At 38.2% G+C, this 41,893-nt stretch carries 44 protein-coding genes (1 of these 44 only partly in view); 15 read left to right on the top strand and 29 right to left on the bottom strand.

Translation table 11 applies throughout. The annotated features are described in order from the left end of the window. The first annotated feature begins 423 nt into the window (after positions 1-423). On the top strand, positions 424-1,107 hold the full coding sequence (locus AC0YOD_RS11015) for a helix-turn-helix domain-containing protein (RefSeq protein WP_475799304.1): 684 nt from the start codon (positions 424-426) through the stop codon (positions 1,105-1,107). A 1,132-nt stretch (positions 1,108-2,239) separates the two neighbouring features. Continuing rightward, the gene (locus AC0YOD_RS11010) at positions 2,240-3,655 is read left to right on the top strand and encodes a stalk domain-containing protein (RefSeq protein ID WP_475799303.1); all 1,416 of its coding nucleotides are present in this window, start codon (positions 2,240-2,242) and stop codon (positions 3,653-3,655) included. 703 nt (positions 3,656-4,358) lie between these two features. Here the strand turns inward: AC0YOD_RS11010 and AC0YOD_RS11005 are convergent. Next, entirely contained in the window at positions 4,359-5,231 is an 873-nt protein-coding gene (locus AC0YOD_RS11005; RefSeq protein ID WP_475799302.1) for an SDR family oxidoreductase, read from the bottom strand. Between the two features lie 135 nt (positions 5,232-5,366). On the opposite strand from AC0YOD_RS11005, the gene AC0YOD_RS11000 reads away from it, so the two are divergent. The 6 genes from AC0YOD_RS11000 (at position 5,367) to AC0YOD_RS10975 (ending at position 9,434) form a co-directional block, all read left to right on the top strand. Beyond that, on the top strand, positions 5,367-5,711 hold the full coding sequence (locus AC0YOD_RS11000; protein WP_475799301.1) for a winged helix-turn-helix transcriptional regulator: 345 nt from the start codon (positions 5,367-5,369) through the stop codon (positions 5,709-5,711). 694 nt (positions 5,712-6,405) lie between these two features. Then, entirely contained in the window at positions 6,406-6,765 is a 360-nt protein-coding gene (locus AC0YOD_RS10995) for a cupin domain-containing protein (protein WP_475799300.1), read from the top strand. A 174-nt stretch (positions 6,766-6,939) separates the two neighbouring features. Then, positions 6,940-7,533, top strand: a complete 594-nt coding sequence (locus AC0YOD_RS10990) for a hypothetical protein (RefSeq protein ID WP_475799299.1) — start codon at positions 6,940-6,942, stop codon at positions 7,531-7,533. 240 nt (positions 7,534-7,773) lie between these two features. Then, the gene (locus tag AC0YOD_RS10985) at positions 7,774-8,361 is read left to right on the top strand and encodes a DUF1349 domain-containing protein (RefSeq protein ID WP_475799298.1); all 588 of its coding nucleotides are present in this window, start codon (positions 7,774-7,776) and stop codon (positions 8,359-8,361) included. 232 nt (positions 8,362-8,593) lie between these two features. Continuing rightward, positions 8,594-9,139 (top strand): GNAT family N-acetyltransferase, encoded by a 546-nt coding sequence (locus AC0YOD_RS10980; RefSeq protein ID WP_475799356.1) that lies wholly within the window; start codon positions 8,594-8,596, stop codon positions 9,137-9,139. Positions 9,140-9,197: 58 nt separating this feature from the next. Further along, positions 9,198-9,434, top strand: coding sequence for a hypothetical protein (locus AC0YOD_RS10975; RefSeq protein WP_475799297.1), 237 nt, complete (start codon positions 9,198-9,200; stop codon positions 9,432-9,434). A 646-nt stretch (positions 9,435-10,080) separates the two neighbouring features. Here the strand turns inward: AC0YOD_RS10975 and AC0YOD_RS10970 are convergent. From AC0YOD_RS10970 to AC0YOD_RS10935, 8 genes are all read right to left on the bottom strand, one after another. Then, positions 10,081-11,457: a stalk domain-containing protein gene (locus tag AC0YOD_RS10970; RefSeq protein ID WP_475799296.1), complete on the bottom strand. Its 1,377-nt coding sequence runs from the start codon at positions 11,455-11,457 to the stop codon at positions 10,081-10,083. A gap of 259 nt (positions 11,458-11,716) precedes the next feature. After that, positions 11,717-12,160, bottom strand: coding sequence for a GNAT family N-acetyltransferase (locus AC0YOD_RS10965; protein ID WP_475799295.1), 444 nt, complete (start codon positions 12,158-12,160; stop codon positions 11,717-11,719). A gap of 22 nt (positions 12,161-12,182) precedes the next feature. Continuing rightward, positions 12,183-13,115, bottom strand: coding sequence for an aminoglycoside phosphotransferase family protein (locus tag AC0YOD_RS10960; protein WP_475799294.1), 933 nt, complete (start codon positions 13,113-13,115; stop codon positions 12,183-12,185). 225 nt (positions 13,116-13,340) lie between these two features. After that, positions 13,341-13,667, bottom strand: a complete 327-nt coding sequence (locus AC0YOD_RS10955) for a winged helix-turn-helix domain-containing protein (protein WP_475799293.1) — start codon at positions 13,665-13,667, stop codon at positions 13,341-13,343. Continuing rightward, the gene (locus AC0YOD_RS10950) at positions 13,660-14,229 is read right to left on the bottom strand and encodes a hypothetical protein (protein ID WP_475799292.1); all 570 of its coding nucleotides are present in this window, start codon (positions 14,227-14,229) and stop codon (positions 13,660-13,662) included. The genes AC0YOD_RS10955 and AC0YOD_RS10950 overlap by 8 nt, the downstream gene beginning before the upstream one ends. Positions 14,230-14,250: 21 nt before the next feature. Continuing rightward, on the bottom strand, positions 14,251-14,997 hold the full coding sequence (locus AC0YOD_RS10945) for an ABC transporter permease (protein ID WP_475799291.1): 747 nt from the start codon (positions 14,995-14,997) through the stop codon (positions 14,251-14,253). Continuing rightward, positions 14,994-15,917, bottom strand: coding sequence for an ABC transporter ATP-binding protein (locus tag AC0YOD_RS10940; RefSeq protein WP_475799290.1), 924 nt, complete (start codon positions 15,915-15,917; stop codon positions 14,994-14,996). The genes AC0YOD_RS10945 and AC0YOD_RS10940 overlap by 4 nt, the downstream gene beginning before the upstream one ends. Positions 15,918-16,179: 262 nt before the next feature. Beyond that, the gene (locus AC0YOD_RS10935; RefSeq protein WP_475799355.1) at positions 16,180-17,136 is read right to left on the bottom strand and encodes a cation diffusion facilitator family transporter; all 957 of its coding nucleotides are present in this window, start codon (positions 17,134-17,136) and stop codon (positions 16,180-16,182) included. A 300-nt stretch (positions 17,137-17,436) separates the two neighbouring features. Between AC0YOD_RS10935 and AC0YOD_RS10930 the strand changes: the two genes are divergently transcribed. Continuing rightward, entirely contained in the window at positions 17,437-18,198 is a 762-nt protein-coding gene (locus AC0YOD_RS10930) for a glucose 1-dehydrogenase (protein ID WP_475799289.1), read from the top strand. A gap of 59 nt (positions 18,199-18,257) precedes the next feature. Here AC0YOD_RS10930 and AC0YOD_RS10925 read toward each other — a convergent pair whose 3' ends face one another. The 8 genes from AC0YOD_RS10925 to AC0YOD_RS10890 all read right to left on the bottom strand — a co-directional run bounded on the left by AC0YOD_RS10925 (position 18,258) and on the right by AC0YOD_RS10890 (position 24,544). After that, positions 18,258-18,881, bottom strand: a complete 624-nt coding sequence (locus tag AC0YOD_RS10925) for an FMN-dependent NADH-azoreductase (RefSeq protein WP_475799288.1) — start codon at positions 18,879-18,881, stop codon at positions 18,258-18,260. 297 nt (positions 18,882-19,178) lie between these two features. Continuing rightward, the gene (locus AC0YOD_RS10920; protein ID WP_475799287.1) at positions 19,179-19,553 is read right to left on the bottom strand and encodes a DoxX family protein; all 375 of its coding nucleotides are present in this window, start codon (positions 19,551-19,553) and stop codon (positions 19,179-19,181) included. A 163-nt stretch (positions 19,554-19,716) separates the two neighbouring features. Beyond that, positions 19,717-20,154 (bottom strand): Rrf2 family transcriptional regulator, encoded by a 438-nt coding sequence (locus AC0YOD_RS10915; RefSeq protein WP_475799286.1) that lies wholly within the window; start codon positions 20,152-20,154, stop codon positions 19,717-19,719. Between the two features lie 173 nt (positions 20,155-20,327). Further along, positions 20,328-21,059: a hypothetical protein gene (locus tag AC0YOD_RS10910; protein WP_475799285.1), complete on the bottom strand. Its 732-nt coding sequence runs from the start codon at positions 21,057-21,059 to the stop codon at positions 20,328-20,330. A gap of 82 nt (positions 21,060-21,141) precedes the next feature. Next, positions 21,142-22,278, bottom strand: coding sequence for an ABC transporter permease (locus AC0YOD_RS10905; RefSeq protein WP_475799284.1), 1,137 nt, complete (start codon positions 22,276-22,278; stop codon positions 21,142-21,144). After that, the gene (locus tag AC0YOD_RS10900) at positions 22,275-23,159 is read right to left on the bottom strand and encodes an ABC transporter ATP-binding protein (protein WP_475799283.1); all 885 of its coding nucleotides are present in this window, start codon (positions 23,157-23,159) and stop codon (positions 22,275-22,277) included. The genes AC0YOD_RS10905 and AC0YOD_RS10900 overlap by 4 nt, the downstream gene beginning before the upstream one ends. Then, entirely contained in the window at positions 23,143-23,982 is an 840-nt protein-coding gene (locus AC0YOD_RS10895; protein WP_475799282.1) for a hypothetical protein, read from the bottom strand. Before AC0YOD_RS10895 ends, AC0YOD_RS10900 begins: the two co-directional genes overlap by 17 nt. Then, entirely contained in the window at positions 23,957-24,544 is a 588-nt protein-coding gene (locus AC0YOD_RS10890) for an RNA polymerase sigma factor (RefSeq protein ID WP_475799281.1), read from the bottom strand. Before AC0YOD_RS10890 ends, AC0YOD_RS10895 begins: the two co-directional genes overlap by 26 nt. A gap of 210 nt (positions 24,545-24,754) precedes the next feature. Between AC0YOD_RS10890 and AC0YOD_RS10885 the strand changes: the two genes are divergently transcribed. From AC0YOD_RS10885 to AC0YOD_RS10875, 3 genes are all read left to right on the top strand, one after another. Continuing rightward, positions 24,755-25,069 (top strand): hypothetical protein, encoded by a 315-nt coding sequence (locus AC0YOD_RS10885; protein ID WP_475799280.1) that lies wholly within the window; start codon positions 24,755-24,757, stop codon positions 25,067-25,069. A gap of 48 nt (positions 25,070-25,117) precedes the next feature. Further along, a complete protein-coding gene (locus AC0YOD_RS10880; RefSeq protein ID WP_475799279.1) occupies positions 25,118-25,780 on the top strand; it encodes a class F sortase in 663 nt (220 codons plus the stop codon). Between the two features lie 280 nt (positions 25,781-26,060). Then, on the top strand, positions 26,061-26,618 hold the full coding sequence (locus AC0YOD_RS10875) for a GNAT family N-acetyltransferase (protein ID WP_475799278.1): 558 nt from the start codon (positions 26,061-26,063) through the stop codon (positions 26,616-26,618). Between the two features lie 80 nt (positions 26,619-26,698). On the opposite strand, the gene AC0YOD_RS10870 is transcribed toward AC0YOD_RS10875, so the two are convergent. Then, on the bottom strand, positions 26,699-28,393 hold the full coding sequence (locus tag AC0YOD_RS10870) for a M3 family oligoendopeptidase (protein ID WP_475799277.1): 1,695 nt from the start codon (positions 28,391-28,393) through the stop codon (positions 26,699-26,701). Between the two features lie 241 nt (positions 28,394-28,634). Then, entirely contained in the window at positions 28,635-28,997 is a 363-nt protein-coding gene (locus tag AC0YOD_RS10865; protein ID WP_475799276.1) for a DUF3243 domain-containing protein, read from the bottom strand. 147 nt (positions 28,998-29,144) lie between these two features. Here AC0YOD_RS10865 and AC0YOD_RS10860 point away from each other — a divergent pair, with 147 nt between their 5' ends. Both AC0YOD_RS10860 and AC0YOD_RS10855 read left to right on the top strand, forming a co-directional pair. After that, complete coding sequence (locus AC0YOD_RS10860) at positions 29,145-30,011, top strand: YihY/virulence factor BrkB family protein (RefSeq protein WP_475799275.1); 867 nt, start codon at positions 29,145-29,147, stop codon at positions 30,009-30,011. Between the two features lie 290 nt (positions 30,012-30,301). Further along, a complete protein-coding gene (locus AC0YOD_RS10855) occupies positions 30,302-30,802 on the top strand; it encodes a C40 family peptidase (RefSeq protein WP_475799274.1) in 501 nt (166 codons plus the stop codon). Between the two features lie 91 nt (positions 30,803-30,893). Here the strand turns inward: AC0YOD_RS10855 and AC0YOD_RS10850 are convergent, their stop codons facing one another. From AC0YOD_RS10850 to AC0YOD_RS10835, 4 genes are all read right to left on the bottom strand, one after another. Next, the gene (locus AC0YOD_RS10850) at positions 30,894-31,169 is read right to left on the bottom strand and encodes a hypothetical protein (protein WP_475799273.1); all 276 of its coding nucleotides are present in this window, start codon (positions 31,167-31,169) and stop codon (positions 30,894-30,896) included. Positions 31,170-31,265: 96 nt separating this feature from the next. Further along, entirely contained in the window at positions 31,266-31,862 is a 597-nt protein-coding gene (locus tag AC0YOD_RS10845; protein WP_475799272.1) for a YitT family protein, read from the bottom strand. Positions 31,863-32,023: 161 nt separating this feature from the next. Then, entirely contained in the window at positions 32,024-32,536 is a 513-nt protein-coding gene (locus tag AC0YOD_RS10840; protein WP_475799271.1) for a hypothetical protein, read from the bottom strand. 125 nt (positions 32,537-32,661) lie between these two features. After that, complete coding sequence (locus AC0YOD_RS10835; protein ID WP_475799270.1) at positions 32,662-34,233, bottom strand: ABC-F family ATP-binding cassette domain-containing protein; 1,572 nt, start codon at positions 34,231-34,233, stop codon at positions 32,662-32,664. A gap of 202 nt (positions 34,234-34,435) precedes the next feature. Here AC0YOD_RS10835 and AC0YOD_RS10830 point away from each other — a divergent pair, with 202 nt between their 5' ends. Continuing rightward, positions 34,436-34,726, top strand: coding sequence for a hypothetical protein (locus tag AC0YOD_RS10830; protein ID WP_475799269.1), 291 nt, complete (start codon positions 34,436-34,438; stop codon positions 34,724-34,726). 100 nt (positions 34,727-34,826) lie between these two features. On the opposite strand, the gene AC0YOD_RS10825 is transcribed toward AC0YOD_RS10830, so the two are convergent. The 6 genes from AC0YOD_RS10825 to AC0YOD_RS10800 all read right to left on the bottom strand — a co-directional run. Next, on the bottom strand, positions 34,827-36,467 hold the full coding sequence (locus AC0YOD_RS10825; protein ID WP_475799268.1) for a response regulator: 1,641 nt from the start codon (positions 36,465-36,467) through the stop codon (positions 34,827-34,829). Positions 36,468-36,480: 13 nt separating this feature from the next. Next, on the bottom strand, positions 36,481-39,321 hold the full coding sequence (locus AC0YOD_RS10820; RefSeq protein WP_475799267.1) for an ATP-binding protein: 2,841 nt from the start codon (positions 39,319-39,321) through the stop codon (positions 36,481-36,483). After that, on the bottom strand, positions 39,314-39,679 hold the full coding sequence (locus AC0YOD_RS10815) for a response regulator transcription factor (RefSeq protein ID WP_475799266.1): 366 nt from the start codon (positions 39,677-39,679) through the stop codon (positions 39,314-39,316). The genes AC0YOD_RS10820 and AC0YOD_RS10815 overlap by 8 nt, the downstream gene beginning before the upstream one ends. Positions 39,680-39,884: 205 nt before the next feature. Then, on the bottom strand, positions 39,885-40,151 hold the full coding sequence (locus AC0YOD_RS10810; RefSeq protein ID WP_475799265.1) for a CD3324 family protein: 267 nt from the start codon (positions 40,149-40,151) through the stop codon (positions 39,885-39,887). A gap of 447 nt (positions 40,152-40,598) precedes the next feature. Continuing rightward, positions 40,599-41,399, bottom strand: a complete 801-nt coding sequence (locus AC0YOD_RS10805; RefSeq protein ID WP_475799264.1) for a Cof-type HAD-IIB family hydrolase — start codon at positions 41,397-41,399, stop codon at positions 40,599-40,601. A gap of 128 nt (positions 41,400-41,527) precedes the next feature. Continuing rightward, positions 41,528-41,893: the 3' portion of an NAD(P)/FAD-dependent oxidoreductase gene (locus AC0YOD_RS10800; RefSeq protein WP_475799263.1), read on the bottom strand. The gene runs 540 nt beyond the window's last position; the window shows 366 of its 906 coding nt (coding positions 541-906); the start codon falls outside the window, past its right edge — the gene reads right to left on this strand; its stop codon occupies positions 41,528-41,530.

Here is a 41,893-nt window from a genome sequence, read left to right as displayed (position 1 = left end):
AATAGCTTTCAAGTTGGTAAGTTCAAAATATCAAAGTTGATCATTGGTGTTGAAAATCCTGAAGAAATAAGTAAAAATATTTCCGAAAGAGTGAAGTGATAATTTGTTGATTAACTGTTCTTTGAACTAACGTGACACGATAGTTGAATAACAAAAGGGCTGCCAGTTGGCAGCCCTTCATCGTTAAATTCAGTTTTTATCAAACTTTATTTTAAAAATACTTGGTCTCCTTAACGAAAAACTAAGGGGATGTAGCTTTAAAAATTATCAAACTTTATTATAAAGCTACATCAGAAGTAATAATCACTTTGACCTAACTCAAAGCTGTGGAGTAAAATGGAAGAATACTACAGAACTAGAGATTAGGGGAACGGGGATTTAACCTATAAAACTAAGAGCTTTGACAATTGGGGTTGCTTGATTATGAGTATTTTAAAAGATTTTGGTCATCGGTTAAAAGAGTTAAGATTGCGTACAGGGATGGCTCAAGATATGCTTGCGATTCTTTCAGGTCTTGATAGAACCTATATTAGCAGCGTTGAAAGAGGAGAGAGAAACATATCTTTAAAAAATATCGAAATTCTTTGTAATACGCTCGACGTTGATATCAGTTACTTCTTTGATTATGATAGGTTTTCACTTCATACTGAATTCTTAAAACGAGAATTCAATAGACCGCTTTCTGAACGATTTTCATTTACAATTGATAATGACAATCAGCTAATATCATGGCAAGTTAAAGGTGTTCTCAAAAAAGAGGAAGTTATTAAAATTGCAGTACAACTCAAACGAGCATGCTCAAGCCTTTCATTGGGTAAGGTAAAACTTCTTGTAGATAATAGAACTATGATGACAAATGGACAGCCCTATGTTTTTGTACCCGAGGTAATGGGGTTATGGGAGGAACTTCAGCGTTGGTTTTTACCTCATTGTGAACTCGTTATCGTCCTTTGCAATTCAAAACTGATGCAAAATCAAATGAAGAGGCTTGCAAGCAGAAGCGGTATTAATAAGATACAAAAAATTTTATATGCGGAAGATAAAGACTGGCTACTTCAAGAAGCTTACAGGCTAATTGAAACTCGAAGCGATCTTGAAATATCTTAGTGGTTCAAAAAGGCGAGTACACTAAGAATGTTGCTCTTAAGTATATTTGAGCAGCAAGGAGTTATTTCTTAAGGCTATTAGGATGTAGGATAACATAGGAATTGATAATATCGTATATATGAATAGTAAGTGGTGCAGAAGGAATGAACTTTACTGTATGACCCTTTACTATTACTAAGTGATGGTGACCTAACAGTCACCATCTTATTTATTATTTTAGAGTTAAGAATATTGCAGCTATTAAGTTATGAGCAATTGTTCGTTTAATATGAGTTTTAAGCCTACTCCTTGTGAAAGGGGTTTTCCAGAATGAATCAACATAAAGGAATCATTGTTGTTTATCTCTAACAGATCATATACTTACCGGTCATTTCTTTATTTGGAATCCTACTACTTGACGTCCCGTCAATAGTTCAGCTGTTGGACCTTAAACTCCGAATTACAAAGAACAATAACCTTATAGCTATAGTTGGTTAGCTCTTGTTGAAATAAAAAATCTTTTTCCACTACTTCGGTGATTATAAAGCGGTTTCTCCATCGACAGCTTTTATATTGTTCAGCCCCCATAATCTTTTTCAAATTCAAACCATAGCTTTTACAATAAAAGCTCCTCTAATTTTTTTACCACTTATTTACTTATGGGTCTAAGGTTGTAGGAATTTGCGGTAATTTAGTTCGATGTGACTTATAGTCAACAGACTTTAATTAGGGTTCTGTTTATACTAGACAGATGGTCGTCTATCTTTCCATTCATCGATCTTAAGGGGGTCTACTTTAAGGACCTCACTGATATGTAGAGCAATATTCACTGTTGGTGCAATTAACCCATGCTCAATATTTTGATAATGTTTTAAAGATATATTAACAGACGATTAACGCTATCTTGGCTGAGTTTTTGTACTTCTCTAACTTCTTTCAATTTCATAAAAGGAAACAGCCTCTTGCATTCGTTTCCTTTATGTTAGAGAATACGCGAATTTTTGATAACTAATTATAGTTGGCGAGTATAATTCGTATAGTATAGTTATCTCAATATGTCGAAATGCTTACTCTGATAAGGAATAATGGGGGGTTGACTCGAAGGCAGTAAGACATTGTTTAATCAAAATATTAACTAAAGGAGAAGATGCACTTGTCAAGTTCAGCACCACTAATCTTACACGTTAAGAAGACCTGTTCTATTTTGCTAATAAGCTTATTAATTACAACTTTTTTCATAGCTTCTGGAGCCAATGCTGCTAGTAAAGAATTTGATCTTTCCGGTAAGGGAGAAGTAAATTACAAAGTTGTTGTACCGAATTACATTGGGACCAAGACTCTGAAAGAGAAGGTAGATAGTAGTTACAATAGAAAAAGAAATATTATTGAGTATCGTGATCATTTAGTCAATGTGATAAGTACACCCCAAAAAGATAAACTTGGAAATTACCCATTCTTCGAAATCATAACAGATGACAAGAACGCCAGTTTTGCTTCAATATGGGTCGATGTGATTAATTTCGATGGATTTGATAATTACTTTTACATGGCTGGATATCAAAAATCAGATTTTAAGAATGGGAAGGTGCAAGTAAGTCCCTCATTTAGGGCACCTGGGTTAGAGTTTACAGATTACGCGGGTAAAACCTTTGAACAAGTTGCAGGGGAATTAATAAATACAAGTACAAATGCTATCTTCACAGTTAATTTCTCAATATATGATAAAAGTGGACGCGAAGTAAAAAAGGACAGCATAAAGTTTGCATTTGCTGATAACGGTCAATTCAAAGTATCGCCAAACGCCTCAACAGTTGTGGTTAATGATAAGAATGTCTCCTTCGAAGCCTACAATATCGGAGGGTATAATTACTTCAAACTGCGCGACATTGCTATGGCAGTGAATAACACTGAGAAGCAATTCGAAATAGGTTGGGACAAAGAGAAAAATGCAATTAATTTAATTCCCGACAAAGCTTACACACCTGTAGGAGGAGAGATCGAAGTAACGTCCAAGTCAGGTTCTAAGGTTGCGAAATCTTCAAACTCTGTAATCTATTTGAACGGTAAAGAGGTTGAGCTAGCTGCTTATAATATCGAAGGTAATAACTACTTCAAGCTTCGCGATATTGGAAAAGCATTCAACTTTGGAGTAACTTGGGATGGAAAGGCAAATAAGATTATTATTGATACGAAGGTAGATTATAGGGACAACGAAGAGTCGAGCTCTAATAACGGTTCAGCAGCTCCAGACAAAATTCCAACCGAAACTCGCATTGAGGTTTCTGATAGTAAAGACAGTTATGTTACGATCACAAATACTGTAGATGAGGTAGACATGGGCGAACAAAAAATATACTTCGTAAATGCGCCTACAGTAATTACTTTTCATGGGGATGACTTGATAACTAAGAATATTATTACCCTTCCCAATGCAGAACGAGTAAATTTTTCTGGAAACTCTGTAACAATTACTTTACCGGGAGATTATCATATTCGCACATCATCTGACAGTACAAGTTATTCATATATTTATATTCGTGTAATCGAGGATGGTGTATCAAAGCAGTAATTGAAAAAGAATTAAACATTACTTCATATTTCGAAATATGCCAAGTGGTATAGAAGTTGATTTGAATTGTAACTAGGAAGAACACGATGAGATGAAAAAGAAATTGATGTTGGTTTTATGTCTGATCATTTCAGTATTTTCATCACTTACAGCAATGCCTGCTTTATTTTTATAATATTTTATCAAATGGTAGATTATGCAGTATAGGTAAGCCAATACCATGTCCTCAGGAGTAAAGTTTCGGTAATTGGAAATGAGTTAAGGGATACACTCATATTTGCGAAGATAAGCTAAACTAACGGGACACTATAGTTTAACGATCAAAGAGCAACGGCAGTTGCTCTTTTCTTTGTTGTGTGCTCCCACAAAATATTTGCATTATTTAAAATGATCCGCATGGGAGTGCGACTCATTTTGTTTTAAACGTTGTATTGGCTTGATTAGAGGCAGTAACAATATGCTTAATCCAGAGAAGCAGAAAATCCGAGCAGAAGCAGCAATTTTGATGTATAACATTTATAAATTTGTATTTGGCGAGAACTGATATGACCTTAAGAAGGGGCTGATTAAGTAGGATAGTTTAAGAAACAGTAAGGTTGATACACATAAGAATAATTAGGATAATTGTATTTATCTCTAGTTTTTTTGTTAAACGCTATAAAAGACCTACCTTATTTAGGATAAATAAGGTAGGTCTTTTATATTATTTATTTTGGGTAATTTCATTTACAATTTGGTTTAAAGCCTCGCTGATTGGGGTAACTGGACGACCAAGAAGTTTCTCGAAATCATTGCTCTCAAAGTCTAGTGTGCCTTCTCGAATGCTTTTTTGGATATCAACAAGTAAAGGAACAACAAAATCTGGCACACCTGCATTTTTCATAATATCAGCATAAGTGGCGTCATCAACCTGTTGCACAGTTACTTCTTTCGCTAGTACACTACCCAGAAAAGATACGAATTCTTCCTGAGTCAATGACTTACCAGAAAGCTCGTAGATTGTATTTTCGTGCCCGTTACCAGATAGTACCGTTGCCGCAGCTTCTACATAATCTTGCTGTAGTGTCCAGCCTACTCTGCCGTCTCCTGCTGATGTGACCCAAGGAGCTCCCGCTAAAACACCCTGAATGCTAGAAGTTTCATTCTCCAAGTACCAGTTATTGCGTAAGAAGGAGTAAGGTATGCCTGTTTTCAAGATTGTTTCTTCTGTTGCCTTATGGGTTGGAGCAAATAAGTTTTTACTTTCCGTTGCATTCACTAAACTAGTATACGCAATGAATTTAACTCCAGCTCGCTCTGCCGCTGCTACTGCATTGGCATGCTGACGAATTCTTGTCTCATTGTCTCCATCCGCAGAAATAATTAATAAGCGATCAATCCCTGCAAAAGCAGAATCTAATGTTTCTGGATAATCAAAATCTCCTTGTCGAACGTCTACTCCACGAGCCCGTAATCCTTCCGCTTTCTCTGGTTTACGTACACTGACAGCCAGTTGACTGGCTGGCACAGTCTTCAATAAAGTCTCTACAACTTTGGTACCAAAGTTCCCTGTTGCTCCTGTAACTAATAATTTCAATGTATCTCACTCCAATTTTTTATTTGCTTATTAAGCTTAATCTAATATTATTGTATTAAATGTATTTTTGTAAGTAGTCACTTTTTTATAACATAGTCACAAAAACAGTACCATTGAGAAAGAAGGGAATTTATTATGGCACGAAGTTGGTCTGGTGAACCTCCAAAGGAACAAATAGAGGTTTGTCCTGTTACACAAGCTCAAGACATAATTGCAGGAAAATGGAAAATCATCATACTGTGGCATTTAAGCACACAGACAAGAAGATTTAATGAACTTCAAAGGTTGTTACCTGATATTTCAAAAGGAATACTGACAAGCCAGTTGAGACAATTGGAAGAACAGCAAATGGTTCACAGAGAAGTTTATAAAGAAGTTCCTCCTAAAGTAGAATATTCATTAACACATTTGGGACAAAGTTTTATTCCTATACTGCAAAGTATGGGCGAGTGGAGTAAAAAATATTTAGTAAATAAATAAAAAGAAAATTCTCCCACTACATTATTCATAAGATAAAGCACAAGCTGGTCTTTAACTTATTTAATTATGTGATGAGAGTTCATCTTAAACTCGCATGGAAGAACGGGATTACTTGGTACGGCGATTGCGCTGCATGTATGACTAACGTAGAACGATAGCTTTGCTCGCGCTATTGCGTTCGCGATCGAGCGATGTTGATGTGAGCGAGATTATTGTCCGTCCCACTGCGCAGGGTTAACTCCGTCTCGAAGATGCGAGGCGAAACTAATTAGATACGTCGAATCTTTAGTAGCGAATTGAGGGGTTAAGTGAACACCCCAAAACACCCATTATTATTGGTGGCGGATATAAAGTGTTAAGCTAACAGGACACGATAGGCCGAGAGGTAGCTCTTTGTTCAACTCCCATAGAAGAATGGGATTACTACCATAATCTGTGATGTGGTGATTTCGCTGCATGCCCAGCCCACCACCTCAACCGGCATCAACTTCGTTGCTTCCTGAGATGGACTTGATCCAAGGTGACGAAATCCTGCGAATGAGTGAGTATATGTGAGATAAATCCTTAAAACCGAGGGACGGGGAACGATAGTTCAATAAAGCCACGGAGGCAGCCGATCACAATCATCGGCTGACTTTTCCACGCTAATGGGCAGATGTGCTTAATGAAATTATGTTAAAATTACACCTACATCATGAGAGGAGTTACAGAAACGAAAATTAGTAAACATAGTGCTGAACACTATATTTGGGGCGACAAGTGCGATGGTTGGCATTTAGTAAAGAATAAAGATTTAAGTGTAATCCATGAAAGAATGCCAGCACATACTTCTGAAGTAAAGCACTATCACCAACAATCACGTCAATTTTTCTTTGTTTTAACTGGTACAGCTACCATAGAGATTGATGGCAATGAGATTGTGCTCAATACACAAGAGGGAGTAGAAGTGGCTCCTTTGGTACCCCATCAAATATTCAATAAGTCAAATGATGAGATTGAATTTCTTGTAATTTCTCAACCTATAAGTAAGGGCGATAGGTTCTTAGTCGATTAAAGCCTTAAGCTAACGGGACACGATAGTTGAATAACATATGGATGAGCAGGTGCTGCGGTGGCCTGCTCTTTTTATTAAGCTAACGGGCAGGTTAGTGTAATTACTTCTCGAATACCTTAGGTATTCGGAAATTATTATTATCAATCTCTAATCATTTACTCGGGGGTGTCATCTGTGGGAATGGATTTTACTGCGTATATGTCACATAACCTTAAAAAAACTGAAATAATAGAGTTATGCAATGATTTAAATGAAAAAAGTTCTCGATTTCCAATAATTCGTGAGTTTATTGATACACTTTTACCATTTAATCCAAAGGATAATGTGAGGAAGTGGCGTACAAGTTTTGATAGTGCAGACGGAACAAATAGCTTGGTAGGTCCCTGTGGAATATCACTTACATTGTCAGAGAAAGTATGTTATTTTCATCATTATTTTAGATGGAAAGGATTTTTAGTAGATAATGAGATACAACAGTTGCTGAGGAATGTTAGCTATGGATTTATGAAGACTTTTAACGCTTCATTTGTTATTTATGTGCCAGATAATGCTGCAAAAGAATCCGCAATTATGGATTTCATCTGGGAAGATGAGAATAAGAATATTAATTATATAAGAGAATGGCTATTAGAGAATTGTGGGTTACCAAAGAATAATATCAACGATATTTATAAAGAGTATGAAGATTACTGGGATTCAGAAGGATATTATATAGATTATTTTAATGAAGATGAGGAGCCTCATAAAAGTTCAGACTTGAATTCATAAAATAACGATTTCAAAATGGAATCAATCGTTCCACTAAAACGGGACACGAGAGCTCAATAAACTACATCACGAGGCTGCCGAGAGCTTAATCGGTAACCTCGCTTCGCTAACTGGAAGTTTTATGAAATTCGCCTTCGAGTTATTCGTAATGTTATTGAAAGCTTATGTAAGAAGCTCTTAGAACTAAATGGATGGTGAAGCTAAGAGTTTTTCATTAATATATTTCTGGAGGACTGCAAAATGAAATATGAACTAGATAAACTGTTCTGGATTCATGAACCTAAAGATTATTCCGTGCAGGGAGACAAGATTATTATTAAAACAGAGCCGGAAACGGATTTTTGGCAACGTACCTATTATGGTTTTCGTAATGATTCTGCTCCGGCTTTATTGATGAAGACAGTCGATCCATACTTCTCATTTGTTGTCAGAACGGAATTTGACAGTAAAAAACGTTTCGACCAATGCGGCGTAATCATTTATCAAAACAGTTATAATTGGTTTAAAGCATCTATTGAATTTGAAAATGAGGAATTTCAAAGGTTAGGAAGTGTTGTTACTAACCACGGATATTCTGATTGGGCCACCACTGACATTAGTTCAGATATAAAGACAATGTTCTTTAGATTAAGCCGCCGTGAAAGTGATTTTTGTATTGAAAATTCATTTGATGGGTTAGTTTATAAACAAATGCGTATATTCCATTTATTTGAAGGCGGAGAAGAAATTCAATTTGGAGTATATGCTTTTAGCCCTGAAATTTCTTCTTTTGAAGCTGTTTTTAGTGAACTTGAATTAACTGAATGTAAATGGGAAGCACATCAATAGAATTCGTTGATAAAACTATTCGTAAGTTTATTTGCTTAGCAAATGATGAACTTCAGAAATTGAACGAACTACTTTGCTTTGTTACGCCAACGGGACACTATAACTTAACAATAACCTAAACGAGGCTGCCGGCATGAAACGGCAGCCTCGTTTAGCTAATGCGCAGGATAGTTCCAATATATGGTACGATAATTGGGATGTAGATTCTTTAAGCCTATGGGGGGGATTAGTGTTGACTTATGATAGCCACAATAAAACAATCACAACTAATAGATTATTGTTACGACTGTTTCGACCAACAGATGCATCAGAGGTTACTAAGCTTTGTAATAATTATAATCTCTTCAAGGATACTTTATATTTACCGTATCCGTACTCTATAGAGGATGCTTTATCTTGGATAGAAAATCATCTTGAAAACTTTAATAATAATAGGTCATATGAATTTGCAATTACCGATAAGATTACAGGAAAATTATATGGAGCAATAGCATTATCTCACAATCATTACTTTAATAATGGCGAAATTGGTTATTGGGTTGGAGAAGAATTTTGGGGCAATGGTTATGCCACAGAGGCTGGCGAAGCTTTAATCGAATTTGCCTTTCTTGAAAAGAATTATCATAAAGTATACGCACGCCATTTCAACTCAAATTCAGCTTCTGGAAGAGTTATACAGAAAATAGGCATGATCAAAGAAGGGGTTTTAAGAGATCATGTCATGAAGGAAGACCAATATAAAGATCTTATTTACTATGGAATAATAAACAATCCATAGGAAAACAAGTTCAACTAACAGAGAACGATAGTTTAATAACAAAAGGGCTGCCTGAAAGTTGGATACTGATACTGAAAAGAAAGTAAGAACTGGCCACTTTTACCAAACGAGAAAAAGAAGAGAGATGCAACCAGACGAGCTTGTCTGCTTGATAAGTTCAATGAAGAATGATATTCGCAATATGAAATCTCATACGCCTTCAAGGGTTGCAATGAAAGTATTTGATAATCCAACCCAAGAAAATAAGGCGTTGTGCGATTATATTGATAAGTTTGTCGCCAGGTTTACATTTTAAAGGAATGAAAAAGGAATACAAAAAAAACATTATTCATTTGAATAATGTTTTTTTGTTGTGCAGTGGTGGGCTGCGATGGGGAAATGTTATCAAGTTCTTGTCATCCGACAAAGAGACAAAGACATATGTACAAAATACGAGTTTTGTGAAATAGTATAGGAATTGAAAATTACTCTCAATGATTTATTGGTATTTTATTGCTATTCGTCGTTTCATTGTATCTGTATCTATAATCATTTAATTGTTCTTCTATTGCGCTATTATGCTTCCAGCTTAAGTGATTTTTAATTATGAAATATTTTTTTCCTTACTGCAGCATAATTTCTATCATTTCATTCTTTAGATCTAAACGAAAAACTAAACTTCATTTGTTAAATAGTTATATCGATTAACAATTATTGCTCAAACATCTTTAAGTTAATTAATATTATTAATTGATTCATTTAAATTGATCTATTAAACAGTTACTTTATTCCAAAAACAAAAAAACCAGTTCACACATGTATGTGTTTTAACTGGTTTTAGTATTCAGCGCCTTACCGCTTAAATCACATCATTATATTTATTGCCAAAATTTTCTTCTTTTAAATCTCTTTTTAATTTTGGCGATTTCATTTTTACAATTATAAATACAATAACAATTTACTTATTTCAGCGTTAACTGTACTTCTTGATTTTTACCAACCCAAACTACACTAGCACCTAACGCTTGGGCGACAAACCTTAGAGGTACCACAGTACTGCCACGTACAATTTGTGCAGGAGCCGTAAGAGTTACTGTCTTGCCGTTTATAGATGCATCTTTCTTCCATAATTCTAATTTAACGGTGTTGGCACCATACTTAATGGTTACGATATCATTGGCATAGTTAACCGTTCCGCCTAATGTTTCAAATAGTCCACGAACCGGTACGAATACAGATCCATTAATGAAAGAAGATTGATTTTCCATGAAGTGATAGTTGCCGTTTATTCGAATACCAATCCCTTTTGTAACTTTTTTCGGTGTAATTTTATAGTTGTATTTGTACTTATCGTCTCCATAATAATTGCTCATTGGGCCCCAGGATGATACAGTACCATCCTTATGCAGCGCTGTACCAGCGCCCTCACCATTGGCACTAATAGCTTTAACTTGATCAAGTGCTTTCACAGGGTATATTTTCTTGTCTTGTACGGGCGAAACCCAATACGATACCTTTCCATCCTTAGTCAAAACGAAAGAAAGTGCATGTAGATCACCCATACCATCCGATGTACCCGACACTGCTGTAACGTTTGGTGCTAATTTGGCAATATTAAAACCAGGTTTTGACACACCATAAATCGCATATCGATTCATTATATATACATCCCATGAAGCACTAATAGCTACTCCTTCAGAGATTGAAGTAATGCCTTTGAAATCTAGCTTACTATTGTCTTTATTTTCAATTACGGTAGCAGGAAGAAATGGTTCGTTGTATTTGTCGCGTCCCCAAATATAATAAGTCCCATCTTTTGCAAGTGCAGCTGGAAAGTATCCATACCCTTCAATAGCTACAATATTCTTCAATTCGCCAATTCGACCCGGCTTAAGTTTATCCTCTACACTTGCGTCAGCTGCACATGCAGTGCTGGGCAGTTGGAACTCACATAATCCTCCGATTGACCAAACCGTACCGTCAGCTTTTAAGGCATATTTCCCTGATATATCAACAATATTGTCCAGACCCTTCACTTGTGCTGGTTGACTAAAGGAATGCTTGATAATCGTTTCTCCATTAGAATCCGTAATAACATGAGTTGCATTACCCCATGTCCACACCGAGCCATCTTTTTTCACTGCAGCATTACTTCTGGTAATCTTCTTCACATTTTCCAAAACAGGCACTGCCTCAAACGTCTTCTCATCCCATGACCAAAGTACGCCTTTGTTATCTAATGCATGATTTCCTGCAACATTGATGATACCATCAAGCAGCGGTAGCTTTGACGCATTCGCATAGGTGGGTACCGTTGAAAAAATAATTATACTCATCATAAATAAGATGCTAATCCTCTTCAATATTTTTCTCATATAATCACCTCTTATCAATTATTGTAATATAATAGACGCCATTATTTGTAAAATGTTGCATTTTACAGCGGAATTACATTGCAAATATCTTCATTTAAGAAATAAACTCACTTTTAATAGCGTTAAATTCTCATAAAAAAGGCGACTGTTTCCCAGAAGAAATGCTGAGAATCAATCGCCATTATAGCCCATTTAGATGAAGTTCGTACGGTTTGTATTATTCTTACTCAAAACTATACTTTGCAATCATTTCTCCCCAAGGAGCTAGACTTTCTTCTCTAAAATTTGATTTATGGTATAGCTTACTTGCCTGATCATTATCAGGCTTGTATCCAAGCATTATACAATCAGTCCGATCTTTCATCCTGCTTATTTCATCAATAACGAGCAGCATAGCATTATATCCATGACCTTGTCGTTGAAACTTGTCATCAATCATAAATCGATAAATCCAGTAGTTTCCATCATCTGAGTCTAGTCCAAACATTGTAAAACCAATCATTACATCATCCTTATAAATAGCTTTGGTTGTAAACCCCTCTAAAAATTGGGATTCAGCAATCGAATAAAGGTTAGATGCCATGTAGCTTTCTTGTTCTGGTTTTGATTTGAGATATGCACATTCTTCCCAATTATACTTATCTACTGCTCGAAGTGTAATGATCATGAATTCCTCCTTATTTCTTTTTCTAGGGTCTCTCGGGATAAGATAACAATCGATCACGAAGCTCTTCGTAGGCATGGTTATAGCCCATTTTCGCATAAAACCGCAAGCAATCTAGACCTTTAAAATAACGAGCTCCTGTTAATCGCTGGTTAAAATTAGAAATCGGTCTCCCTATCTTCTCATAATGAATTCGAAAATCTTCCGCCACATTCTTCCCAGGAATGGCATCTTCTATAGTCGCGATATCAATTAAAAAGTCACCATATAGACCACCCGCGTCAATAATACCTGTGATGCTTTCACCATTAGATAGAATATTCCATGCATGACAATCATTATGTACAAAGTGTCGGTGAGGAGCGTTGTACGAACTGTAGGAAAGCAACCGATTGTAACATTCATCGAAAACATCTCGTTCTAAACAAGTTGTGTGGAAAAGATCATGCCAATTTTCCCAGAACGTACCGGTTTGATCCTTTGCGAAGAAATCCTTAATGAAATCTATCCAAGAAGAGAATCCACCATTTCCCTCGATCGTAAGATGTCCGAATCCAGTTGAGCTTTCTACCAATTTAATCTGATTCATATTAGCAATGATGTGTATCAATTCAGGCAGCAGTTCTCTCTTCCTATCAGCGGGTATATCATGAAGAACAGTTCCTTGTTTGTATTCAGAAATGCAATAACTATAGGTACCTAGTTTTCCCCGCTTGAATATATCGGGATAAGGTACGCCCTGAGGAACGAGTAAATTCACAATGTTTTGCTCTAATTGAAAATCATCTTGCTCCACTTTAAATCGAATAATGTACGTAGATTCTTTTGCTTCAAAAGAATAGACTCTGCTAAAATTCCCTCCTTCGATTTCAGTGACATCCGTAACTGCACTATCAAAATCTTGGTATACGATCGTTTGAACATCTTTAACTGTCACTAGAGGCTTAAAATCATTCATATATTGATCCCCCCAATCGCTTATCTTTTATCATATTGATTAACTAACTAATCCAGTAACTGTAATTAGTATGAATCCTTTTGTCATAGTGACACAAGGTAATAAATCATTATAAGCAAACTATACTTGTTATTAAATTATGGTGTTATCTGCATGATCCAGGATGAGATTTTCTTTTTATATATAACAAAAAAAGCCGATCAACGCTGAGCGGCTCTTTTTGCTTTATTCTTTATTTCGCTGAGCAGCGAATTGAGCCATTTGAATGATTTTCTCAAGTCCTTCGATGTATTTTTGGAACATTTCTAGACCAATACTAGTCGATTTACATGTCGTTTTGGGCCGTTTTCCAACAAATGATTTTATTACTTGAATATACCCAGCCTCTTCCAAAACCCTTATGTGATTGCCCAGATTTCCTTCAGTCAACTGGAGTTCCGTACGCAAAAATACAAAGTCACACTCATCATGCACAGCAAGTAAGCTCATAATACCAAGACGAGCCTTGGCATGGATCGTATCGTCGATGGCATCTAAAATATTCTCACTCATTGCTGCTCCTCCGTCGTTGCAGGAACAACCCGATAACGAGCATACTCCCTCCACCCAAAAGACCTAGCATCAAAAATTGATAATCCAGAAAGAACAGCTTGATAATGACCGAGAGCAAGATAAACCAGATTCCAATGAAAACAGGTCCTTTACCAATTAACGATCCCATTGAAACGTAAGCGATACCGATTAGATTAAGCCAAAACAGGGAGATATACTCCATCTTCACAATGCCAGTAAGCATCATGAACGCTCCTGAAATCATCACCATTAGAAAAGGAAGCCAAAACATCCAGCCGGTTGAACCACCCTCTTGATTAGATCCATGACGAGTTTGGCGTATGCCGATTAACGCAGAAAGAATTCCACCTACTAGCGAAGCGATTCCCCAATACCACATTGGCCAAACGGTAAGGTCGAACTGCATTCCGACGAAACCAATCATCATATAGGTTCCCCATATGAATAAGAACGGCGGTGATTGATCCAGCTTTTGTTTGTTTTTAGCCATTAATCGTTTAATAAACTCGATGTCCTGAAGAGCTAAATCATTCTTGTTCATTACAACCACCCTACATGCATATTATTTCTCCCAACGGAAAAGCAGTGAAGCCAAAACACCGCATATTATCGCAAACCCTGCTAGAACGATTAATTCGATTCCGTATTCTGTAATAGGGTTACCCTGCCATACCCCTTGTGCTAATTCTACGAAATAAGTCATTGGCAGCCACTTACTTGCCGTTTGCATGAAGCTCGGTAGAACCTCAATCGGCATAGCAACACCTGATAGAAACAGCATTGGAAAAAAAACGATCATCGCTAATCCGCTAGCTGCACCGGGTGTCTTCGCCAATCCAGACATGGCAAAACCAAGACAAAAGAATGAAAGACAGCCGAATAACAAGCAAGCAAATAGAGTAAACAAAGCAGCCATTGAGATATGAATATCCCATACGATTTTTGATACCACAATAATTTCAATGGCACCGACAAGGATTAGAAACACCCCTTGTACGGCATGTGAAGCAAGTACCGCTGATTTGCGAATAGGGCTTACTCTGAATCTTCTTAGAATACCATTTTCTCGCTGAGTTATCATATTTATATTTAGTGTAAAAACCGATACTGATATCACATTCATCACACATAACGCTGGAACGTAAGAATCGATGTATCTAGCCCCAGTTACAGCATCTACTTCACTCCCAAACATAGACCCGAAGATGAGCAGCATAAGAATGGGATAGATCAGCATCCAAAAAATCGTTAACCAATCTCGTAAATATAATCGAAAATCAAAAGCGATTAATCTGATATATGCATTCATATAGCAGCCCTTCTCTCTTCGGATGTCAATTCATTGAATACATCGTTCATGGACGCATCCTCAAGCGTAAGTCCGCTTACGATCCAGTCTTCAACAGCAGCCAAATGGAACAGCTCTTTCAACGTTTGATCTACATCCGTAGTCTCTAGCTTAATCCATTCAGACCCCCACACTACATTTGTAACATTTCGCAGCGATGTAATCGTTTTTCGATCTGTTCTTCCAATGTTTCTAAAGCTGATGTGCTTCGTTCCTCCAAGCTTTGAAACAAGATTTCGAGGAGTATCCAGTGCGATCAATTTACCGCTGCTAATGACTGCCACTCGATCACACAGCGTCTCTGCTTCCTCCATGTAATGGGTTGTCACGACAATTGTACGACCATCATCTCTAAGCCGGTGGATGATCGCCCACATCTCCTTGCGGGCATTTGGATCTAAACCCATGCTAGGTTCATCGAGAAAGACGATCTCAGGATCATTAACTAAGGCTAACGCCAGTGATACACGTTGTTTCCAGCCTCCAGATAGCGACTTTACGTATTCGTTTTGTTTATTCTCCAGCCCAAGATATTGGGTAATTTCACCTAAATCAATCGATTTATTATAGAAAGATGAGAACAGGCGAAACACTTCTTTTACTTTTGCTTTCTCCGGAATCGATGTGGCCTGTAGTAAAACACCAATTCGCTGCTTGATCTCTTCGGTATGCTTTCGAATATCTCTTCCGAGAACCAACAATTCTCCGCTATCAGGTTTTCGTAGTCCTTCCATCATTTCAATCAGCGTCGTCTTGCCAGCACCATTAGGACCCACAATGCCGAATATTTCACCTTTTCGTATACTCATAGTAATGGCATCAACGGCAATTTTCGTGCCGTACTTTTTACTTACTTTATCCACTTCAATGACGGGTTTCATTGTATCAACCTCCATACTCATATAGATCACTCTGTAGAACAGAGTAATCTATATGAGTTGTTAAGTCAATGAAATATCGCCTATTTTTTGGGTAAGAAGCAAATTTCATTTAAGGGACCAGCACACACAAAAACAGACCAAATGGACATCATCCCATCTTAGTCTGTTAATGTCATCTAATTAGCCGACTTGACCGCCAGCAAAAGGAACGAAGTTATGAATGGGCTCCCATTGTAATAATTAGTCATTTCAAAAGCTGTACTTAGCGATCCTTTGAAGATTTCCAGGTTTGCTTGCCGTTGTCTTCCAGTATTCCTAATGTCACATCTGTAATATCGGGATCAGTAAGAAGTTTATCACGAACTTGAAATTTTATATCATCAGCAACCGCCAAGGTTAGTCCTGGCTTAAGCTCAATTAGTCCTTCGACATGATAGTAGCGTCCTTCTTGAAGGATTCGCATTTGGTAGATGTCCGTTACATTTTCATTTAAAAAAATGAGTTTCGCGACCTTATCCTCTACATCCATGGGAGCAGAGACACCAATTAATCCAATCATGTTGTCATAGCCAACTTTAAAGGCTACCCCTACCATAAGCAAACCAATAAGAATTGTTGAGATGCCATCCAATAATTTGAAATCAGATACGGCTGTTACGATTACAGCTAACAACGCTAACAATGCCCCTGTTGTCGCCACAATGTCCTCATAAAAAACTAAGCGTGTTGGCGGTGCAGCTCTTCCAACGTTTTTGAAGGCAGAACCGATAATTGCAAAACCCTTTGCTTCGTTTCGAGTTTCTCGTACAATTTCTTTCATTGCTTTTATTAATACAAAACCATCAACTCCAATGGATAGAACAAGTACGATGAAATTTAACCAGAATCCGCTGGGCTCAACAGGATGTTGGATGAGATGAATACCTTCAGTGATTGTACTATAAGCCATAACGGTAACAACCATAACGGCAATCATACAAAAAATATTAATTACCCTGCCAAATCCTGTGGGGAATCTTGGAGTTGGCTTTTTCTCTGCTAACACACTGCCAACGAAAACAAAGCCTTGGTTAACTGCATCAGCGACTGAATGCATGGTAGAGGCGAACATGGCCCCACTCCCGGTTAACGCAGCTGCAATTCCTTTAACAATAGCTAAGCCAGTATTGCCAATAGCTGCTGTTGCTGATGACATATTTCCTTTTTTTATTAATTGCATGAAACTATTCGAATTACGATTAGACTCCAATATTAGGTTCCCTCCTATTTGGATTTCATTGTTTGTAGTTTGCTTCAATATTCTCCAGATCATTCTAAAACCATTGTTACCATATATCTTCACTCGAAGTATATACCACCAAAAGACTGATTATTAATCACGGAATGAAATTGATTTATTTTTTGACTCAATATGTGAGAAATGTCATATTATTCTTATAGCAAATCGCTATCATTATAAGCGTCAGTATGTCGTCGTCCAACAATAAGTACATCATTTTACTTTGAAAGGATGAGAGTAATGAGATTACAAGGAAAAACAGCCGTAATAACAGGTTCTGCATCAGGTATGGGAAAAGAAATGGCTATATTATTTGCAAAAGAAGGCGCACAAGTTATAGTTGCAGATATCAATGAAGCATCTGTCAATGAAGTTGTACAACAAATCACTTCTGCTGGCGGACAAGCCGTAGGAGTAGCTATGAACGTAACGAAGGAAGAGGATGTGTCGCGTATGATTGACACAGCTGTTGAAAGTTACGGTAAGCTAGATATTTTGGTCAATAATGCCGGTATTATGGATCAAATGCAAACGGCTGAGTCAGTTACCGATGAAATGTGGAACCGCGTGATGGAGATAAATGTAGCAGGTCCGATGAGAGCGATTCGTAAAGCTATTCCTCTCATGAAAAAACAAGGCAATGGTGTTATCATTAACACGGCTTCCGTTGGCGGTCTTTATGGTTCTCGTGCAGGTATCGCCTACACCGCTTCAAAGCATGCTGTAATCGGACTTACCAAAAATGTTGGATTCCAGTATGGCCAACACGGTATTCGTTGTAACGCAATAGCCCCTGGCGCGGTAGCTACTAATATTGGAGTTGGGATGTCACATGCGGATCCTTACGGTATGGAGCAAGCAATGAGCGGCATGTCATTACAACGTGTGGAAGCAGCAGATCCGATTAAAATTGCTACTGTTGCTTTATTTCTGGCAACTGATGATTCCAGCTTTGTTAATGGAACCGTTGTGACTGCCGATGGCGGTTGGAGCGCTTATTAAAACAAAAAAAAGGAATCACCTCAAAGGTGACTCCTTTTTTTTGTTTTATAACGTATGAATTAAAATTTAGATGCAAGTACAGCTGTTTCTCTCAAACCATCAGCAATGATTTCTGCTGATTTATCTTTAAATTGGTTATGTCCTTCAATGACAACTTCTTCTGTTTGAATACCAAACAATCCGAAAGATGCTTTTAGTGGTTTGATTGCAGATTCAATAGCTGCCATTGGTTCTACGGAATACACACCGCCACGAGCGTTTAGCAATGCAACTTTTTTGTCCCCTACTAGGCCAACTGGACCTTCTGCAGTGTATTTGAATGTTTTACCAGCTTGGCTAAGGTAAGACATGTAAGTGATCAATGGTGCTGGAGCAACGTAGTTCCAAAGTGGGAATGCAACTACAACTTTATCAGCTGCTAAGAATTGATCCAAGTAACGATTAGCGATATCAGCAGCCACTTGCTCTTCTGCTGTAAGATCATAACCTGCACCCAATTTATATAGACCCATAATTGTATCATTGCCGTAATAAGGAAGCTCTACATTGAAAAGATCAAGCTCAGTAACTGTATCTGTTGGGTTTGCTTCTTTATAAGTGTTAAGGAATGTTTCATACATTTGAACACTTACGGCTTGATCTGCTGGACGGTTATTAGCTTTAATAAAAAGTACATTTGACATTTTTTATTGCTCCTTTGATGTAAGTGAATTGTAAGTAGAATCGTTTGAACGGTCATAAAAAATGATTCAATACTCAAAATTATATCTTTCATATGCCCCTAGAAAGCATAATCATATAAATGAGCAAATGAGCATCCATTACTTTATGCAACTACTATAGGCACATTATAAAGTATAGTAACGATATAATCAATGGATAAGATTGCATTTTGAAACACAAAGCTTTCGAATGTCACAAAATAGACATGTTATTCTTAACCAATTCACATTCGCAATAGTTACATTTACTTCACGAGATTAGTTAAAACCCGGGAAAGCTGATAGATCGGATAAACGTATGAAAAAAACAATAAACGACAAGATGGCAAGAAGAATGATCATAATCGTTTGCTTGAACGTATCTTTAACACGAACATGTATTAGAATACCTCCAATAGCTGTAAATCCAAGCAATAATGCACCTACAGCTGTCCAGCTGTTATCCCAGTACCCGATAATTAAAGCAGCGGCGCCGACTAGTTCAACTATTCCTGTTACTACACGAAACCATTGCGGCAATCCCCATTTCTGAAAATTATCAACATGCATCTTAGAACCTGAAATCTTACCCATTGCCGCCATCAAAAACATTGCCGCTAGTAACCCTTGCAACACATAAGCAACAACATCCATTCCCTCTTCACTCCCTATTCTTATAATATGCAACTAGTACAAGCACATATCGAAGCGAAATCAACCCTGATATCAGGGTTAATGCAACTGCACTAATTGCAACTGCTTTAAGCACAGTATATTCGGTTTGTAGCCGCTTGACTAGTACCTTAATAAAATATTGTTAAATTGTGAAAAAATCTACACGCTCCATCACATCTGCAATCGTGTATTGGCTTAGATATTGAATTGTTTTCTGCTCAGCCTCAAGTAGGATTCTTTCAAGTTCTTTATCCAATAGCTCACCTGCTGCTCCGCACTCTACATCCACTTCATGCTCCGTACATTCTATTGTTACTGCTCTATATATATCAGCTAATGTGATTGATTCTGCTGGCTTCAACAAGGTGTATCCACCTTCTCTTCCACCCTTTGATTCTACAATATTAGCTGTCGCTAAAGCCTGCATCACCCTGCGCATAAAGGTTGCATGTGAATTGACTTGGCTTGCAATCATGGCACTGGATAAGATAGAGCCGCTTTTCGCTAACCAGACGATTGAATGAACGGCAATTTTAAAACGAGGAGGTCCAATATTTACTCCGCGATTTGCTGTGCTCATTACCTATTCCCTCCTAACTCTCTCATGCTGATTTTAGCATGGAATAAATCCATTTTGTTGCAACTATAATAAGCACATTGTAGATCAAAACCATTTGATGAGCAAGGTAAAGTAAACTATTTGAACAGAGTTTATGAGTAAGAGCTGATTCTAATTCAACAGCTCTCCCCCTTTTACTTCACTTCACTTTTTCTGAAAATGTGATAAGTGCCGCTTATAAACAATGCAGATAGAAAAATCATTTGTATATAAAAATAGATAACTGGCAGCTTGATCATCCACGTGCCAACTTGAACAAATCGCTGACGATTAAATAAATTTTCAACTCTCATGAATTCAATCATCGAGATGTTTTTCATTAACCAAGGGATGGATAAGTCAGATGTGTTTCGAATAAAGAAAGGGATAATAAAAACAATACCTGCGATCAAAAACACGGTTAAATAGGTCCTACACCTAGCGGACAGAAATAATATCAAAAAACCAAAAACGACACAACCAAACCAATTAGTCAAGAATTGAAGCATGCTGTATTGCCATAAAGGAAATGTATAGGGAGATGAGTCATATCTGCTTAGCGCTTGTATAGGCAAGTCCCAACCTCCCCAGTCAGCAATACCTATGTTTAAAAGAACATTTATACTCCAACAGCCTATGACAATGAATGTGCTGAAGATTGTTGCAGCGGCTATTTTTGCCCAAATAACATGATGTCGTCCGTGCTTTGAACTTAAAAGAAGAGAATCCATATTCAGCTGGTATTCTTGGGTAAAGGATGGCGGCAATGCCACCAAAAGCATCAATCCTTGTACAATCGTCCCGAACGAAAAGGGAAATAGCGTCATTCGTTCCCAAGCAATGGAATCATGCCAAGCATAATAGGTATAGGTGAAATATATATACATGAATAGGCAGGAAACAAATAGAAGGATCAACCATTTTTGATGAATGATTTTATATAGTTCCGTTCTTATCAGTATCGTCAGTTTAGATCACCTGCCGTCTCTTTATACTATAAAAGATGAGAGCTGCGGTTACACATAAATAAGCAAACATAATAAAAAGGATGAAATTCGCGTAAATCAAAGGGAATCCAAAAAAGTTATTGAAAAACATCATGTCTAGCCTATCAAGCTGAATGAACTCCAAATACTTGAACAAATGAAAAACCAAGTTAGTCAACTTATTAGATGATATGCGCGAAAAAAGTACAATGACAGGCAGCATAAAGACAATACCGCCTAAGATTGCGGGTACAATTGGAGATCGAGTCCGTGATGAAACCAACATAACGAAAAAACCAAGCGTACAGCAGCCCAAAATGGCATAGAACTGTTGCTTTAAGAAATACAACCAAATAGCTCCGTCAAACCCGGTTCCACTATATATATTGTGAAGATTAACGAGATTAATATTCCAACCGCTTAGTCCGTAGTAGAAGGCATTTAACAGCAAGTTAATGCTGCTAAATAATAATACGACTACTGCGCAATAGATGATTGAAGCAATCATCTTCGCAAACAGCATTTTTCTGCGACCATGTCTGCTGCTGAAAAGGAGACTGTCCATTCGGGACGTATACTCTCCGCTATAAAGATTAGATAAACCAATAACCGTTAGCGCTGCCGCAAAAAAATATCCAAACTCATTCAAATAAAGGAGTGTTTTTTGCCAGCCTTGCTGATATAAAATGTAGTCCGTATAACCAACAGCCATCCTAGTTTGAAGTTCTTTTAGCTTGGCCTTCTTTTCAAATCTTTGATCACTGTTATTCTCACTCATTACTTTTATTTGATCTTCCAAGCCTAATATTTGTTGTTCATAATAACCTTTTTGCTGAACCGCATTTCTAATATCCATTGCGACTCTAGATTGAGCGATGAGAAATGGATCGGGTTCTAATTCTAGTTCGAATTCTCCCCAAATCTGATCAGCCCATTCAACTTTTTCTTTAGTCAATTCACCGCCAAATTGCGAGAAGGCTTTCTGCAAGGCTCTGCTATCTTTATTGGTTTTGATTTCGCTCAAATGATTCATTACTAGAAGTAATAAAAAGATAATGAAAGCAATATAGATGACTTTTTGAGAAAATATCTTGAACAATTCATGATTAATCAATCTCATATTGGTTCCTCCACATGCGGAGAATCACCAAAATAGTACAAATAAATGTCTTCCATTCGTGGGCTTTGCATAAATGCGATACCCGAAGGTTTTTCATCGGAAATGATTCTTGCTTCAACCTCTTTCCCTCTCCGCTGCAAATTGCCTACGATGTAGTTCTCCATAAGCTGGGGCAGTTCATACTCAGGAGCAGTAATGGACCAAACCTTTCCACTCAATTCCTGTAAAATAGTTTCGGGCGCTTCTTTTTTAACTAATCTGCCGTTCTTCAACACAAGAACTTCCTTAGCGATATATTCAATATCAGAGATGATATGTGTGGAAAGGATAACAATTCTGTCGCCAGATACCTCCGACAACAGATTGCGAAAACGAACGCGCTCCTTAGGATCAAGTCCAGCCGTAGGCTCATCTAAAATCAAAATTTTCGGATCATTGAGCAAGGCTTGAGCAATACCGAGTCTTCTCTTCATGCCGCCGGAAAATTTTCCGATTTTCTGATCCCTATGTTCTTCTAAATTTACCAATCGTAAAAGCTTATCTATTTTCACATCTGCTTCACGCTTGCTTAACCCTTTGAGTGAGGACATATACTGTAAAAAACGATTTGCCGTAAAATAGTTGTAGAAACCGCAATCCTGAGGAAGATAACCGATCAGATCTCTGTAACGATCATCCAAAACACGAATATTTTCGCCATTAACATATATTTCACCATGTGATGGCTTTAAAATATCGGCTAGCATCCGCATTAACGTTGTTTTACCCGAACCGTTCGGTCCAATTAACCCATAAACGCCAGGAGTGAGCTCACAGGTAACTTCTTCAACAGCTATCTTATTTTTATAGCTTCGAGTGATGTTCTTAATGGTTAATTTCAAATGAAATCCCTCCTTCCCTTTCCCTTATTCTTTTCACTAAAGATGCTGCTTGTGAAATAGTTAAAATGACACCTAGCAAAATCAATGCGAGATAAGTGCCTGCATGCATACTTAAAAGGTTTCGCATCAGGTTGGGATTCGAAATGACGATCAAACAAAACGAGATCCATACAGACAGCATGCATAAGACAGCATTATGGCTTCGTAACCGAATCGAAATAAGCAGTGATAATCCACTTATGATCGTAAAGGGCGTTAACCACATGAGGGTAATATCTCCAATATAGCTGCCATCAGTTCTACTGATATAGAAAAACGCAGCAATGATATTCAATACAATATTATAAGAGCTAATCACACAAAGCTTAGCTAACATGACACTTGCCCCATTGAAGGTACATGACATCTCCATTTCCATCATGCCTTCGTCTCGGCTTCGAAACAGTTCAATCATTCCTATAATAAAAGGGATAGGAGCTAGGACGAACAGAATAAAGTTAGGTGATAAATTGAATGTCAAGGCAAGCATTATATAGCCAGCAAAATATAGAATAGCGCTTATAATCCAGTAATAAGATTGCATTACAGACACTTCAGAGGCAGCTATTCGGAGCAATTGTTTCGTTCGTTCCCACATGCCCTGCTTATTTGAAGTATTCATGATCAAATGAAACCTTACTGCTTCTACGGTACGGTTTATTTCTTCCGAATCAGGATACTTAACCTCATATTTTTGTAGAAAATTTTGAATGTGTTCATAGTCATCTTCTGTTACATCCTCAGGCAGATTAGGTATTTCATCTTGAATCCCTTTTCTTCTCACCAGCAGTTCCCCTCTCCATAATGGCTTTGAGCTTTGATAAAGCTTGTTTAATGCGTGACTTTACAGTTGGTTCGCCAACAGCTGTCATCTCTGCAATTTCTTTGATTTTCAAATCCTGATAAAAACGCAAAATAATCGTTTCACGTTGGTTGGAAGGAAGCTTCAAGAGCGCGGTTTTAACTGAAGCGCTTTCCAGCTTTTTATCGAATATGTCATAAAGATTATTATTCAGTCGATTCCAATCATTTGTATCACTTATTGCTTCATTCCATTCGCTCAAAGCCTGCCCATTCTTAAATTGCTTGCTTTTAAAATAATCACGGCAGCAATTCAATGCAATTTTCAACAACCATTGCTTGAATCGGTCACCATGATCTATATCATTGATGTTTCGGACCATCTTAATGAATGTTTCCTGGGTTAAATCATAAGAAGCATGATAATCGCCGCAATAGCGGTATATGTATGCGAACACTGTTTTGTAATGACGTTTTATAAGAATTTCCATTGCACTTTGTATCCCTTTTCTAACCTCTTTGATTAGCTCCTCATCACTTTGCAAGAGGCTTCCCTCCTTTCACCTATATAAGACGACAACCATGTACAGAAGGATTTAAAATGTTTTAGAGGCATGCGGATTACGCATGCCTCTTTGTTATATCCATTACTGAATAACATTCTGGACCACATGGTAAATTTTTTAAGACATATATAACGTGCACAAGGAAACCATGTAAGAGTACTATTGAACTACAAAGGAGACTTAAAAAAAATGAAAAAAATGATTATTACCTTTGCTACTGCTTGTATGCTTCTAACTGCAGGTTCTGCCGCTTATGCAGCTGCTCCAGAAACGGAAACAACGAAAAAACATCATGAACAAAAAATGCATAAAGAAAAAGTGCATATGAAAAAAGCACATGAAAAGAAAATGCATGAAAAGAAAATGCACGAAAAGAAAGTACATGCAAAAAGCATGAAAGTAAAAAGCTTAAAAGCAAAAAGCTTAAAAGCTAAAGGTTTAAAAGCAAAAGCTTCAGAGATGCCGAAAACCGGCTTTGGCGGCGCTAGCGAACAAACAGAATAAGGAGAGTAAAAGAGGGATATTTTCAAAGGCCCTCTTTTCTTTATTATTATGAAAAAATGGATGCAACTTGTATGGATTATTGCTGCACTTATTTGTATCAACGCTTGCTCACACCCGAAAGATAATCCGATTAAATTCACACCAAAAAAATTGGATACGACGCCGACTCCCTTTGTGGAGAAGAAGTCTGAAACGCCTATTGTTGAAGTGAAAAAAACTGTTGATGGTATAAATCCAGACATCCTATATATACCTTCGATTCATGTTCATGCTAAAGTCGAACCTGTTCCCGTATTGGATAACGGCCAGATGGGCGTTCCAAGCAGCATAGAAAGTATCGGTTATCTTTCAAACGGCTCTTTGCCAGGTGAGATAGGTAATGCAGTTATGGATGGACATGTTGATTCTCGCACAGGACCAGCAGTCTTTTTCAAATTAAGGAATATGAAAAAAGATGATATCATTATTGTCAAAAGCAAAGATGGCTGTAAGATTCAGTTTTCTGTACAATCTGTAGAAATATTTAAAACAGCTGATGCTCCCATACAGAGAATATTTGGAACAGCAGAAGATGCACAATTGAATTTAATTACTTGTGCTGGCAAATACAGTAGGAAAAAGAAGGAACATGAAGCCAGACTTGTCGTGTTTGCGAAACGAAGTTCAGAAACAAAAGGATGCAAGGCAGTTCCTAATGATCTAAGCCCATGACCTACTATATTCTTTTCAACATGCATTTACTTTCTTATGACATGCTGTCCTGGTGCAGAAATAATCAGCTATACACCAGGTACAGCATTCTCAAATTCTAAAATTTATACGAGATAAATACTCCTTGATTTAGATATTAAATTTCATAACTACCATAAATATGATTTTTTATTATATTATACATATAGCAATTGATTTAAGTCTTGAATTACTCATTATTACTAACTAGAAATTATAACGCTTACACTTTTCTGGATGAAGAGCAGGAGATAATAAATTGATGCAGAATATTAAAGGAGAACTTGTGGGTAAAACCCTTATCTTAAAGGAGACGATGAAGAGTATGTCAAACGATATGTTGGTCAAATTATATGAATTGCCTGAAGAAGCAGAACAGTTCGCTGCACCTTATGCTGGCACCAATATCACCATCCGTCGCGCATTAGCGCCAGAAAAACATGTTGTTAAGAGCTGGGTCGAATCAGCTTTTAGTCCACATTGGGTAAGTGAGTGCGATGTAGCGTTCTCTCGTCAGCCCGTAACATGCTGGATTGCAACAATGATCGATGAAACGACTGGAAAACCAAAGCCCGTTGGTTTTGGCTGTTATGATACGACTGCAAAAGGCTTCTTTGGTCCGACGGGCGTTGATCAATCGTTAAGAGGAAAAGGGCTAGGCAAAGCACTTCTATATGCTTGTCTTGTCGCTATGAGAAATGAGGGTTATGGTTACGCAATCATTGGCAGCGCGGGTCCAACAGAATTCTATTCACGTATCGTTGGTGCTGTCTCTATTCCAAACTCATCACCTGGTATTTATTCAGGAATGCTTCGTTAACTTAATCATAATGAAAAAGCTGACTGTACTTAGTCAGCTTTTTTTGCCTTGTTATTTTTAACGCTCATTAGCCCCGTTGTTTAAAGAATCGTATCGTCCACACTGTCCAGCCAGCTTTCTATACTACCAATGACAGATGTAACGCAGCCTTCCTCGAATGGCGAGATTAGACCAGCTTCCTTAACGAGTTCCGTAAAGGATAAGCTGCCACCTTGACGGCATAAATGCAAGTAATCCGTCCATGCGGCGTTTCGGTCCTCATGCATCCTCTTCCAGAACTGAAAAGCACAAATTTGAGCAAGCGTATAATCGATATAGTAGAACGGCGATCCGAAGATATGACCCTGCTTATGCCAGAAAGCGCCATGCTCCAAATATTCATTATCTCCGTATTTACGATGCGGCAAATACTTTCGCTCGATATTGCGCCACGCCGTCTTCCGCTCAGAAGGTGTCGCATCTGGATTTTCATAGACAAAATGTTGGAATTCATCAACCGTAACTCCATAAGGAATGAAGAGTAATCCAGATTCTAGATGAGAGAAACGATATTTATCAGCATCCTCTTTGAAGAAGAGATCCATCCATGGCCAAGTAAAAAATTCCATACTCATGGAATGAATTTCACATGCTTCATACGTTGGGAAGCTGTATTCCGGTACGAGAAAGCTTCTGCTTTCAAATACCTGAAAGGCGTGACCGGCTTCATGTGTTAATACATCAATATCACCTGATGTCCCATTGAAATTTGAGAATATATATGGTGCGCCATATTCACTGATGTAAGTACAATAGCCACCGCTTTGTTTCCCTTTTCTACTTATAAGATCCATCAGTTCATTTTCTTGCATAAAGGCAAAGAACGCATCCGTTTCTGGCGATAGCTCTGCGTACATCCTAGCACCATTCTTCTCGATCCATTCCGGGTCACCCTTTGGTGTTGCATTTCCTGATTTGTAGCTAAAGTTCTCATCGTAATAAAGCAAGGATTCCACATCAATCCGTTTCTGTTGACGTTGTCTCAGCTTCGTTGCAACAGGCACGATTTGCTCCTCCACTTGCTTTCGGAAGTTAGCCACCATTTCAGCATTATAATCCGTTCGACACATTCTCGCGTAACCAAGCTCGACAAAATTGCTGTAACCTAGTTTTTTCGCGATTCGAGTCCGCACCTTAACGAGATCATCATAAATACGATCGAACTTCTCCTCATTTTCCGCCATGAAGCCCGTTCGTGCTTCCTCTGCCTGCTTCCGAATATTACGGTCTGTCGACTGAGCAAATGGAGTCAGCTGGGATAATGTCCGCTCCTCGCCATCGAAGATGATCTTGGCAGATGCAATAAGCTGTGAGTATTCCGTTTGAAGCTTGTTCTCCTGCTGTAAATCTTCAATGATTGCCGGACTGAACGTTTTTAGAGACAGTTCTGCAAGTTGAAACAGCTGTTTACCCCATTTTTCTTCTAATTCCGTTCTAAATTTCGACTCAACTAATGCACGATAATAATCAGTTATGTATTCTTGGACAACAGGACCTACCTCGTCAAAATAATCCTGTTCTGCTTTATAAAGAGAATCATTCGTATCAATCGAATGGCGGATACTTGCGATTTGCTGCATGGTATCAAACTCACTGCGAAGCTTGTTGATTTTAGCCATTGCAATGTCCTGCTCTTCATAGCTGCCTGCTGAATGAAATGAGGCTAACAGTTCCTTGAAATCTTCTTCAAAAACCTTTACATCGGGACGTTCATAACGATACTCGCTGAATTTCATCCTAAGCACCTAGCCTCTCATCCTATTTTATAATTCCCTATTCGCCAATTATATCCCATACACATGTACAATTCTATGCGATTCGTACGTTATGCTTACCTATGTTACCTGAATAAATTAGGAACAGTTCATTTCACAATTAGCGCTCAGCATAAAAAAACGGTTCCGTTCGCATGTCTGCTATGCGATGGAACCGTTTCTCCACGAAATCATTTGAACGTAATGAACGAACTGCGATGAGTTAGTTCAGGATATTTTTTGTTTGGCTCGACTCAGCAAGCTTCACTAGCATATGTGAAAGTTGATGTTGTTGCTCTGTGCTGCCTACTTTCCATAGCTCCTGCAACAGCTTCTCTTCACTATTGCGTGGATCTTCGTGCTGCGCTAAGTATCCAGCAACCTTCTGAGCTACACCAGCAAGCTGTTCTTCATTTAGCCCGAGATTTTCACCAAGCTCAATGCGTTTGGCAAGATAACTCTTAAATTCATCGAAATTTTTTAAAATTTCATCTTTTTTTGCCGGATTCATTCTTGCTATTGTTTCATCGATTTTCCCTGCTTCAAGTTCGCCGTCTTTTCCTACAACATGATTGAATTCTGACATACAGCATCGCTCCTTTTGTGCTTGATTCGTTACTTTATAGGTATTCCCTAACAAATGATTTACCAATCATTATCCGATCTCATGTTCATTTCTCTGTTAATAATTAGCCAATATTGTTTAATTAGACGTAAAGGAGGGTGAACGCATATGACTCGATCACAACAAGCCCAATCATTTTTGAAAAATGTATACGCTCGCTTTCGCGATGACGATGTACCTGCTCTAGGTGCGCAGCTTACATACTATTTGATTTTATCGTTTTTCCCTTTTCTCATTTTTTTGCTAAGTTTATTGAGCTTTATTCAATTATCAGCGGACAATATGCTTGCTGATTTCATTCGTGTCTTACCTGCAGAGACTGGAGAATCGATCAGCGGCATATTGAATGAGGTGTCTGCAAATAGCAGCGGGGCTTTACTTTCTATTGGTATGATTGCAACGCTGTGGTCTGCATCTAATGGTGTGAATGCGATTATGAAAGGACTAAATAAAGCATATGATATCGAAGAAAGTCGTCCTTTTTGGAAAGTAAGAGGAATATCACTTATAGCAACTATTGTTTTTGCAGTTGTTATTCTACTGACTATGCTGCTCCTTATTTTCGGTAAAGGTCTTGGCGAGTATCTCTTTCAATTTCTGAACTATCCCCAAGGTTTTCTAACCATCTGGAGTATTTTAAAATATGTCATTTCAATTGCAGCAATGATCGGAGTATTTATTCTACTTTATTGGATTGTACCCTGCAGAAAGCATCGATTTAGAGAAGTCATCCCTGGGGCATTATTCTCAACCTTCGGCTGGATTGCTACTTCACTCATATTTCAGTTTTACATTAATAACTTTGGCAACTATACCAAAACATACGGTAGTCTTGGTGGTATTATTGTTCTACTAATATGGCTTTATATCAGTTCCATACTGATCATGCTGGGTGGAGAAATCAATGCTGCATTAGCCTCTACGAAAAGTAATACATCCGCTATTAATAGAAAATCAGTAAGTGTTCTGAACTAGATAAACTTGCTGAAACTATGCCCTGTTCTAGCCTCAAGCTGGCATTAATAATAAATATATTACAATGGAAAACCGATTAAACTACCGTTTCTGATCTTTACCTCATGAATAATCATTTTTATTACTTGTCAACTGAGAAAAATGAGTTTTTTTTCATTTCTTTTTAATAAAACAAAGAAACCCTTACGCCTGTAAGGGTTTCTTTCTTCATTGGTAAATTAACGTAAGATTTACTATGGTAATGTTGTTCCTAGGAGATTTCACATCACAGAAAAACTAGGAGGAACAATATGAACACAAGAAAAAAAAGAATTATCAAGACAATCGCAGGTATCGGAATTAGCTTATCAATTGCATTAGGTGGAACAGTCATTGCGGCGCCTCAACCAGTAGCAGCTGCATCTAGTACTACCATTGCTAAAAATATAACTAATACAGGGAAAAAGTATATAGGTGTAAGATATCAATTTGGCGCAAAGAGCGGAATAACCAGCGCATTTGATTGTTCATCTTTTACACAGTATGTATATAAGAAGAATGGCATCAAACTTCCACGTTCATCTAGAGATCAAGCTAAATCAGGTAAATATGTGAAAAAAAGCAGTCTGAAGGCTGGCGATCTTGTATTCTCTGATACCAATAGAGATGGCAAAATCAATCATGTTAGTATCTATATCGGCAACAATAAGCTGCTGCATACTTATAAAGTTGGCGTTGGCGTAACGATTTCCAACTTCAAAGGCAGCACATGGGACAAGACCTATGTAACAGCACGTCGTGTTATCAAATAGTAATTGTAAATAGAAAAAAAGGCCGCGAATGTCGCGGCCTTTTTTTTTTAGTTTGATCTATCTATTCGATTACCCTCATTAGCTTAAGCGATTAGTAGTTTCTTAACGCTCTGCCTTTTTCATCAATGCTGAATTTTGCTTTCCGAACAGTGTCTTCTTTAACCATTTCCAACACTCGTGCAGACGGATCAGCTTGATCGACAGTTGTAACCCAACCTTCTGTGTTGACCAATTTAAAAATTTCTTCTAATTCCATTGCTTTATATCCATAAAAACCGCTAAGCCCAGCCCATTCTTTTAGAAGAACCTTAACTCTATGGTCAAGCTTCTCTGTTGGGGTTTCGTTTTTAACCTTCGTTTTTGCCATTCTCAAAAATCTCCTCTACGTGTTAACTCCACTCTTGATTTTACATCTCAGCGAATAGACGGTCAAGTCATTAACGACTTGAAAAGTCAAATTACGTCAATGAACTTTTTTGGGCATGTTTAGAGTGCAGAAGCTTGTAGCGACACCGCCGGAAGTAATGGTCATTAATGAAAGGAAAAACGTATCTCCTGGGAGTAGAAAATCCCCCGTGCTTATAATGATTAAATCAATAATTAAAATAATTATACCTAGATTCAAAGGTAGATACTTTGAGATAAAGTGAGCAAGTAAATCCGTCCCTCCGGTAGAACTGTCATATCTAAGCATAATCCCCATTCCGGTACCGATAATGAATCCTCCAATAACTGCTCTTGTAAAGGGGGTCCATTCTATATAATAGATGAAATAATATTGATAAGGTTCTAACAAATCAATGACGTAGCTTGAAAATAGCAATCCACTAATGCTGTTGTATAATAAATCTCGACTTTTAAACCAAGCTAACGTGAAAATAGGTATACTGCAAATAATCATTACGAGACCAATTTTAATATTGAATAAATAGTTTATGATTAGCGCAATTCCGATAATACCCCCATCCAACACACCTAACGGAACGAGGAAAAAGTTTATCCCAATTGCAATGAATAAACTTCCGACTACAATAGCAACAATTTTTTTTACAGACAACATATAAATCAGTCCCCCAAATACTGCTTGTCTGATTTATATGCTTAATTTGCTCTTAGCATGTAGATATTATTCTAATCGCTAGAATCATTTGAATGGGATTTAGTAATAAAAAAAAGAAGAGGCAACGGTGATCGCTGCTTCTCCTTTGAACATCTTGCTACTTAAGGGACATATTGTTGAACAATACGAACAACTTCTCCGTCCTTAACGGTTAAATGATAAGGAAAGTCTTTCGGATCCAACATATCATCTTCTGTATTCATCAGTTCATAAAACTTGGCGATCGTAATAGGCTCGTTCCAAATAATATCTGCCTCAGCTGCATTTCCGGTGCGATTATATAATTGCATGAACACTTCGGCGTCATCGGCAATCGGGTAATCACTCACAACATTCTCATCGTCAATGATGTAGTAACCATCTGGAGGTCCGTCTAATTCAGAATCCCCTTCTCGCTCTAAAAACTTCTTACTCGCTTCTTCACCTTCGTACCAATTTACTTCATCCATTGAAATGATGTATTTATTGTCCTTCTTCACCACATGCTGAACATAGCCTGTTTCAAGATTCGGTGTTTTTATAACGGGTACATAATCACGGCCTCCCGCCGGCGCAAAGCTAAAGGCCGTTAGACAAGCGAGAACGAGAACTGAAATTATTACGTATTTTTTCATAGCGCTGACGCTCCTTCTGTGTGGTGTATATTCTTATTCTTCTTACTTATAGAATATAACGTTACAGGGGGGAAAGAAGTTACAAAAAGGCTACAAAAAAATAAAATGAAAATCGCTCCAAATCTTTACACTTGTTTTTGACTAATAACTCCATTTGGCTCATAAGAAAGCATTTTAGTAGCAATCTTGTCTATAAAGAATCGGTCATGACTTACCGTTATTACGGCTCCTGGAAAATGTATCAGCGCTTGTTCCATTACTTGTATGCTAGTCAGATCCAGATGATTGGTAGGCTCGTCCAAAATAATGACAGCTGCGCCAGATAGAAGGCATTTGGCTAATGCTACCCGAGCCTGTTGGCCTCCGGATAAGTTCCCAATGACTTTATTGAGGTCAATTTCCGAGAACTGCAGCATGGATAAAAACTTATTTACTTTTTTACGCGGAGCATCCAGTCCAAGTCCATAAATATTCACCGCATGACTGACTGTATCTTTGAGATCAAGCTCATCCCACATCCGGTTGAAATAGGCATAGCTAACCCCTTTTCCCCATCGGACTGAACCGCTATCAGCTTGCTCTGTTCCCGTCAGTACTTTAATCAAAGTCGACTTACCGCTTCCATTGGGACCTACGATGGCTATACGATCTTCCTTCTGTACATCAAAACTAACATTTTGAAAAATGTTAACAGTATCAAAGCCTTTGCTGATTCCTTCCACCTGACAAAGATTATCTGGAAATCGCAGATTCTCATAAATATCAGTGATTAGCACGTTCACTGGATGGGGCTCTACTCTCTTCTTCATATCAGCCAGCTTGCGAGATAGTCTGTCCTTCGATGATTTTTTTTGGGAGCGGTTCTCTATAGCCTCGGACTCCATAATGAGAAGCTCTTCCTCCCATTCAAATTGGCGATCAAGCACTTTCTTGCGCAGTTTTTTCTTACGTATGTAATCGGTATAATTGCCTTCATATTCTTGAAAGTGATAATTCTCGATTTCAATCGTTCGTGTAACAACACGATCAATAAACTGACGATCATGGGAGACAAGAAGCATCGCGCCGTTGAAACGATGGAGCCATTGCTCCAACCAAACTAGCCCTTCTATGTCCAAGAAGTTAGTCGGTTCATCAAGTAGAACGACGTCAGGTGATTCAATGAGTATTTTAGCAAGCGCTGCTCGATTTCTCCAGCCTCCTGATAACTCATCTATCGGTTGATTCCGGGAACGTTCGTCGAAGCCCAGCTTGCTTAGTACGGTGTCGATCTCTATGGAGACATTCCACCCATCATGATGCTCCATCTCCTCAAATAACGCAGCCTGGCGCTCGAGAAGAGCGTTTAACTCATCATCACCGGAAATTTCTCCAAACTTGCCCTCAATCTCCTTTAATTCTTGTTCAATATTCCAAACATGCTGAAAGCATTTTTCTAGCTCTTGCTGAATAGATTGCTTCCCCTGAAGCTCTGAAAACTGAGAAAAATAACTAATTTTGAGATCAGCATTGACCTCAACTTTTCCTGCTGTTGGTTCTTCTCTTCCTAGAATCAACTTGAAAACAGTCGATTTCCCAGCTCCGTTGCGTCCAATGAGACCAATTCGTTCTCCCTTGCTCACACGGAAATAAATATCACGAAATATAAGTGTGTCCTCATATTTTTTTGTTACATTTTCCAAACGAATCAAGCTCATGACTTTCACCTCTGTATATGGTTTTATACTAGTGTCTACCTCCTGTCAAATGATTGCCTTCCTAAGTGACAATTTTAAGCGGAAATATAGCAATTTATGTCGTTAAGTATTTAGAAACGGGAGCAATTATTGACAAACATCTCAATTTCAATCTGCTAGTATTAATACCATGTTGTCCCAACATAGAATAGGAGCGCTGATTATGAACACGATATCCAATGAACACTTTTCGAATGAAACAATCGCTTTTGACGGGTTTAGCTTTATCGGCTGTACATTTACCAATTGTGTCATTATTATCACAACGCTAGATTTCAATTTTCAAAGCTGCACGTTTTATGAGTCTGCACTGCATGTTAATCCGAAGCTGTCTATTTTTGAAATCTCTCATAAACTCTCTCAATCTACCTATGATTCAGAAACGAATTGTTTTCGCGATGACTATAAGTACCCGAAAACAGTTGTAGAATTGCCTACGGTATCCATAGGTTAAATTATTCTTCAACTGAATGATTAGGGTCTTCATTTATTTAATGACATTAATAAAAACAAGAAGCGTTCCTCGATAGAGGAATGCTTCTTGTTTTGTTATATTAACTTAAAATACGATTAGCCAATCGCTCTATTCGGAGTACAAGCTCTTGCATGTGGAAAGGTTTGACGACATAATCATCTGCCCCCATTTGCAGTGCATGAACGATGTCCGTTGTGTTGTTGCGCGCTGTAAGCATAACGATCAATATATTTTGTTCTGGATAATTCTCTCGAATGGTACGCAGCACCTCTATCCCGTCGAGAGTAGGCATGGAACCATCTAACATAATAATGTATTTTTCGTCATCCTTGTACCAATTAGAGGAAATAAAATCAGTGCCGTCCGAAAATTCGTAAGCATTCACTTTTGTGTTATTAAGCGGCTTCCAATGAGAGAATCGATTCATAATGATTTCTCTAATGATTGGATCGTCATCAACAATGATGACATTAAGATGCGAATCATACTGGTTGTTTGATAATTCCTTCGTGTAGATAATCGTTTGATTTCTACCAGAGCGTTTTCCGCTATAAAGCGCTTGATCCGCTTCTTCAACCAGCTTCTCGGGATGATTGTTATCAGCCGATATTTCCGTCACACCAGCGGAGAAGGTTACACCAAAGGTATCCTCACCCACTTGGAATCTAATGGAGTTAAAACGTTCTCTTATACGCTCCATTAAAGAAGCTGAATCAACAGCGTCTCGATTAGGCAAAAGCAAGGCGAATTCTTCTCCGCCATAGCGGCATAAAATATCCTCTTGTCCAATGACTACTTGAACAGTGGATACGAATACTTGAAGAACCTCATCGCCTTTGAGATGGCCATAGCTGTCATTCACATGCTTAAAATAATCCAGATCCATCATAACAAGTGAAAACATATTGTTTGTCCGCTGATAGCTGGCAATATACTGCTGCATCATGACATTATAATGCTTGCGATTATATGCGCCTGTAAGCTCGTCGATTACGATGGAACGCTCCCAGTCTCGCTTCATGTCGAAGCGATTTTGGATCAGTGCTGATAGCAGCTCAACATCAAATGGCTTGGATAGAAAATCCATCGCCCCAGATCGATAGGCATGAATTTGATTTTGAGTGGAGTTATTAGCACTAATCATTATAATTGGAATATGCTCCTGCTTGGCTTTATCAACAATTTGATTTAACACATACATACCACTTTTGTCCGGTAATACAATGTCTAGAAGGATCAGACCCGGTTTCCAATCATAAAACAATTTCAGACCGCGCTCCGCATTTAACGCTATGCTAACTGGGTAAGATTGTTTCTCCAGTACTTCCTTCAGATACGTAACAAAGTCAACATCGTCATCGATAACCAGCACTCGATTACAGTTATTCAAGTAATTCTCGATGTCGCTTTGTTCTGAAATCGGCTTTCTCACAAAGCCCAGCTCTCGTTCCGTACCAATTGGAAACATTTCAGTAAGAGGCATGACATGCGGCATCCATTCCTCTTTAACCATCGTCTTCTGACTGTCAGCTGAGAAGAGCAGCTCCTCTTTTGCTGAGTACATTTCCATCTCGGTAAGCCCAATCGTACCACAAGTACCTTTGAGACTATGAAAGAAGCGTTGGAGATCCTGCTCCTCAACCACGGGTTGATTTTTCCAGTCTTCGATCGTTTGCAATATTCTTTGTGTAATAAGTTTTTTATATTTATCTGTTTTCATGGCGCTCCTTCGATTATCGAACCATTCGCTGAATCGCTGCACTTAGCTTACCTGGCAGATAAGGTTTCACAAGAAACTCATTAATCCCCCATTGTGCTGCCTTTTCTTTTTCCTCGAAGGCACTTGAAATAATGATAGGCTTATTCGTCAACAATGAAGTTTTCTTCATCTTCTCAATAATATCCCATCCTGTAATGCCTGTCTCCAGCATCAAATCAATGACCACAATGTCAGGGTTAAGCTGCTCAATATCCTCCATTGCTTTCAAGCCTTCCGTATAGAGCTGTACGTGATACCCGCTGGACTGAAGCTCATCGCGCAGCAAAATAGAAAGATTGTGATCATTTTCGATAAGCATCACATTAATGGCTGTTTCGGATTTAATCATTAAGTGTTGCTCTTCATTAAACGAATGATTCTCTGATTCATCAATTGGCAATGTAACGATAAAGGTGCTGCCTTGACCGAATTGTGATTGAACCTGAATGCTGCCTTTATGACGTAAAATAATTTCTTGTACGATGGCTAGTCCAAGACCTGTTCCGCCTATTTCCCTGCGATCGGAATTATCTACCCTATAAAACTTGTTAAAGAGATGTGGAATGGCCTCCTTCGGAATGCCAAGCCCTTCATCTTGAATGTGAATAACGAGGTTAGAATCATTTTGAATGCAGCTTACTTTAATTTCACCGCCATTAGGTGAATATTTAATCGCATTGCTTATCAAATTGATAAAGGTCTGTTGCATTTTTTCGCGATCTGCTACGACTGTCAATTGCGGTGCGTCGTTCTTCCACGTAATCCGATGTGTGTTTGTCGCCATCCGCTGTGTTTCAATCACTTCTGTAATTAATGTCGTTAATGATAAAGGCTGCATATCATAGGTTTGTTTCCCTGATTCCATCCGCTGCAAATCAAGAAAGTCATTAATTAACGTCGTTAATCTTCTAGCTTCTTGATGAATGGTCGTCACGTATTTGCGTTGCCGCTCTGGTTTGAGCTCACGATGCAGCAGAAGCTCAGCAAAACCAAGTACACTAGCCAGCGGCGTCCGAAGTTCATGGCTTACTGTGCTGACAAACTCAGATTTCATACGATCCACTTCATATTCCTTTGTAATATCGCGATGAACGAGAAGCAAACCAAACTTCTCTCCATTTCGATAAAGCGGCTCACAATAAATTTGAATAAAGCGCCGTTCGGGTTCTGTAATTTCGTAATTCATGCTGAGAAGTCCGTTGAACTGCTCCGTTACCGTCAAATTGCGTATAAATCTAATCAGTGGCTCTGGTTCAACGACTGAGGCCTTAATAAGCTCGATAAAAGGTTCTAGAGATAGCTCAGTCCTTTCGATTTCATTTTGGAAGAATCCGAATATCTCTGACATCTTACGATTGATTTGCAAAGTCGTTCCTTTTAAATCCATAAACTGAATACCTTCTTGAATGGTGTTCAGCATATCACTTGTCATTTGGCGCTGCTTCTCCGATTGTTCAAATAGCTGAAGCTTATCAAAGGCAAGCGAGACTTGTGTCATCATTCCTACTATTTCTGCTTCTTCTTGCTTAGAAATTTGTTTGTTTAATTTAGTTAGAACCAAGCAGGCTGCGAGTTCTTCCTCTGCATTAAGTATGGGCAGAATAAGGTCTGTTGCTCGCATTGGGTATACATGATACCCCTGTTCCGCTGGCATACAATCACGGACCATGCTGTAGGACTGCTTGGTTTGAGTAGCTCGTACAAGAATACCCTCATCAACTGTATTCATAAATTGCGAAGCTGCAGCTTCCGATAATCCTACTGCTGCGTAGTCATGTTGTTCATTCATCATGATAATCAGGCCTTTGTCTGATTCCGTTATATCTACCATGTTGCGAACAATACTATCTAATAGCTCTTGTTGATCAAGCGTGTTAGAAAGGGACTGTATCAATAAATTTCTTTTTGTTAAATATTGCTCATTTTTCTCCATTTGTCCAAGTGCTTCTTGCAATTCCTCTTGCTGAGCTTGCAGTTCATCCTGCTGAGCTTGCAGCTCTTCATTTTGAGCGAGCAGCTCTTCTTCTTTGTTTTGAATTTTCCCCATCATCTTCTGAAGGGAGCGAGAGAGCTCACCTATCTCATCTTCTCTCGTTAAGTTCTCCAGTTGGAACAGCTCTCCATCTGCAAAACGGCGCGCTTGTATAGTCAGCTGTTTTAGAGGACCTCCGATATCCGTCGCAATTTTTCTCGTTATGAAAGATGATAGGAATAGAATTAAAATGATGTATACAATAAAAAATATAGCTTGCAATGATAATTTCTTGATAAGCTGATCATTTTTTTGTTCAGCAATCAGCTGTACCTTCGCTTTAAGCTCTCGGGAATATTGAATAAGTTCATTTACTGGATTATCTTCACCGGCAGAAACTAGTTTGCGTAAAGCTTCGTAATCCTGCTTCTGGGAAAGAGGAATAGCTTTTGGCAAAACCTTTTCAAAATAAGAGGTGAAAAAGGATTCGATATTTTGCATCACTTCGGTTTCGTCGGTGCTGAGCTTTAATTTCTTGATATCAGTTAGTGATTCATTTAAAAGCTTCTGCTCACTAAATATTTGGTTATATTCATAATCATTCAAATAAACATAATAACCGCGTGCACGAAGAATAATCTCATTTGAATGATCAGCAATTTGTGAGACCAGCTCTTGTTTATGTCTGATTTCGCTAGTCTCTGCTTCATATTGCTTCAAAATGGATATGGTACTCCACAGAACAAAAATAGCACCTAGTAAAATAAGTGTTAAAGCAAGGATCATCATGGACACAAATCGCCGTGTAATCCTTCCGTTATAAAACTGACGGAACTTAACCACAGAGCATCTCCTCTACCTTAACGATCAACTCAAGTGGGCTAAAGGGTTTGGACATAAATTCATTTGCTCCAGCAACTAGCACTTTATCTTGTTCAGCTTGTTGATTTTTAGCTGATAACATGAGAATTTTGGAATCCTTACGATCCGCCAACAGCCTCGTCTTCTCAATAACCTCGATACCTGTCAGCCTTGGCATCATATAATCAAGTATGATTAAGTCAAAATCGACTTCTTTGATTTTTTCAAGCGCTTCCATACCATCACCAGCTTCCTCAAGATGATAGCCTTCGTCTTCAAGCGTATCCATGATAAGCATGCGCAGTACAGGCTCATCTTCTGCAATTAAAACTTTTTTCATGTAATGATATTCCTCCAAATAATTAAGTAATTTGACTCTGTACATATATCGACATGTTATGATAAGAAACTACATGTAATAATTCGACATTCGACAAATAATTCCTTCATTTCATTATTAACTAGAAAAATTTGAATGTTTATATAAAAAATAAAAGCGAGCAGCTGCCAATTGGCCCTCTGCTCGCTTTTATTTTATAGTTTCGCTAACGTGCTTTGACGATAATTTTACGGATGCTTTCTCCTGACAAATGATATTTCCGCTCTAAATCAGCAACAGTCCAACCATTTGTATAATAAAGGGAAATTTCTTTATTCCGCTCTGCAAGCAGTTTCCGAGTGCCGCTTACCTCACCCCAATGTGCACGCTGCTCCGTTGCCTTAGGGACATATATTAAATCACCTTGAATATATTTTTGTAATTCTTTCAATAAGCTAGGGGGAAGCACTTCTCTTCCATTTTTGTAGTTCACGATAAACGTCCTCCTTGAATTGGCTAAGCTTTGTGCGGTTGATTGTCAATGTTGCATTAATCATTTTATTGCCTCCTTTCGATTTTTGGTAAACCATTGTGGTGTATCCGTAAACAAAAAAACATAAAATCATATCCTCCGTTGATATGAATGGTTAAGATACTATTTCAGTATAGTGAAAGCATTTTCAGTTGACAAGAAAAGTTTAACAATAATCCCAAATTTATTTTTGAGGAAGGTGAAAATTAAGAAGGAGGCCTTGCGGCCTCCTCCATTCATCGTAATCTCCGACTAAACGGAGATCACCTCTAGGTTAATAATCAATTCGATCATCTCCTTTCCTCATCATTCGTCGGCCCGACTTCATCAGTATAAGGCCATAGGAGTGAGTTGCGAAAGTGAAAGAACATTTATAAATGAACTTTACCAGAAAATGCTTAGCACACACTACAGGAGACCCACCATTTTCAGGCCATGCCAGATACCATCCTCGGATACATCCTTCGTTACGTAGCGGGCTGCTTGCTTCACTACATCTGGAGCATTGCCCATCGCTACACTATGATGAACATATCGAAGCATTTCAAGATCATTGAGTCCATCACCAAATGCATAAATATCTTCAGCTTTGACACCAACTCTTTCGATTAAGGCCTGTATGCCTCTAGCCTTGGAGCCTCCAGGAGGAATTAAGTCACTGCCATATTTATGCCATCGGTTAAAGACCAACTCAGAAAAATGCTGCTTGTAATACCCCTCGTCCTCTTCTCTACAAAAGAGCAAGCACTGATAAATCTCTTTTCCTTTAAAATAGTCAGGCTCATGAGGAGGAAGCTTTAATCGAAGACCTTTGCTTTCTTCATCGCTATATACACAGTACTCGGAATTAGTACGCATGCCCTCTGGCGTCATGAATACTAAAGGATGCTGATGATCTATAGCAGCTTGGGATAGATTAGTTAAACGAATTTCATCTATAGCATGGCTATATAGGACCTCGCCTTTATAAACGACATAGGAGCCATTAAAGCTGACGTACGATTCAATATCCAGAGCTTCACTAACTTCCTTCAGCATGGATGGCCCTCTTCCTGTTGCAATGACGACCTCGTGCCCAGCTTCTTTCAATTCAGCAACGGCCCTCTTGGTTGAAGCTGGAATTTGCTTATTATGATCGAGCAGCGTTCCATCTATATCGAATAGAATCAGCTTTTTGTTTTTATCAGAACGTACTGGTTTGGTTAACATGAGTGAATCTCCCTTCCTTACAAATTGCATGAGTCTATCAAATAAAACCAACCCTAATCATATTATCATGAATAGGGTTGGTTTATGATTTTTTTAAAATATTAATAAATATTTTATTTTCTATTATTTTACAAGGCATCAGCCTCTATCAAGCTTTTATGAATCCATACAGCGGCTTGACTCCCATCACCCATAGCTATCGTAACCATCTCTGAATGAACGGCAACATCCCCTGCGGCCCATACATGCTCGGTGCTTGTCATCTTAGTCCGGGGATCAACGATAATATGCTTATTATCCAGTCGCTTAATCTGTAACTGTTCAGCAAGATTCGATCGCACCTCATTCCCGCCAAATGCAACAAAGCAGCAATCACTCCTCACAATGGAATCATCACTGAGCCTAACGCCTTTGAATTGCGATCGTACAGTTGATACGGATAATATCGACTTTTCTATATATTGTATGCCTTTGCGTTCTAGTGCTCTAAGTGT

Source organism: Paenibacillus sp. J31P13, assembly GCF_056269295.1.
The sequence above is the reverse complement of the archived record's forward strand: the minus strand, read 5'-3'. Positions and strand labels throughout refer to the sequence as shown.

Coding starts and splice junctions, on each gene's coding strand:
- AC0YOD_RS10955 (WP_475799293.1), bottom strand. CDS start 13,667: ATGAGTGAGAATATTTTAGATGCCATCGACGATACGATCCATGCCAAG.
- AC0YOD_RS10865 (WP_475799276.1), bottom strand. CDS start 28,997: ATGTCAGAATTCAATCATGTTGTAGGAAAAGACGGCGAACTTGAAGCA.
- AC0YOD_RS10855 (WP_475799274.1), top strand. CDS start 30,302: ATGAACACAAGAAAAAAAAGAATTATCAAGACAATCGCAGGTATCGGA.
- AC0YOD_RS10965 (WP_475799295.1), bottom strand. CDS start 12,160: ATGATCATTACACTTCGAGCAGTAGATAAGTATAATTGGGAAGAATGT.
- AC0YOD_RS10995 (WP_475799300.1), top strand. CDS start 6,406: ATGAGAGGAGTTACAGAAACGAAAATTAGTAAACATAGTGCTGAACAC.
- AC0YOD_RS10970 (WP_475799296.1), bottom strand. CDS start 11,457: ATGATGAGTATAATTATTTTTTCAACGGTACCCACCTATGCGAATGCG.
- AC0YOD_RS10815 (WP_475799266.1), bottom strand. CDS start 39,679: ATGAAAAAAGTTTTAATTGCAGAAGATGAGCCTGTACTGCGCATGCTT.
- AC0YOD_RS10850 (WP_475799273.1), bottom strand. CDS start 31,169: ATGGCAAAAACGAAGGTTAAAAACGAAACCCCAACAGAGAAGCTTGAC.
- AC0YOD_RS10950 (WP_475799292.1), bottom strand. CDS start 14,229: ATGAACAAGAATGATTTAGCTCTTCAGGACATCGAGTTTATTAAACGA.
- AC0YOD_RS10805 (WP_475799264.1), bottom strand. CDS start 41,399: ATGTTAACCAAACCAGTACGTTCTGATAAAAACAAAAAGCTGATTCTA.
- AC0YOD_RS10860 (WP_475799275.1), top strand. CDS start 29,145: ATGACTCGATCACAACAAGCCCAATCATTTTTGAAAAATGTATACGCT.
- AC0YOD_RS10940 (WP_475799290.1), bottom strand. CDS start 15,917: ATGAAACCCGTCATTGAAGTGGATAAAGTAAGTAAAAAGTACGGCACG.
- AC0YOD_RS10875 (WP_475799278.1), top strand. CDS start 26,061: ATGCAGAATATTAAAGGAGAACTTGTGGGTAAAACCCTTATCTTAAAG.
- AC0YOD_RS10985 (WP_475799298.1), top strand. CDS start 7,774: ATGAAATATGAACTAGATAAACTGTTCTGGATTCATGAACCTAAAGAT.
- AC0YOD_RS10870 (WP_475799277.1), bottom strand. CDS start 28,393: ATGAAATTCAGCGAGTATCGTTATGAACGTCCCGATGTAAAGGTTTTT.
- AC0YOD_RS10840 (WP_475799271.1), bottom strand. CDS start 32,536: ATGAAAAAATACGTAATAATTTCAGTTCTCGTTCTCGCTTGTCTAACG.
- AC0YOD_RS10830 (WP_475799269.1), top strand. CDS start 34,436: ATGAACACGATATCCAATGAACACTTTTCGAATGAAACAATCGCTTTT.
- AC0YOD_RS10825 (WP_475799268.1), bottom strand. CDS start 36,467: ATGAAAACAGATAAATATAAAAAACTTATTACACAAAGAATATTGCAA.
- AC0YOD_RS10845 (WP_475799272.1), bottom strand. CDS start 31,862: ATGTTGTCTGTAAAAAAAATTGTTGCTATTGTAGTCGGAAGTTTATTC.
- AC0YOD_RS10910 (WP_475799285.1), bottom strand. CDS start 21,059: ATGTATATATATTTCACCTATACCTATTATGCTTGGCATGATTCCATT.
- AC0YOD_RS10945 (WP_475799291.1), bottom strand. CDS start 14,997: ATGAATGCATATATCAGATTAATCGCTTTTGATTTTCGATTATATTTA.
- AC0YOD_RS10835 (WP_475799270.1), bottom strand. CDS start 34,233: ATGAGCTTGATTCGTTTGGAAAATGTAACAAAAAAATATGAGGACACA.
- AC0YOD_RS10935 (WP_475799355.1), bottom strand. CDS start 17,136: ATGCAATTAATAAAAAAAGGAAATATGTCATCAGCAACAGCAGCTATT.
- AC0YOD_RS10885 (WP_475799280.1), top strand. CDS start 24,755: ATGAAAAAAATGATTATTACCTTTGCTACTGCTTGTATGCTTCTAACT.
- AC0YOD_RS10915 (WP_475799286.1), bottom strand. CDS start 20,154: ATGAGCACAGCAAATCGCGGAGTAAATATTGGACCTCCTCGTTTTAAA.
- AC0YOD_RS10930 (WP_475799289.1), top strand. CDS start 17,437: ATGAGATTACAAGGAAAAACAGCCGTAATAACAGGTTCTGCATCAGGT.
- AC0YOD_RS11015 (WP_475799304.1), top strand. CDS start 424: ATGAGTATTTTAAAAGATTTTGGTCATCGGTTAAAAGAGTTAAGATTG.
- AC0YOD_RS10905 (WP_475799284.1), bottom strand. CDS start 22,278: ATGAGATTGATTAATCATGAATTGTTCAAGATATTTTCTCAAAAAGTC.
- AC0YOD_RS11000 (WP_475799301.1), top strand. CDS start 5,367: ATGGCACGAAGTTGGTCTGGTGAACCTCCAAAGGAACAAATAGAGGTT.
- AC0YOD_RS10880 (WP_475799279.1), top strand. CDS start 25,118: ATGAAAAAATGGATGCAACTTGTATGGATTATTGCTGCACTTATTTGT.
- AC0YOD_RS10960 (WP_475799294.1), bottom strand. CDS start 13,115: ATGAATGATTTTAAGCCTCTAGTGACAGTTAAAGATGTTCAAACGATC.
- AC0YOD_RS10920 (WP_475799287.1), bottom strand. CDS start 19,553: ATGGATGTTGTTGCTTATGTGTTGCAAGGGTTACTAGCGGCAATGTTT.
- AC0YOD_RS10925 (WP_475799288.1), bottom strand. CDS start 18,881: ATGTCAAATGTACTTTTTATTAAAGCTAATAACCGTCCAGCAGATCAA.